At 69.6% G+C, this 53,605-nt stretch carries 63 protein-coding genes (2 of these 63 only partly in view); 13 read left to right on the plus strand and 50 right to left on the minus strand.

The features are described from left to right. Positions 1–787, minus strand: partial view of a L,D-transpeptidase family protein gene (locus tag ACGFW6_RS21520; protein ID WP_393512081.1) — the 5' portion only. The gene continues 125 nt to the left of window position 1, outside the view; 787 of the gene's 912 nt are visible here — the first part of the coding sequence; the start codon lies at positions 785–787; its stop codon lies off the left edge, out of view. Positions 788–885: 98 nt separating this feature from the next. Here ACGFW6_RS21520 and ACGFW6_RS21525 point away from each other — a divergent pair, with 98 nt between their 5' ends. The 3 genes from ACGFW6_RS21525 (at position 886) to ACGFW6_RS21535 (ending at position 4,395) form a co-directional block, all read left to right on the plus strand. After that, positions 886–1,257: a holo-ACP synthase gene (locus tag ACGFW6_RS21525; protein WP_393512084.1), complete on the plus strand. Its 372-nt coding sequence runs from the start codon at positions 886–888 to the stop codon at positions 1,255–1,257. Positions 1,258–1,456: 199 nt separating this feature from the next. Then, positions 1,457–2,893, plus strand: a complete 1,437-nt coding sequence (locus ACGFW6_RS21530; protein ID WP_393512087.1) for an NAD(P)H-hydrate dehydratase — start codon at positions 1,457–1,459, stop codon at positions 2,891–2,893. A 320-nt stretch (positions 2,894–3,213) separates the two neighbouring features. Further along, complete coding sequence (locus tag ACGFW6_RS21535; protein WP_393512090.1) at positions 3,214–4,395, plus strand: FAD-dependent monooxygenase; 1,182 nt, start codon at positions 3,214–3,216, stop codon at positions 4,393–4,395. A 37-nt stretch (positions 4,396–4,432) separates the two neighbouring features. On the opposite strand, the gene ACGFW6_RS21540 is transcribed toward ACGFW6_RS21535, so the two are convergent. Then, on the minus strand, positions 4,433–4,861 hold the full coding sequence (locus ACGFW6_RS21540; protein ID WP_393512093.1) for an ATP-binding protein: 429 nt from the start codon (positions 4,859–4,861) through the stop codon (positions 4,433–4,435). 201 nt (positions 4,862–5,062) lie between these two features. Between ACGFW6_RS21540 and ACGFW6_RS21545 the strand changes: the two genes are divergently transcribed. Both ACGFW6_RS21545 and ACGFW6_RS21550 read left to right on the plus strand, forming a co-directional pair. Beyond that, complete coding sequence (locus ACGFW6_RS21545) at positions 5,063–5,917, plus strand: helix-turn-helix domain-containing protein (RefSeq protein ID WP_393512096.1); 855 nt, start codon at positions 5,063–5,065, stop codon at positions 5,915–5,917. Between the two features lie 8 nt (positions 5,918–5,925). Next, a complete protein-coding gene (locus ACGFW6_RS21550; RefSeq protein ID WP_393512777.1) occupies positions 5,926–6,147 on the plus strand; it encodes a DUF397 domain-containing protein in 222 nt (73 codons plus the stop codon). On the opposite strand, the gene glmS is transcribed toward ACGFW6_RS21550, so the two are convergent. The 3 genes from glmS to ACGFW6_RS21565 form a co-directional block, all read right to left on the minus strand. Continuing rightward, positions 6,108–7,955 carry a glutamine--fructose-6-phosphate transaminase (isomerizing) gene (glmS, locus tag ACGFW6_RS21555; protein WP_393512099.1) on the minus strand — a complete coding sequence of 616 codons (1,848 nt, stop codon included), beginning with the start codon at positions 7,953–7,955 and terminating at the stop codon, positions 6,108–6,110. The two genes, ACGFW6_RS21550 and glmS, sit on opposite strands and share 40 nt — an antisense overlap. Before the next feature lie 116 nt (positions 7,956–8,071). Next, positions 8,072–8,887 (minus strand): ABC transporter permease, encoded by an 816-nt coding sequence (locus ACGFW6_RS21560; protein WP_393512102.1) that lies wholly within the window; start codon positions 8,885–8,887, stop codon positions 8,072–8,074. Further along, positions 8,884–9,912 carry an ATP-binding cassette domain-containing protein gene (locus ACGFW6_RS21565; protein WP_393512105.1) on the minus strand — a complete coding sequence of 343 codons (1,029 nt, stop codon included), beginning with the start codon at positions 9,910–9,912 and terminating at the stop codon, positions 8,884–8,886. The genes ACGFW6_RS21560 and ACGFW6_RS21565 overlap by 4 nt, the downstream gene beginning before the upstream one ends. Before the next feature lie 181 nt (positions 9,913–10,093). On the opposite strand from ACGFW6_RS21565, the gene coaA reads away from it, so the two are divergent. Together coaA and ACGFW6_RS21575 are read left to right on the plus strand one after the other, a co-directional pair. Then, positions 10,094–11,062, plus strand: coding sequence for a type I pantothenate kinase (gene coaA / locus ACGFW6_RS21570; RefSeq protein ID WP_393512780.1), 969 nt, complete (start codon positions 10,094–10,096; stop codon positions 11,060–11,062). Positions 11,063–11,078: 16 nt separating this feature from the next. Then, positions 11,079–12,017: a DUF389 domain-containing protein gene (locus tag ACGFW6_RS21575; RefSeq protein ID WP_393512108.1), complete on the plus strand. Its 939-nt coding sequence runs from the start codon at positions 11,079–11,081 to the stop codon at positions 12,015–12,017. A gap of 99 nt (positions 12,018–12,116) precedes the next feature. Here ACGFW6_RS21575 and glmM read toward each other — a convergent pair whose 3' ends face one another. The 4 genes from glmM to ACGFW6_RS21595 form a co-directional block, all read right to left on the minus strand. Further along, positions 12,117–13,475, minus strand: a complete 1,359-nt coding sequence (gene glmM / locus ACGFW6_RS21580; protein WP_393512111.1) for a phosphoglucosamine mutase — start codon at positions 13,473–13,475, stop codon at positions 12,117–12,119. A 234-nt stretch (positions 13,476–13,709) separates the two neighbouring features. Beyond that, positions 13,710–14,222, minus strand: a complete 513-nt coding sequence (rpsI, locus tag ACGFW6_RS21585; protein ID WP_004927169.1) for a 30S ribosomal protein S9 — start codon at positions 14,220–14,222, stop codon at positions 13,710–13,712. Positions 14,223–14,264: 42 nt separating this feature from the next. After that, the gene (rplM, locus tag ACGFW6_RS21590) at positions 14,265–14,708 is read right to left on the minus strand and encodes a 50S ribosomal protein L13 (protein WP_393512113.1); all 444 of its coding nucleotides are present in this window, start codon (positions 14,706–14,708) and stop codon (positions 14,265–14,267) included. Between the two features lie 314 nt (positions 14,709–15,022). Further along, positions 15,023–16,294: a glycosyltransferase family 87 protein gene (locus tag ACGFW6_RS21595; protein WP_393512116.1), complete on the minus strand. Its 1,272-nt coding sequence runs from the start codon at positions 16,292–16,294 to the stop codon at positions 15,023–15,025. Between the two features lie 73 nt (positions 16,295–16,367). Here ACGFW6_RS21595 and ACGFW6_RS21600 point away from each other — a divergent pair, with 73 nt between their 5' ends. After that, positions 16,368–17,252, plus strand: coding sequence for a hypothetical protein (locus tag ACGFW6_RS21600; RefSeq protein WP_393512119.1), 885 nt, complete (start codon positions 16,368–16,370; stop codon positions 17,250–17,252). Positions 17,253–17,297: 45 nt separating this feature from the next. On the opposite strand, the gene ACGFW6_RS21605 is transcribed toward ACGFW6_RS21600, so the two are convergent. The 5 genes from ACGFW6_RS21605 to ACGFW6_RS21625 all read right to left on the minus strand — a co-directional run bounded on the left by ACGFW6_RS21605 (position 17,298) and on the right by ACGFW6_RS21625 (position 24,246). Then, the gene (locus ACGFW6_RS21605) at positions 17,298–18,371 is read right to left on the minus strand and encodes a C40 family peptidase (protein ID WP_393512122.1); all 1,074 of its coding nucleotides are present in this window, start codon (positions 18,369–18,371) and stop codon (positions 17,298–17,300) included. A gap of 17 nt (positions 18,372–18,388) precedes the next feature. Further along, complete coding sequence (locus ACGFW6_RS21610; protein ID WP_030950648.1) at positions 18,389–18,871, minus strand: poly-gamma-glutamate biosynthesis protein PgsC/CapC; 483 nt, start codon at positions 18,869–18,871, stop codon at positions 18,389–18,391. 75 nt (positions 18,872–18,946) lie between these two features. Next, positions 18,947–20,578: a poly-gamma-glutamate synthase PgsB gene (gene pgsB / locus ACGFW6_RS21615; protein ID WP_393512125.1), complete on the minus strand. Its 1,632-nt coding sequence runs from the start codon at positions 20,576–20,578 to the stop codon at positions 18,947–18,949. A gap of 7 nt (positions 20,579–20,585) precedes the next feature. Beyond that, positions 20,586–22,856: a HAMP domain-containing protein gene (locus ACGFW6_RS21620; RefSeq protein ID WP_393512783.1), complete on the minus strand. Its 2,271-nt coding sequence runs from the start codon at positions 22,854–22,856 to the stop codon at positions 20,586–20,588. Between the two features lie 211 nt (positions 22,857–23,067). Continuing rightward, entirely contained in the window at positions 23,068–24,246 is a 1,179-nt protein-coding gene (locus ACGFW6_RS21625; RefSeq protein WP_393512786.1) for a CapA family protein, read from the minus strand. Positions 24,247–24,263: 17 nt separating this feature from the next. Between ACGFW6_RS21625 and ACGFW6_RS21630 the strand changes: the two genes are divergently transcribed. Beyond that, positions 24,264–25,250, plus strand: a complete 987-nt coding sequence (locus ACGFW6_RS21630) for a hypothetical protein (RefSeq protein ID WP_393512128.1) — start codon at positions 24,264–24,266, stop codon at positions 25,248–25,250. 3 nt (positions 25,251–25,253) lie between these two features. On the opposite strand, the gene truA is transcribed toward ACGFW6_RS21630, so the two are convergent. From truA to rpsJ, 31 genes are all read right to left on the minus strand, one after another. After that, positions 25,254–26,114, minus strand: coding sequence for a tRNA pseudouridine(38-40) synthase TruA (gene truA / locus ACGFW6_RS21635; RefSeq protein WP_393512131.1), 861 nt, complete (start codon positions 26,112–26,114; stop codon positions 25,254–25,256). 141 nt (positions 26,115–26,255) lie between these two features. Continuing rightward, positions 26,256–26,744 carry a 50S ribosomal protein L17 gene (gene rplQ / locus ACGFW6_RS21640; RefSeq protein ID WP_393512134.1) on the minus strand — a complete coding sequence of 163 codons (489 nt, stop codon included), beginning with the start codon at positions 26,742–26,744 and terminating at the stop codon, positions 26,256–26,258. Positions 26,745–26,923: 179 nt separating this feature from the next. After that, complete coding sequence (locus tag ACGFW6_RS21645; RefSeq protein WP_003966937.1) at positions 26,924–27,946, minus strand: DNA-directed RNA polymerase subunit alpha; 1,023 nt, start codon at positions 27,944–27,946, stop codon at positions 26,924–26,926. Positions 27,947–28,099: 153 nt separating this feature from the next. After that, entirely contained in the window at positions 28,100–28,504 is a 405-nt protein-coding gene (gene rpsK / locus ACGFW6_RS21650; protein WP_003956432.1) for a 30S ribosomal protein S11, read from the minus strand. A 66-nt stretch (positions 28,505–28,570) separates the two neighbouring features. Further along, a complete protein-coding gene (gene rpsM / locus ACGFW6_RS21655; protein WP_020135802.1) occupies positions 28,571–28,951 on the minus strand; it encodes a 30S ribosomal protein S13 in 381 nt (126 codons plus the stop codon). A gap of 190 nt (positions 28,952–29,141) precedes the next feature. Next, complete coding sequence (rpmJ, locus tag ACGFW6_RS21660) at positions 29,142–29,255, minus strand: 50S ribosomal protein L36 (RefSeq protein ID WP_003998809.1); 114 nt, start codon at positions 29,253–29,255, stop codon at positions 29,142–29,144. A 59-nt stretch (positions 29,256–29,314) separates the two neighbouring features. Then, a complete protein-coding gene (gene infA, locus ACGFW6_RS21665; protein WP_003948620.1) occupies positions 29,315–29,536 on the minus strand; it encodes a translation initiation factor IF-1 in 222 nt (73 codons plus the stop codon). Between the two features lie 180 nt (positions 29,537–29,716). Then, positions 29,717–30,553, minus strand: coding sequence for a type I methionyl aminopeptidase (gene map, locus ACGFW6_RS21670; protein ID WP_393512138.1), 837 nt, complete (start codon positions 30,551–30,553; stop codon positions 29,717–29,719). A 137-nt stretch (positions 30,554–30,690) separates the two neighbouring features. Beyond that, positions 30,691–31,353 carry an adenylate kinase gene (locus ACGFW6_RS21675; RefSeq protein ID WP_393512141.1) on the minus strand — a complete coding sequence of 221 codons (663 nt, stop codon included), beginning with the start codon at positions 31,351–31,353 and terminating at the stop codon, positions 30,691–30,693. Continuing rightward, a complete protein-coding gene (gene secY, locus ACGFW6_RS21680) occupies positions 31,353–32,669 on the minus strand; it encodes a preprotein translocase subunit SecY (RefSeq protein WP_393512144.1) in 1,317 nt (438 codons plus the stop codon). Before secY ends, ACGFW6_RS21675 begins: the two co-directional genes overlap by 1 nt. Positions 32,670–32,914: 245 nt before the next feature. Further along, positions 32,915–33,370 (minus strand): 50S ribosomal protein L15, encoded by a 456-nt coding sequence (gene rplO, locus ACGFW6_RS21685; protein ID WP_003974249.1) that lies wholly within the window; start codon positions 33,368–33,370, stop codon positions 32,915–32,917. Positions 33,371–33,372: 2 nt separating this feature from the next. After that, positions 33,373–33,555 (minus strand): 50S ribosomal protein L30, encoded by a 183-nt coding sequence (gene rpmD / locus ACGFW6_RS21690; protein WP_006140898.1) that lies wholly within the window; start codon positions 33,553–33,555, stop codon positions 33,373–33,375. A 2-nt stretch (positions 33,556–33,557) separates the two neighbouring features. Beyond that, positions 33,558–34,163 (minus strand): 30S ribosomal protein S5, encoded by a 606-nt coding sequence (gene rpsE, locus ACGFW6_RS21695; protein WP_015658456.1) that lies wholly within the window; start codon positions 34,161–34,163, stop codon positions 33,558–33,560. Positions 34,164–34,204: 41 nt separating this feature from the next. Then, a complete protein-coding gene (gene rplR / locus ACGFW6_RS21700) occupies positions 34,205–34,588 on the minus strand; it encodes a 50S ribosomal protein L18 (protein ID WP_030967303.1) in 384 nt (127 codons plus the stop codon). A gap of 3 nt (positions 34,589–34,591) precedes the next feature. Continuing rightward, positions 34,592–35,131, minus strand: coding sequence for a 50S ribosomal protein L6 (gene rplF / locus ACGFW6_RS21705; protein WP_393512148.1), 540 nt, complete (start codon positions 35,129–35,131; stop codon positions 34,592–34,594). A gap of 24 nt (positions 35,132–35,155) precedes the next feature. After that, a complete protein-coding gene (gene rpsH / locus ACGFW6_RS21710; RefSeq protein ID WP_007384075.1) occupies positions 35,156–35,554 on the minus strand; it encodes a 30S ribosomal protein S8 in 399 nt (132 codons plus the stop codon). A 212-nt stretch (positions 35,555–35,766) separates the two neighbouring features. Beyond that, positions 35,767–35,952 carry a type Z 30S ribosomal protein S14 gene (locus ACGFW6_RS21715; RefSeq protein ID WP_003948630.1) on the minus strand — a complete coding sequence of 62 codons (186 nt, stop codon included), beginning with the start codon at positions 35,950–35,952 and terminating at the stop codon, positions 35,767–35,769. 5 nt (positions 35,953–35,957) lie between these two features. Next, the gene (gene rplE, locus ACGFW6_RS21720; protein WP_015658460.1) at positions 35,958–36,515 is read right to left on the minus strand and encodes a 50S ribosomal protein L5; all 558 of its coding nucleotides are present in this window, start codon (positions 36,513–36,515) and stop codon (positions 35,958–35,960) included. Then, the gene (rplX, locus tag ACGFW6_RS21725; protein WP_053674523.1) at positions 36,515–36,838 is read right to left on the minus strand and encodes a 50S ribosomal protein L24; all 324 of its coding nucleotides are present in this window, start codon (positions 36,836–36,838) and stop codon (positions 36,515–36,517) included. The genes rplE and rplX overlap by 1 nt, the downstream gene beginning before the upstream one ends. Positions 36,839–36,840: 2 nt before the next feature. Further along, positions 36,841–37,209 (minus strand): 50S ribosomal protein L14, encoded by a 369-nt coding sequence (gene rplN / locus ACGFW6_RS21730; protein ID WP_003998823.1) that lies wholly within the window; start codon positions 37,207–37,209, stop codon positions 36,841–36,843. Positions 37,210–37,307: 98 nt separating this feature from the next. Further along, positions 37,308–37,592: a 30S ribosomal protein S17 gene (rpsQ, locus tag ACGFW6_RS21735; protein WP_018543912.1), complete on the minus strand. Its 285-nt coding sequence runs from the start codon at positions 37,590–37,592 to the stop codon at positions 37,308–37,310. Then, a complete protein-coding gene (gene rpmC, locus ACGFW6_RS21740) occupies positions 37,592–37,816 on the minus strand; it encodes a 50S ribosomal protein L29 (protein WP_007494763.1) in 225 nt (74 codons plus the stop codon). Before rpmC ends, rpsQ begins: the two co-directional genes overlap by 1 nt. Continuing rightward, positions 37,816–38,235 carry a 50S ribosomal protein L16 gene (gene rplP, locus ACGFW6_RS21745; protein WP_030967307.1) on the minus strand — a complete coding sequence of 140 codons (420 nt, stop codon included), beginning with the start codon at positions 38,233–38,235 and terminating at the stop codon, positions 37,816–37,818. The genes rpmC and rplP overlap by 1 nt, the downstream gene beginning before the upstream one ends. A gap of 5 nt (positions 38,236–38,240) precedes the next feature. Then, positions 38,241–39,062, minus strand: coding sequence for a 30S ribosomal protein S3 (gene rpsC, locus ACGFW6_RS21750; protein WP_380853521.1), 822 nt, complete (start codon positions 39,060–39,062; stop codon positions 38,241–38,243). Next, the gene (gene rplV, locus ACGFW6_RS21755) at positions 39,062–39,409 is read right to left on the minus strand and encodes a 50S ribosomal protein L22 (protein WP_026290933.1); all 348 of its coding nucleotides are present in this window, start codon (positions 39,407–39,409) and stop codon (positions 39,062–39,064) included. Before rplV ends, rpsC begins: the two co-directional genes overlap by 1 nt. Positions 39,410–39,453: 44 nt before the next feature. Continuing rightward, positions 39,454–39,735: a 30S ribosomal protein S19 gene (gene rpsS, locus ACGFW6_RS21760; RefSeq protein ID WP_030952374.1), complete on the minus strand. Its 282-nt coding sequence runs from the start codon at positions 39,733–39,735 to the stop codon at positions 39,454–39,456. A gap of 12 nt (positions 39,736–39,747) precedes the next feature. Further along, on the minus strand, positions 39,748–40,584 hold the full coding sequence (gene rplB / locus ACGFW6_RS21765) for a 50S ribosomal protein L2 (protein WP_007494772.1): 837 nt from the start codon (positions 40,582–40,584) through the stop codon (positions 39,748–39,750). Positions 40,585–40,624: 40 nt separating this feature from the next. Further along, positions 40,625–41,044 (minus strand): 50S ribosomal protein L23, encoded by a 420-nt coding sequence (gene rplW / locus ACGFW6_RS21770; protein ID WP_393512157.1) that lies wholly within the window; start codon positions 41,042–41,044, stop codon positions 40,625–40,627. Then, positions 41,044–41,700, minus strand: coding sequence for a 50S ribosomal protein L4 (gene rplD / locus ACGFW6_RS21775; protein WP_393512160.1), 657 nt, complete (start codon positions 41,698–41,700; stop codon positions 41,044–41,046). Before rplD ends, rplW begins: the two co-directional genes overlap by 1 nt. 8 nt (positions 41,701–41,708) lie before the next feature. After that, a complete protein-coding gene (gene rplC / locus ACGFW6_RS21780; protein ID WP_030952368.1) occupies positions 41,709–42,353 on the minus strand; it encodes a 50S ribosomal protein L3 in 645 nt (214 codons plus the stop codon). A gap of 17 nt (positions 42,354–42,370) precedes the next feature. Beyond that, positions 42,371–42,679, minus strand: a complete 309-nt coding sequence (gene rpsJ, locus ACGFW6_RS21785; RefSeq protein WP_003948644.1) for a 30S ribosomal protein S10 — start codon at positions 42,677–42,679, stop codon at positions 42,371–42,373. 691 nt (positions 42,680–43,370) lie between these two features. Here rpsJ and ACGFW6_RS21790 point away from each other — a divergent pair. Both ACGFW6_RS21790 and ACGFW6_RS21795 read left to right on the plus strand, forming a co-directional pair. Beyond that, entirely contained in the window at positions 43,371–43,781 is a 411-nt protein-coding gene (locus tag ACGFW6_RS21790; RefSeq protein WP_393512163.1) for an LAETG motif-containing sortase-dependent surface protein, read from the plus strand. A 2-nt stretch (positions 43,782–43,783) separates the two neighbouring features. Further along, positions 43,784–45,649, plus strand: a complete 1,866-nt coding sequence (locus tag ACGFW6_RS21795; protein WP_393512166.1) for a DUF4012 domain-containing protein — start codon at positions 43,784–43,786, stop codon at positions 45,647–45,649. A 10-nt stretch (positions 45,650–45,659) separates the two neighbouring features. Here the strand turns inward: ACGFW6_RS21795 and ACGFW6_RS21800 are convergent, their stop codons facing one another. After that, complete coding sequence (locus tag ACGFW6_RS21800; protein WP_393512169.1) at positions 45,660–46,277, minus strand: low molecular weight phosphatase family protein; 618 nt, start codon at positions 46,275–46,277, stop codon at positions 45,660–45,662. 9 nt (positions 46,278–46,286) lie between these two features. Beyond that, complete coding sequence (locus tag ACGFW6_RS21805; protein WP_393512172.1) at positions 46,287–47,765, minus strand: polysaccharide biosynthesis tyrosine autokinase; 1,479 nt, start codon at positions 47,763–47,765, stop codon at positions 46,287–46,289. A 263-nt stretch (positions 47,766–48,028) separates the two neighbouring features. Here ACGFW6_RS21805 and ACGFW6_RS21810 point away from each other — a divergent pair, with 263 nt between their 5' ends. Beyond that, positions 48,029–49,330 (plus strand): glycosyltransferase family 4 protein, encoded by a 1,302-nt coding sequence (locus ACGFW6_RS21810; protein WP_393512175.1) that lies wholly within the window; start codon positions 48,029–48,031, stop codon positions 49,328–49,330. A gap of 44 nt (positions 49,331–49,374) precedes the next feature. Further along, positions 49,375–50,316 carry a glycosyltransferase family 2 protein gene (locus ACGFW6_RS21815; RefSeq protein ID WP_393512178.1) on the plus strand — a complete coding sequence of 314 codons (942 nt, stop codon included), beginning with the start codon at positions 49,375–49,377 and terminating at the stop codon, positions 50,314–50,316. 13 nt (positions 50,317–50,329) lie between these two features. Here ACGFW6_RS21815 and ACGFW6_RS21820 read toward each other — a convergent pair whose 3' ends face one another. The 3 genes in view from ACGFW6_RS21820 to ACGFW6_RS21830 are tightly spaced (at most 19 nt apart) and all read right to left on the minus strand, a layout consistent with a single transcriptional unit that may run on beyond the window. After that, a complete protein-coding gene (locus tag ACGFW6_RS21820) occupies positions 50,330–51,715 on the minus strand; it encodes a UDP-glucose dehydrogenase family protein (RefSeq protein ID WP_393512181.1) in 1,386 nt (461 codons plus the stop codon). Positions 51,716–51,734: 19 nt separating this feature from the next. After that, positions 51,735–52,766, minus strand: coding sequence for a UDP-glucose 4-epimerase GalE (galE, locus tag ACGFW6_RS21825; protein ID WP_393512184.1), 1,032 nt, complete (start codon positions 52,764–52,766; stop codon positions 51,735–51,737). 2 nt (positions 52,767–52,768) lie between these two features. After that, positions 52,769–53,605, minus strand: the 3' portion of a protein-coding gene (locus ACGFW6_RS21830; protein ID WP_393512186.1) for a UDP-glucuronic acid decarboxylase family protein. 117 nt of this gene lie beyond the right edge of the window; the window shows 837 of its 954 coding nt (coding positions 118–954); its start codon lies beyond the right edge, outside the window; the stop codon is at positions 52,769–52,771.

The following is a 53,605-nucleotide window of genomic DNA, read 5'->3' on the forward strand; positions in this document are numbered from 1 at the left end:
TGCCGTAGACGCCGTGGAACGCCTGGCCCCCGCTGAAGAACTGGGAGTAGGGCATGGGGCTCTTGTAGAGCGTCGACACATGGTTCTTGTGCCGCCAGTACACCGCGTGCCATCCGTTGCGCGTCCCGTATCCCGTCCGTCCGCTGCGGATGGGCACGGGCCCGAACACGACGCCGCCCTTGCCGTGCTGGATCCAGGTGATCTGCCGGTCGAGGTCGACACAGGCGACCCGGTACGCCCGCACCGGACACTTCTTGGCCGCGTTGGGGTTCTTGAGAGCGCCGACTAGCTGCATGGTGGCCCAGGTCACCGGACCGGCGTACCCGATGGCGGGCTTGATGCCGTACTTCTTCTGGAAGGCGCGGATGGCCTTGCAGTCACCCTTCGACTGCTCGCCGTCGACCGGCCGCTTCAGCCACCGCTCGACCTCCCGCTGCCGCAGGCCCGTCTCCTCGCTGCAGGTCACGTCCCCGAAGGAGTCCATGGGATCGACGTACTCCACGCGGTCGTACGCCTCCTCCGGGGCGTCCCGGGGCTCGACGGCCTCCTCCGCACGGCTGGGCTTGTACACCTTCGGCGGCAGCGCCTGGTCGGGTGTGTCCATCTCCGAGAGCGGAAGCAGGGTCAGGGGAATGCCGGGCACGAGATCGGTGGCCTGCGGTCCGGACGTCGGGGGCACCGGGTCCGAGGGGTCCCCCGGGTCCGCCGAGGCGCCGCCGACGGGCATCATGACCGCCCCGGCGAGGAGCACGGCGACACTCCGGCGTGCGATACGTCTGCTGATCATGCGCACAGGGAAGCGTGAGGGCCCGCCCGCGTGGAGGCGCCGCGCGGCGGGGTCACTCTTTTGAGGACCATCTCCCAAGGCCCCATAGGGTGCTCGGCATGAGCATCATCGGGGTCGGCATCGACGTGGCCGAGATCGACAGGTTCGAGGCGGCACTGGAGCGCACACCCGGACTGGCCGAACGGCTCTTCCTGGAGAGCGAGTTGCTGCTGCCCGGCGGTGCTCGCCGGGGCATCGCCTCGCTCGCCGCCCGCTTCGCCGCGAAGGAGGCCCTGGCGAAGGCGCTGGGCGCCCCGGCGGGTCTGCTCTGGACCGACGCCGAGGTCTGCGTCGAGGCCAGCGGGCAGCCACGCCTGCGCGTGACGGGCACGGTGGCGGCCCGGGCGGCCGAACTCGGCGTCCGCTCCTGGCACGTGTCGCTGAGCCATGACGCGGGAGTGGCGTCGGCGGTGGTGGTGGCGGAGGGCTGAGCGGGGGGTCCTCCGCGTGGGCGGGGCTTCCGCGAACGCGGGGGTCCCCCGCGAAGGCCGGGCCGCTTTCGCGAACACGCGGGCACCGGCCCTTCCGCGAACGCGCACGCCCCTCCGCGAACACGCGGGCCCGTCCGCGAACGCGCGGATGGCGTCGATGGATACGACGTGCCGCGCCCGGTGCGGGAGACTCGATCGCATGCGGACTGCGTACAGCGTGGAGACGGTAAGGGCGGCCGAGCGGGAGCTGATGGCACGGCTCCCGGACGGGGCACTGATGCAGCGGGCGGCGGCCGGACTCGCCGCGGCCTGCGCGGATCTGCTGGGCCGGGTGTACGGCAGCCGGGTCGTGCTGCTGGTCGGCAGCGGCGACAACGGCGGCGACGCCCTGTACGCCGGTGCCCGGCTGGCCCGGCGCGGAGCGGGCGTCACGGCGGTGCTGCCGGCGCCGGATCGCGCGCACGCCGGCGGCCTCGCGGCGCTGCGGCGGGCGGGCGGCCGGCCCGTCGGCCTCGACGCCGCCGAGGAGTTGATCGAGCGCGCGGACCTGGTCGTGGACGGCATCGTCGGCATCGGCGGCAAGGGCGGACTGCGACCGGACGCGGCACCGCTGGCCGACGCGGCGGCCCGGTCCCGCGCCGCGGTGATCGCCGTGGACCTGCCGAGCGGGGTGGACGCCGACACGGGCGAGGTGCACGGCACGGCGATCCGGGCCGACCTCACCGTCACCTTCGGCACGCACAAGCCGGGCCTGCTGATCGATCCGGCGCGGGAGTACGCCGGTGTCGTACGGCTGGTGGACATCGGACTGGCGCTGCCGGCCGACGCGGTGGAGCTGGAGGCGCTGCAACACGCGGACGTGGCAAGGCTGCTGCCGCTGCCGGACGCGGAGACGGACAAGTACCGGCGCGGGGTCGTGGGCATCGCGGCGGGCTCGTCGAGGTACCCGGGCGCGGCCGTGCTGGCGGTGGCGGGCGCGCTGCGGGGCGGGGCCGGTGCCGTGCGGTACGTCGGTCCGGCCGCGGACGCGGTGATCGCCCGGTTCCCCGAGACGCTGGTGTCGGACCGGGGGCCGAAGAAGGCGGGGCGCGTACAGGCATGGGTCGTCGGCCCGGGCGCCGGGGACGACGCGGCGACGGTGGCGGAGGTGCTGGCGACCGACGTACCGGTGCTGCTGGACGCGGACGGGCTGCGGCTGGCGGACGCCGGGGCGGTCCGGGACCGGGAGGCGCCGACCCTGCTGACCCCGCACGCCGGGGAGGCGGCGGCGCTGCTCGGCGTCTCCCGCGAGGAGGTCGAGGGGGCCCGGCTGGCTTCGGTACGGGAGTTGGCGCAGCGGTATGCGGCGACCGTCCTGCTGAAGGGCTCGACGACGCTGGTGGCCCGGGCGGGCGGCACCGGCGCGGTGCGGGTGAATCCGACGGGCACGGGCTGGCTGGCCACGGCCGGCAGCGGGGATGTGCTGTCGGGCCTGGGCGGCTCGCTCCTCGCGGCGGGCCTCCCGGCGGTGGACGCCGCGAGCGTGGCGTCCTACCTCCACGGCCTCTCGGCGAGATTCGCGGCGGACGGCGCACCGCTGGGGGCGCATGACGTGGCGGAGGGAATTCCGGAGGCCTGGCGGGATGTGCGGGGGTGAGGAGTGGTTCTGAGGCGGAGGGGATTGCGGAGGCCGGCCGGATGTACCGGGGGATGAGAGGTTCGGAAGGCCGAGACGGCTGGTCGACCGGGCCAGGCTGCACCCCCTCGGGGGCGCGCTCCCACACGGCCGAGCATCGAACCCGGCGTACCTGCGACTCCCCAGGGGCGCGGGGAACTGCGCGACCAGCCCTCACCCACCCGCGGACGGGTACGCTCCGCCACCGCCCTCCCCTTGACCCGCACTCGCCCCTACGCGAGGTTGACCGTCAGTACCAGGACGCGGACGGGCGGGCAGATCCGGCGGAGTGAGGTCGTGGGATGCGGGCGATCGTCGTGGGCGCGGGCATCGGGGGACTGGCGGCGGCGCTGAGTCTGCGACGCGCCGGCCTCGACGTGACGTTGCTGGAACAGGCACGGCGCTTCTCGGAGATCGGCGCCGGAATCCAGCTCGCGCCCAACGCCACGCGGGAGTTACGCCGCCTCGGCGTGCTGGACGCGGTCGCCGGTCGGGCCGCCCACCCGCCGCACGTCAGCTTCCACACCTGGTCGGACGGTTCGGAGATCTGCCGTTACGCGCTGGGCCGCGAGGTGGAGGAGGAGTTCGGGGCACCGTATCTGGTGGTGCACCGGGCGGATCTGCACGGCGCGCTGGCCGCGGCCGTGCCACCGGAGTCCGTCCGGTTGGACACGACCGTCGTCGCCATCGACCAGGACGACGAGGCCGCCCGGGTGACGACGGCGGCGGGTGAACGCCTGACGGCGGACCTCGTGGTCGCGGCCGACGGGATCCGGTCCGCGGCCCGCCAGTGGCTCTTCGGCCAGGACGAGGCGGTGTTCTCGGGAACGGCCGCGTACCGGGCCCTGCTGCCCGCCGCCGAGGTGGCCGACCTGAGTCTCCCGCCGCTCGCCGCCTGGCTCGGGCCGGACCGCCACTTCGTCCACTACTGGGTACGGAGCGGCGAAGTGCTCAACGTGGTGGCCGTGTTCACCACCGAGGCCCCGACCCAGGAGTCCTGGACGGCGAAGGCGGACCCCGGCGAACCGCTGCGCGAATTCATGCACTGGGACCCCCGCGTCCGCACGGTCCTCGAACGCGCGGGCCAGGTGTTCCGCTACGGCATCTACACCCGTACGCCCCTCATCCGCTGGAACGTCTCACGCGTGACCCTTCTCGGCGACAGCGCCCACGCGATGGTCCCGTTCCAGGCGCAGGGCGCGGCCCAGGCGATCCTGGACGCGGCGGTCCTGGGCGACACACTGACGGACGCGGCCCCGGCCGACGTACCCGTCGCCCTCGACCACTACGTCCGCCGCCGTCTCACGGCCGCCACCGCCATGCAGTCCCGCTCCGCCCGGGCAGGCACCGACTTCCACCTCCCGGACGGCCCGGAGGCCGCGGCACGCAACGCCCGCATGGCGGCGCACGCTACGGAGCACAGGTTCATGCCTCAGGCGCCGGCGTGGAGAGCGGACGTACGGGAGGAGAAGCCGGACTCATGAGCAGCCGGCACCAGGAAGGCGCAGGTACCGGGGACCGTCAGAGAGCGAGCGGTCGAGCCACCGACGGGGCCAGCTCGCACCACACGTACTTGCCCCGGTTCCCGTGCCTGGTCAGCGGCTGCCAGCCCCACAGGTCGGCGCACGCCCGGACCAGCGCCAGCCCGCGCCCCTCCTCCGCCTCCCCGAGCGCCGCCAACTCTTGCGGGGGCCGGGGCGGTTCGGGGTCCGCGTCCCAGGCGCCGATCCGCAGGACGCCGGCCGACCATCGCACCCGGAGCGCGGCGGGACCCTTGGTATGCCGTACGGCGTTGGCGACCAGCTCGGTGGCGAGGAGTTCGGCGGTGTCCACGAGCCCCACGAGGCCGTGCAGGGTGAGGATCAGCCGGAGGGTGCGGCGGCTGACGGTGACGCCACGGACGTCGTTCGGGATGTGGAGCGTGTACTCCCAGGGTTCCGTTTCAGGCATGGGTGAACTCCGTTCGGGTCGGTGGGGAGTCGCGCGGTGGCAGTGCCGCAGCCGTCACGGCAGGACGGAGCGGTGCGCTTCCGCAGTGCTTACGGCACGTCACCGACGGTAGACCTTCATTTCAAGGTTCAGCAAGCCGATCGCGTAACGTGACCCTCGAAAGAGTCGCGCTCACAAGCGCGTTGAACCGAGGAGCAGCACATGGCGGGGTTGAGGCGCGAACCGACAGCACGCCAGGTACGCCTGGGTGTCGAGCTGCGCAGGCTTCGTGACACGGCGGGCCTCACAGGCCGCGAGGCAGCGACCCTGCTCGGGGTGAGTTCCACGCAGATCAATCAGATCGAGTCGGCCCTGACCGGTGTGAGCGAGAAGCGCCTACGCCGCCTCGCCTCCAACTACGCCTGCACCGACACGGAGTTGATCGACGCTCTGGTAGCGCTGGCAGCGGATCGGACACGGGGCTGGTGGGAGGAGTACCGAGGCCTGCTGCCCACTCCGTTCCTGGACATCGCCGAGTTGGAGCACCACGCCACCTACCGGGACGACGTGGACTTCCTGTTCATCCCGGGCCTGTTGCAGACCGAGGACTACGCACACGCCGCTTTCTCCTCCAGGGTTCCCGAACTCTCCGCCGAGGACCTGGAGCTACGCGTTCGGCACCGAATGCAGCGCAGGGCGGTCCTCGAAGGCCCCACCCCCACCCCGTACAAGGCACTCGTCCATGAGGCCGCCCTGCGCATCCGGGTCGCCGACCGCGCCACCTCGCGAGCCCAACTCAGCCGCGTCCTGGAACTGTCCGAAGCGGACCACGTCACCGTGCGGGTCATCCCCTTCGACCTCGACGGCTTCGGCGGGACGTGGAGCACGATGATGCTGGCGGGTGGCACGGTCCCCAAGCTGGACACCGCCGTCCGGGACGCACCCCACGGGACGGGTTTCATCGACTCCGAAGCCCAGCTCGCCGTCTTTCGAACAGTCTTCCGTAGGGTAGAAGCGGTATCGCTCGACCCCGTGAGGTCGCGCGACTTCATTCACGACCTGGCCAAGGAACTGTGAGGCACACCGTGATCACCCCTGACACCTGGCGCAAGTCGTCCTACTCGGGCGGAGGCGACGGCAACAACTGCGTCGAGATCGCCGGCTCCCCCACCCACATATCCATCCGCGACTCAAAAGCCCCGGCCAGGGCCACCCTCACCTTCCCGGCCGGAGCCTTCGCCATCTTCCTCGACGATCTGAAGTCGGCTCACTCCACCGTCACCGACTTCGCCAGGTTCCGCGGCTGATCCACCTCGTTCCCCCGGGCCGTGGCCAGCTCGCACGCGAAGACCTGGAGCGGCACCGTGGCCACCATGGGCTGCAGCAGGGTCGGGGTGGCCGGGATCCGGATGAGGTGATCCGCGTACGGCACGACCTCCTCGTCACCCTCCTCCGCGATCACGATCGTCCGTGCCCCGCGGGCCCGGATCTCCTGCATGTTGGACACGATCTTGTCGTGCAGAACGGACCGTCCCCGGGGCGACGGCACCACGACCACGACCGGCAGATCGTCTTCGATCAGGGCGATCGGCCCGTGCTTCAACTCCCCCGCCGCGAAGCCCTCGGCATGCATGTAGGCGAGTTCCTTCAGCTTCAGAGCGCCCTCCAGGGCGACGGGGTAGCCCACGTGCCGCCCGAGGAAGAGCACCGTGTTCTTGTGGGCGAGCGACCGCGCCAGCTCCCGTACGGGCTCCATGGTCTCCAGGACCCGTTCGACCTGCCCGCCGATCTGCGCCAGGTCCCGGATCACGGCCTGGATCTCGTCGCCCCACTTGGTGCCCCGGACCTGCCCGAGGTACAGGGCGACCAGATAGCAGGCCACCAGCTGCGTCAGGAACGCCTTCGTCGAGGCGACCGCGACCTCGGGACCGGCGTGGGTGTACAGCACCGCGTCGGACTCGCGCGGGATGGTCGATCCGTTGGTGTTGCAGATCGCCAGTACCTTGGCGCCCTGCTCACGGGCGTGCCGCAGCGCCATGAGCGTGTCCATGGTCTCGCCGGACTGGGAGATGGCGATGACGAGGGTCTGCTGGTCGAGGATCGGATCCCGGTAGCGGAACTCGCTGGCCAGCTCCACCTCGCACGGGATCCGCGTCCAGTGCTCGATGGCGTACTTGGCGATCATGCCGGCGTGGAAGGCCGTACCGCAGGCGATGATGACGACCTTGTCCAGCTCCCGCAGCTCGAAAGCGCTGATGCGGACCTCGTCCAGGGTCAGCGAGCCGGCCCCGTCGATGCGGCCGAGCAGGGTGTCGGCGACCGCCTTGGGCTGCTCGGCGATCTCCTTGAGCATGAAGTAGTCGTAGCCGCCCTTCTCGGCCGCGGAGGCGTCCCAGTCGACGTGGTACGACCGCACGTCCGCCGGCCGTCCGTCGAACCCGGTGACGGTCACCCCGTCCCGCCGCAGCTCCACGACCTGGTCCTGGCCGAGCTCGATCGCCGACCGCGTGTGGTCGATGAACGCGGCGACGTCCGAGGCGAGGAAGGCCTCGCCCTCCCCGACACCCACCACGAGCGGCGAGTTCCGCCGCGCCCCGACCACCACGTCGGGGTCGTCGGCGTGCACCGCGACGAGCGTGAACGCCCCCTGCAGCCGCCGGCACACCAGCCGCATGGCCTCGGCGAGATCGGCACCGGCGGAGAACTCCTCGGCGAGCAGATGCGCGACGACCTCGGTGTCCGTGTCGGACGTCAGCTCATGGCCGCGCTCCGCCAACTCGGCCCGCAGCAGGGCGAAGTTCTCGATGATGCCGTTGTGCACGACCGCGACGCGCCCGGCGTTGTCGAGATGCGGGTGGGCGTTGCCGTCGGTCGGACCGCCGTGCGTGGCCCAGCGCGTGTGCCCGATCGCCGTGGTCCCGGTCGGCAACGGCCGCTCGACCAGCTCCTTCTCCAGATTCGCGAGCTTCCCGGCCTTCTTGGCCCCGGCCAGCCCGCCGTCCGCCAGCACGGCGACCCCCGCCGAGTCGTACCCCCGGTACTCCAGCCGCTTGAGCCCGGTCACCACGATCTCCAGCGCCGACTGCGACCCCACGTATCCCACGATTCCGCACATGCGCGGCAGCCTACGACCGAACTCCGTTCAAAAACGGCCGCAGCGTGCCCGATTTCGGAAATTCCTACGGTGGTACGAACGCCCGGACCGGCACCCACCGGCCGGTCGACGGACCGTCAGGTCTTCGCCCGATACGCCCGCATGGCCAACGGATAGAACACCACCGCGATCCCCGCGGCCCACACCAGCGACCACAGCACCGGCTCGGCCACCGGCCCACCCAGCAGCAGGCCGCGGAACGCGTCCGACAGATGCGTCACCGGATTCACGTCGCTCCACGCCTGGAGCCACCCCGGCATGGTGTCCACCATCACGAACGCGCTGCTGGTGAAGGTGATCGGGAAGATGATCGTGAAGGCGAACGCCTGCACCTTCTCCGCGTCGCCGGCGAGCATCCCGATCAGCACCGCGCTCCAGGACACGGCCGCCGCGAACACGGTCACCAGCAGCGTCCCGAGCAGGAACCCGTCCACTCCCCCGGTGATCCGGAAGCCGAGCAGCAGGCCGAGACCGATCATCAGCAGCAGGGCCCAGACATGCTTGGCGAGGTCCGCGGTGATGCGGCCCACGAGCGGGGCGGAACGGGCGATCGGCAGGCTGCGCAGGCGGTCGAAGACGCCCTTGGTGAGGTCGGTGTTCAGGGCCATCGCGGTGTACATCGTCATGAACAGCGTGTTCTGGACGATGATCCCCGGCAGCGCGTACTTCAGATACGCCTCCGGCGACCCGGCCATCTGCCCGCCCAGCACATAGGTGAAGAGGAACACGAACATGATCGGCGTGATGCTGTAGTCGACCAGTTCCAGCGGGTTGTGCTTGACGGCGACCAGACTGCGCCAGGCCATCGTGAAGGTCTGCCGCAGCGCGTCCAGCGGGCGCACCCGGCCCGACCTGGTGATCGGCGCGGTGACGGTCGTGGCGGCGGCGGTCATGACCGGCTCACCGCCTTCTCCCGCTCGCCCTCCCCTTCCCGGACGGCCGCCCCGCCGTCGGCCCCGTCCCCGTCCCCCTCGGGCCCGCCGGGCTCGGCACGGTGCCCGGTGAGGGCCAGGAACACCTCGTCCAGCGAGGAGCGCCGCAGCGCCAGCTCGCCCACCGCTATCCCCTCGCGGTCCAGCGTCCGCACGACGGCCGGCATCAGCTGGGGATCCATCACCGGCGCGGTGATCGTCTCGCCCTCGATCTGACACTGCGGTCCCGCCGCCTCCGTCACCAGCGCGTGCACCCGCGCGAGATCCTCCGCCAGCACCGGCCGCAGCTCCAGCACCTGCCCGCCGACCTGCGACTTCAGCTGGTCCGGCGTGCCCTCGGCGATCACCCGGCCCTTGTCGATCACCACGATGTCGTCGGCGAGCACATCGGCCTCGTTCAGATACTGCGTGGTCAGCAGGGCCGTCGCACCGTCGGCGACCAGCCCCCGCAGCAGGTCCCACAGCTCACCGCGGCTGTGCGGGTCGAGGCCGGTGGTCGGCTCGTCGAGGAAGAGGATGCTGGGCCGGCCCACCAGGCTGGCCGCGAGGTCCAGACGCCTGCGCATGCCCCCGGAGTACGTCTTCGTGGCCCGTCCGGCCGCGTCCGACAGCTGGAACCGTTCCAGCAGCTCGGCGGCCCGGGCCCGCGCCTCCCGCCGTGGCATCCCCAGCAGACGCCCGATGAGCAGCAGATTCTCCGTGCCGGTCAGGTTCTCGTCGACAGCCGCGTACTGCCCGGTCAGCCCCACCATCGCCCGTACGACCCCGGCCTCGCGCACCACGTCGTGCCCGGCCACCCGGGCCCTGCCCCCGTCGGGCTGCAGGAGGGTCGCGAAGATCCGCACCGCGGTCGTCTTCCCGGCGCCGTTGGGGCCCAGCAGCCCGAGGACCGAGCCCCTGCGGGCCCCCAGGTCGACCCCGGCCAGCGCCTCGGTCTCCTTGAACCGCTTGACCAGGCCTTCCGCCTCTATCGCATACGTCGTCATGGGTCACCCCTCGGGGTTCGTGGACCCCGACCCGGGCCCACCTCTTCCACAACTGTGACGCACGCCACTGACATTCCGCGCCTTGTCGGGATTTCCCCCAGAAGCCACCGCGTGACGGATCCCACCCCGCCGTCCGTTCGTACTCCCGTAACAATGGACTGTGATCTCTCCGGTCTCCTCGATGCCCCGGAGCGCCCACCGGCAGCGGCCGGAGGCGACTCCCTACGTCGACCTCACCCGTGCGGAGTGGAGCGCGCTGCGGGACAAGACACCGTTGCCGCTCACCGCGGAGGAGGTCGAGAAGCTGCGCGGTCTGGGCGATGTCATCGACCTCGACGAGGTGCGGGACATCTACCTGCCGCTGTCCCGGCTGCTCAACCTCTACGTCGGCGCCACCGACGGCCTGCGCGGCGCCCTGAACACCTTTCTCGGCGAACAGGGCTCCCAGTCGGGCACCCCGTTCGTCATAGGGGTCGCCGGCTCGGTCGCCGTCGGCAAGTCCACCGTCGCCCGGCTCCTGCAGGCCCTGCTCTCCCGCTGGCCCGAGCACCCGCGCGTCGAGCTGGTCACCACCGACGGCTTCCTGCTCCCCACCAAGGAGCTCCAGGCGCGCGGACTGATGTCGCGGAAAGGATTCCCCGAGTCCTACGACCGCCGCGCCCTCACCCGCTTCGTCGCCGACATCAAGGCGGGCAAGGACGAGGTCACGGCACCCGTCTACTCCCACCTGATCTACGACATCGTCCCGGACCAGCGGCTCACCGTCCGCCGCCCGGACATCCTGATCGTCGAGGGCCTGAACGTCCTCCAGCCCGCCCTGCCGGGCAAGGACGGCCGCACCCGGGTCGGCCTCGCCGACTACTTCGACTTCAGCGTGTACGTCGACGCCCGCACCGAGGACATCGAGACCTGGTACCTCAACCGCTTCAAGCGGCTGCGGGAGACGGCCTTCCAGAACCCGTCCTCGTACTTCCGCAAGTACACCCAGGTGTCCGAGGCCGAGGCGCTCGACTACGCCGGCACGATGTGGCGGACCATCAACAAGCCCAACCTGGTGGAGAACATCGCCCCCACCCGCGGCCGCGCCACCCTCGTCGTCCGCAAGGGCCCCGACCACAAGGTGCAGCGGCTGAGTCTGCGCAAGCTGTGACGGCTAGTCTGCCGCCATGTTGCACCTGCGCCTGATCACACCGTCCGACAAGACGGACGACGTGGTCCGTCTGATCGAGAACACGGTCGGCACCACCCACCTCGTCGTCCTGCCGGGCGCCGCCCGCAACCCCTCCGGGGACGTCGTCACCTGCGACGTGGCACGTGAGGCAGGCGACGAACTCCTCAGCAGGCTGCAGGAGTTGGACCTCGACAAGCAGGGGTCCATCGCCGTCGAGAACATCGATCTGTCGCTGTCCAAGCGCGCGGACAAGGCCGAGGCGGAGGCACCGGGCGAAGGCGCGGACGCGGTGCTGTGGGAGCACCTGTCGGACGCGACGCACGAGGAGTCGACTCTCTCGGTCACCTACCTCGCCTTCATCACGCTGGCCACGATGATCGCGGCCTGCGGTGTCGTGCTCGACAACGCGATCCTGATCGTGGGCGCGATGGCGGTCGGCCCCGAGTTCGGCCCGCTGGCGGGCATCTGCACGGCCGTGGTGCAGCGGGCGCCACGCCTGGCGCTGCGTTCACTGATCGCCCTGCTGGTGGGCTTCGCGGTGGCGATGGCGGTGACGGTGGGCTTCAGCTCCTTCATGGACGCCGTCGGCCTGTTCACCGAGGCCAGACTGGAGGCCGATCGCCCCAACACCGGCTTCATCTACGCCCCCGACTGGTTCTCGTTCGTCGTGGCGGTCCTGGCCGGCGCCGCCGGCACTCTCTCCCTGACGTCCGCCAAGTCCGGCGCCCTGGTCGGCGTCGCCATCTCGGTGACGACGGTCCCGGCCGCCGCCAACGCGTCCGTGGCCCTGATCTACGGCGACGCCAAGCAGACGTGGCTCTCGACGGAGCAACTGCTCCTGAACCTCCTGGGCATCATCCTGGCAGGCACCCTCACCCTGCTGACCCAGAAGTGGCTTTGGTCAAAGCAGCGCCATCGCCGAAGCGCCGCGTAGGGCAACGCCGTCAGGGGCGCGGGGAACTGCGCGACAAGCCACGACGAACCCGCGGCCCGCGACGCACAGAAACCCCCCGCCCCGACTCGGCACGGCCGACTACCCCAGCGCGGACTTCACGACATCCGCCAGCCGACCCGCAACGGACCGCGCCTGATCGATGTCGGCGGCCTCGACCATCACCCGCACCAGCGGCTCGGTACCCGACGGCCGCAGCAACACCCGCCCGGTGGACCCGAGTTCCCGCTCGGCCTCGGTGACCGCCGACGCGAGCTCCGCCGAGGTCCTCACCCGCGACCTGTCCACGTCCGGCACATTGATCAGCACCTGCGGCAGCCGCTCCATGACGGACGCGAGGTCCTTGAGCGTACGACCGGTCTGCGCGACCCGCGCCGCCAGCAGAAGCCCGGTCAGCGTGCCGTCGCCGGTGGTGGCGTGGTCGAGGATGATGACGTGCCCGGACTGCTCGCCGCCCAGCGCGAACCCGCGCTGCTTCATCTCCTCCAGCACATACCGGTCACCGACCGCGGTCTGCACCAGCGCGATGCCCTCGCGCTCCATGGCGAGCTTGAACCCGAGGTTGGACATCACGGTCGCCACGACCGTCTCGGAGCGCAGCTCGGCCCGCTCCCGCATCGCGAGCGCGAGCACGGCGAGGATCTGGTCGCCGTCCACTTCCTCACCGGTGTGGTCCACGGCGAGGCAGCGGTCGGCGTCACCGTCGTGCGCGACGCCGAAGTCGGCTCCGTGCTCCACGACCGCGGCCTTCAGCTTGTCCATGTGCGTGGACCCGCAGCCGTCGTTGATGTTGAGCCCGTCCGGCTCGGCCCCGATGGTGACGATCTCGGCCCCGGCCCGCGTGAACGCCTCCGGGGAGACACCCGCGGCGGCGCCGTGCGCCTCGTCGAGGACGACCTTCAGCCCTTCCAGCCGGTTGGGCAGCACGCTCAGGAGGTGAGTGACGTACTCGTCGAACCCGGCCTCGTACGAGCGCACCCGCCCGACCCCGGAACCCGTCGGCCGCTCCCACGGCTCGCCGTGCCGGTGCGCCTCGTACACCGCCTCGATCCGGTCCTCCAGCTCGTCGGCGAGCTTGTGGCCGCCGCGGGCGAAGAACTTGATGCCGTTGTCCGGCATGGCGTTGTGGCTGGCGGAGAGCATGACACCGAGGTCGGCGCCGAGCGAGCCCGTGAGGTGCGCGACGGCCGGCGTCGGCAGCACACCGACACGCAGGACGTCCACGCCGGCGCTCGCGAGGCCCGCGACCACGGCGGCTTCCAGGAACTCCCCGGACGCGCGCGGGTCCCGTCCGACCACCGCGGTCGCCCGGTGGCCCTCGAAGGTGCCCGCCTCGGCGAGTACGTGCGCCGCCGCCACGGACAGACCGAGGGCCATCTCGGCCGTCAGATCCGCATTGGCGACACCGCGCACGCCGTCCGTGCCGAAGAGTCGTCCCACTTGTCCTCCTGAGGAAACATCAGTTCCGGTCGCGGAGCCGGCGCTCGCTGTAGCGCATCTCGCCGGGGCTCCCGCTTCCGGGCATTCCATGCCTGGGCATCGGATCACACAAGCCTTTGAACGTCTTGTGCCGTTATACGCCCGAGCCCGGGGATAAGACGAACGCCCCGGCGGCACTGTGGCGTGCCGCCGGGGCGTTCGGAGTACCGGAGTACGAGCAGAGGCAGCTTGCGCTTAGCGCTTGCTGTACTGCGGGGCCTTGCGGGCCTTCTTGAGACCGGCCTTCTTGCGCTCGACCGCACGGTCGTCGCGCTTGAGGAAGCCGGCCTTCTTCAGCGGGCCGCGGTTGTTGTCGACGTCGGCCTCGTTCAGGGCGCGGGCGACACCGAGACGCAGCGCACCGGCCTGGCCGGAGACACCGCCACCGGCGATGCGGGCGATGACGTCGTAACGGCCCTCGAGCTCGAGCACCTTGAACGGCTCGTTGACTTCCTGCTGGTGCACCTTGTTCGGGAAGTAGTCCTCGAGGGTGCGACCGTTGATCTTCCACTTGCCGGTGCCCGGAACGATCCGGACGCGGGCGATGGCGTTCTTGCGACGGCCCAGGCCGGCAGCCGGCTGGGGCTCACCGAAACGCGAGGCCATGGACTCGGAGGTGTACTCGCCCTCCACCGGAACCTCGGACTCGGTGGTGTAGCTGTCGATGTCAAGCTCTTCGAGCGGCTGCTCGGCAGTGGTCTCGGCCACGATTCTCCTCAGATTCTCTTCAGTCTTAGGGGGTGGCCGGACTTACTGCGCGACCTGGGTGATCTCGTACGGCTGCGGCTGCTGCGCGCCGTGCGGGTGCTGGTCACCCTTGTAGACCTTCAGCTTCGAGAGCATCTGACGGCCCAGGGAGTTCTTGGGGAGCATGCCCTTGACGGCCTTCTCGACGGCCTTCTCGGGGTTCTTGTCGAGCAGCTCGTCGTAGCGGACGGAGCGCAGACCACCCGGGTAGCCGGAGTGGCGGTACGCCATCTTCTGGGTCCGCTTGTTGCCGGAGAGGTGCACCTTGTCGGCGTTGATGATGATGACGAAGTCACCGGTGTCGACGTGGGGCGCGTAGATCGGCTTGTGCTTGCCGCGGAGAAGGGACGCGGCGGTGGTGGCGAGACGGCCCAGGACGACGTCCTGAGCGTCAATGACGTGCCACTGGCGAGTCACATCGCCGGGCTTGGGGCTGTACGTACGCACTTCGCAGCCTTCTTCTTCAGTGGATGGGTGCTGACACATGGCATCACTGAAGCGATCGTGCAGCTGGGGACGACAATGCCGGGGACGCTGCCCGTATGCCGCCCACTGGTAACTGCTCCAGGGAACCTAGGTAGAGGCCACTCCCGTGAGAATGAGCAGGCCAATACACAACGAACACGCAGGATACCTGTGGCGCCACGGCCGGGTCAAAACGGGTTGCCCTGGGACGCCCCCTGCTGTCTCTCCCCAGCGTAACCACGCCTCCCGGACAACCCGGCCACAAGGCCCCGCCCGGCCCCGTCGAGTGACCGACGTCATTCCCCCGGCACCCCGGAGTCCCTTCCGGCCGGGTGGACGGGACGGTGCTCGCCCGCAGGATTCACCGGCGGGACCGAGGGGGCCGCGCCCCTGGAGGAGGGGACGGGCAGCGAGGGCGGGGACGCGAGACGTCCCGCGGTCCGCCGGCAGTGCGCGGCCAGCGTCATCGCGAGGACACACAACGTCACCGCGTCCCGGAAGGCCCGCCGCTCCCCCGCCTCCAGATACGGCCAGGTCATCCCCCGCAGCTGCGGCACCAGCGCCAGCCAGAACCAGGGATTCCGGATCACCGCTCCCCGCTTCGGCGCCCCGGCCACCAGCAGCGGCACGACGACCAGCAGATAGTGGTCGTACGACGGCCTGGACACCAGGAACGCCGAGAGCATCAGCAGCGCCGCCGTCTCCGCGGGCCGCAGCGGTCCCGCGTCCCCGGCCCGCCAGCGCCGGTACGCGCACCCCACGCCCACCGCGGCCATCGCGAACGCGAGCAGCGCGGCCCCCGCACCCGGCACCCCGAGCCGGGGCAGCACCGCGAGCGGCGACGCCTCATAGAGCCGTACGAAGCCGTCGTCCCCCCGCAGCAGGAACGGCAGGGTGCGGGTGAAGAAGCCGGCCGGGTCCGGGAGCAGCAGCGCCGCGCCCGCGGAGGCGGCCGCCGGCACCCCGGCCATCCACGTCAGGCCCCGCCACCGCCGCGCGAACACGAACAGCAGACCCACCGGCGCCAGCAGCGGCTTCAGCGCGACCGCCGCACCGAGCACCAGCCCCGCGGCCACCCAGCGCCCGCGCCCGACCAGCAGCACCGCGAGCGGCAGCGCGAGGGCCGCGGTCGCCGTCCAGTTGCCCAGCAGCACGAGATGGGCGAACGGCGCGAACCCGACCGCCAGACCGATCAGACCGAGGGCGGCGAAACGGCTGCGGAGCGGGACCCCGTGCAGCCGCAGCGCGCAGACCCAGCCGCCCACCAGACAGCCGGTCACCAGCAGCGGCACCAGCACGCTCAGCGCGCTCCGCGGCACCACCGTCCACGGAGCCGCCGCGACGACCGCGCTCGGCAGATAGAGGAAGTGGGGGTCGTCATACGGCGATCCGCCGGCCAGCCACACCCGCGCCGCCTTCACGACGATCGCGTTGTCCATCCCTCCGTTCGAGGTCAGCCGGGCCGTACGCGCCACATGGGCGCCCAGTACGGCCCCGAGTGCGACCCACAGATGCCACGAGGCACGTCGTACCAACCACCCGGAGATGTCGTTTTTGTGCTCGCTCATCGACTGAACGCTAGGGGCCCGTGCGCCTCTTGGGGCGGACCGGCACACCCCGGGGCCGTCTAAGATGCGCCCCATGAGCTACGGGCAGCAGGGGGGACCCCCGTCCCAGTGGGATCCCTGGAAACCGCATTCCCAGCAGCCGTGGAACGACGGCGCCGATCAGACTCCGGACTGGGCCGCGCTCGCCGAGGCCTCGGAGACCCGCAACAAGCGGCGTCGGCTGCTGCTGGTCGGCGGCGGCGCAGTCGCCACCGTCGCCATCGGTGCCGCCGTGGCGGTGGCCGTGGTGTCCGCGAACGGCAGCAACTCCGCGTCGAACAAACCGTCTTCCTCGCTGCCCGCGACCGCGGACCTGCCCAGCCAGTCGGGCGCCGCGCCGTCGTTCGCGCCGACGAGCGCTCCGCCGCCGCTGGATCCGAAGGACTTCATCTCCAGCAAGAGCAAGGACACCGCCCCGCTCGGCGCCCAGATCCTCTTCCCCGGCACCCAGCTGACCGTCGGCGGCAAGGTGTACAAGAAGGGCGCGACGGACGACACCAAGAGCTGCTCGGCGGTCACCAAGGGCGGGCTGCCGAAGATCCTCACCACGAGCGACTGCACCCGCTTCATGCGCGTCTCGTACGTGAAGGACGGCATCGCGGTGACGGTCGGCGTGGCGGTCTTCGACACCGCGGCCCAGGCCACCAAGGTCAAGGGCCAGGTGAACACCAAGAAGGACATCATCCGGTCGCTGTCCGGCAAGGGCATCAAGGACTTCTGCACGTCGTCCGTCTGCCTGTCGACGTCCAACTCCTACGGCCGCTACGCCTACTTCACCATCACGGGCTTCACCAGCGGCAAGGACATGACGGACAAGGACACCGCGGCCTTCCAGGTCAGTGACGAGCTGGAGGAGTTCACGTTCCACCAGATCCTCCGGCGGGGCCAGGCACAGGCGTCGGCGGCGGCCAACGAGTAGGGCGGCCGCCGCTCCCGGGCCCGGTCACGCCGGGCCCGGCGTCCCCTACAACCGCTTCGCGCTGCGCAGCGTCTTCGCGTAGTAGCCGTTGCCGTCGAGCCGGGACACACCGCCGACGTCGCCGATGGTGGGCCCGTTGACCTCCTCGCGGCTCGACACGAAGATCAGGTGCCCCTCGGTGTCGTGACCGAGGACCATGCCGACGTGGTCCAGGCGCGAGCCGGTGCGGGTGTCGAGCTTGAAGAAGACGAGGTCGCCCGGCTGGAGCTGGTCGATCGCGGAGGGCCGGTCCTGCGCCGAGATGCCGGCCAGCGGCAGGATGTCGACGCCCTCCTTGGAGCGGGCCATGCCGTTGGCGGTACGCGGCAGGCCGTCGCCCGAGGTGTCCGAGGACATCAGCGGGTAGCGGGCCCGGTAGCCCAGCACCATGCGGATGAAGCCCGAGCAGTCGATGGACCGGGCCCGCATGCCCTCCGGCTGTCCGACGGTGCCGTCCCGGAACGGGTACTGCACGCCGAGGTAGTCGTAGAAGTCGGACTGCTCCAGACGCAGGTCGCCGCCCTCGGCCCCGGTCGTGTTCAGCGGACCGAAGTTCGCGTCACCGGCGTAGACGGTGCCCTGCTCGTCCTTCTTGACCGGTGCGCCCGCCACGTACTGGAAGGCGAAGGCGAAGATGTCGTCCTTCTTGCTGTCCTTGAACTCGGCGTACCAGTCCTTGAACCACTTCTTCTGCTCCGCGCCCTTGGCCCAGGGCTCCGGCATCAGCCGTACCCAGTCCGTCGTGCTGACCTTGGACGCGGTCGAGGTCGGCTCCTGGAAGGTGCGGGCCGGCCCGGTCAGCGTCGCGGTGCGCGCGCCGTCCGTGAAGACTGCCTTGATCTGGCCGTCGGAGCCGCGCAGCACGGACCGCGCCGGGTTCTCCAGCCGGGACCAGGTCTCCTTGCCGCTCTCGGTGGCGGTGGTGCTGCGGCCGCCCTCCAGGACGCCCACGTTGCGCACCTCGGTGACTCCCTGCTCGTCCTGCTTGCGCAGTTCCAGCGTCAGGTAGCCGGAGGTACCGACCAGCGCCAGCAGCACCAGGCCGGTGACGACGGGCCGCGACTTCTTCTTCCCTGCCATCGTTTGCTCCTCGGTTCTCAGACGGTCGGCATGACGCCGAGCAGCAGGCCTGCGGCGACGACGATGTAGGCCATGAGGGAGACGGTGCCGGTGGCCAGCAGCGTGGCCCCCTTGGGCTGGCGCACCATCTGGTAGGCGATCAGGCCCGGCACGATGAAGCCGAGCGTCTGGTTGCCGTACAGCAGCGGGAACTCGAGCGAGAGCACGATCATCACCGTGGCCTGGAGCAGCACCCCCAGCAGCACCACCGCGGCGAACAGCCGCTTGCCGTAGAGGATCACCAGCCGCTGCATGATCTTGGTGCCGCCGTAGGTCAGGGCCGTGACGCCCACGACCATGGCCGCGCGCTGGAGGTCCTCGATGAGGGTGAGCGCGAGCCAGCCGGGGGTGATCATGCCGCCGGGCGACAGGTTGGTCGTCAGATAGCACAGCAGCGAGAAGAACAGGCCTATGGCGATGCCCAGGGCGGCCATCTCGGGTGTCAGGGCGGCGGTGGTCAACGGGGTTCTCCGGACGAGGGGATGCGGGTTCGGGGGCGGGGCGGGCGGCCGACGCGGGTCGGCCGCCCCGCGGGGTCAGGCACGCGGGGGGTGTCCACCGCCGTCGCCGGCCGGCGGACGGCCTCGCCGGTCGTGGTGCTCGTCGCTGTACGGCTGCGGCGCCTGCCCCGTGCCGTACGACTGCTCGGGGTCGTACGCCGGGCCGCCGGGCCCCTGCGGCAGCTGTGGCCGGCCGGGCATGCGCCGGGCCGGTGCCTGGAACCAGCCCTGAACCTGCGGCTGAGGTGCCTGGGTCCGGGCCCCGCCGTACTGGTCCGCCCCCTGCACGGGAGCGCCGGTGTACGCCCCGGCCGTGTCGCCGTACGGCGCCGCCGGCTGCGGGATGCGGACCACCGGGATCTCCTGGGTCTGCGACGCCTGGTACCGCTCCTCGTACGCCGTGGGGTACGAGGCGTACGGGTCCAGGCGCTGCTGCTGGGCCGGCGCGGCGGCCGCGGGCCGGTCCGGGCCGTCGTCGGCGGCGCTCTCGTCGGCCGGCAGTTCGGCCAGGTACTCCAGGAGCTCCTCGCCCTGCCCGTGGATGTTGCCGATGGCGACCAGGGAGGAGCCGTCGGACATCCGGCCCAGCAGTGTCGGCATGAACTCGTCCGCCGAGCGGCGCTCGCCGCCGAGGTCGACCGCGCGGTCACGCCAGTCGGCGGGGATGGCGTCGATGGCGCTCTTGGCGGGGTGCCCGATGACGAAGACGTTGTCGGGCTGCAGGTCGGGGATGATCTCGCCCATCTGCCCGTTGCGCTCCACCCGGTCCGGGCGGCAGTTGATCACGACGTTCAGGGGGCGGCGGATCGCGCCGAGGTCGAGCAGCTGGTTGATGTTCATCAGCGTCGACTCGGGGTCGTTGGCCGCGAAGACGTTGGCGAAGGCGAGCCGCTTGTCCTCGGGGGTGACGTACCGCTCGACGGAGAGCACGCCGGGGTCCGGCGGGGCGTCGTACATGCCCTGCAGGGCGACCTTGCGCTCGATGCCGAGCAGGTCCGCGACGACCAGCGCGATCGCCACGTTCTCCTTGAAGGTGAACCAGCTGAAGCCGCGCAGCTCCTCGTCGGTGACCGTCTCCGGATCGGCGTAGATCAACTGGCAGTTACGGGCGTCCGCCTCCTCCTGGAGGATGGGGAAGCGCTCCTTCTCGGCGGTGACGCAGATGCCGTCCTCCGGCATCGAGCGGCACAGCGAGCGCGCCACGTCGTCCAGGGTCGGTCCCATCTCGGCGAGATGGTCCTCGCGGACGTTGCACAGCACGCCGATCGTCGAGCGGATCAACTTGCTCTGGTTGACCTCCTGCAGGGCCGGCATGACCGCCATGCACTCGATGACGAGGGCGTCGGGGCGGTAGGTCGCGGCCCGGCGGACGATGCCGATCTGCTCCACCACGTTGGCGATGCCGAACTTGCGGTAGACCGGCTCCTCCGTGGCGTCCGGGTGGATGAAGCGCGCCGCGGTGCCCGTCGTCTTGGCGACGGTGACCAGGCCACCGCCGCGCAGGGCACCCGCGCACAGCCGGGTGATGGAGGACTTGCCGCGGATGCCGTTGACCAGCACCCGGGAGGGGATCGTGTGCAGCGCGGCGTAGTGCCTGCGCTGCTCGACGATGCCCGCGATCAGCAGGAACACCGAGCCGATCAGCAGGACGAAGTAGAGGTAGAGCACGGGCCGGTCACCTTCCTCCGGCGCCGAGCCGTGGCTCGGCACTCCGGCGTGCCTGGTTCTGCCTGCGGGCCTGCAACTGCTGGCGGACCAGTTCGAGGCTGCGGACGACGGCCCCCACCTCGTCGTGGTAGCGGGGGTACAGCACGGTCTTGAGGTCACCGTCGGCGAGCTTCTCGGCGCTGCCGGCGAGGGCGCGCAGCGGCCGGACGACGACCAGGTGGATCCAGCCGAGGCAGACCACGATCAGCGCGAGCCCGAGCATCCCGGCGAGCACGCTGCGGTCCTCGCGCTCGTACGGGGCGATCTCGAAGTGCTTGGCGTTCTGCCAGCTGATCACGGTCCAGCCGACGTCGGCGGCCACACCGCCGCCGGAGAAGGGCGCCGCCGCGGCGACCGTGACCGAGCGCCCCTCGCGGATGAGCAGGCCGTTCTCCACGGGTCCCGCGCCGACCTTGACGCCGCCGGCCCGCACGAGGTCGGTGAGCGAATCGCGCGGCAGGCTCTCGAAGGCCAGGAAGCCGTCGCTGCCGGCGATGGTCCGCGCCTCGGCGTCGACCACGCGGACCTCGCCGAGCCCGGGCCTGGCCAGCAGCGAGTTCAGGAACTCCACCCGGATCTCGCCGACCAGGGTCAGGCCCTTGGCGTCCGGTACGGCGGCCGCGGCCTGGATCACCGGCTTCTTGCCGCCCTCGCCCGCGACCCGGATGAGCGGCGCGTCCTTCTCGCCGGACCCGCGGTCCCCGCTCCAGTCCGCGTGGGGCTCGTCGCCGGCGCGGGCGACGACGTCGCCGCCCTTGTCGACGACGTACAGGGAGCCGTAGCGCGTGTGCTTGCGCAGGGCGTCGTCCAGCACACCGGTGGTGGCGTCGGGGTCGTCCGCGTCGATCAGCCGGGTGGTGGAGACGAGGTCGGCCTGGGCCTCGTTGAGGGCGCGGCGGACCCGGTCGGCGACGAGGTCGGTGCGGTCGCGCTGATCGTTGACCATGGTGCTCGGCACGGTCACCGAGGCGTCCGTGCGGTTGAGGAGCAGCCCCACCGGCACGCACCACAGCAACAGCAGGACGGCGGTGAGCGCCAACGGCACCCGCAGACCGAACCGCGCCCGGCGGCCCTTGCGCTCGCCGGCCTCCCGGCCCGCCTCCGCATCGCCGGACAGCTGCGCCCGCAGCCGCTCCAGCGCGGCACCGACGCGGGCGGCCTCGCCCCAGCGGGGCATCTCGACGGGGCGGGTCAGATCGCCGCGGGCCAGCCGGCGCGACTCCAGGAAGAGGCTCAGCAGGGGCCGCTGCACGGCCATCCACAGCAGGGCCGCCGCGAGGAGTCCGAACACCACCAGGACGCCGGCCGCCACCAGTCCGTACAGCTCCCGCTCCTGCCCGACGGCCTGTTCCTGCACCACGGGCAGCATGGCCACGACCGTCAGGCCGAGGCCCGCGCCGACGCTCTCGCGCTGCTCCGGGTCGGCGGAGGCGAGGGAGGCGTATCCGGCGGTGGCGACACGGCCGTTGTAGGAGTCGCCGAGCAGGGTTCCGCTGACGCCCGGGTAGCCGCGGGAACCGGGCTCCCGTGCGCTGACGGGGTTCTGCTCGGTCTCCTTGGCGCTGCGCTCGGACAGCCGGGTCATCTGCTTCTGGAGGAAGGACAGCTCGTCGCGCTCGGCGTCCGAGTTGAGCGCCTCGGCCTGCTCGAAACCGGCGGTGGCGAGGACCTCGCCGCCGCGGGCCACGACCGCCATGGAGCGGAACGCGCCCAGGTTGATGGCGGGCACGGAGAGGCTGTTGGAGGCGATCAGCAGCTGCTGCGGACGGTCCTCGTAGTCGAGGAGGGCCATCGTCATCAGCCGTACGTCGCCGGTCTCCAGGCGGACCATGCGGGGGGTCAGGGCGTGCTCTCCGGTCAGGACGTCCTTGTCCAGCCAGGCGAGCGGAATCGTTTCGCCTCTTGCGGCGAGCACCTTTCCGCTCTCCAGGTCCAGCACCGTGGTGCCGGTCCACTTCTGGTACGTGGTGCTCAGGTCCGACAGCACCCGCTCCGGGTCGGCGGGCTTCCCCGCGTTCAGTGCGGCGGCGGTGCGGTTCAGGTCGGTGACGCGCTCGTCGATCGACGCGCGTAGTGCGATGGCGCCGTCCTCGGCGAAGTGCTGCTGGGAGCCCAGCACGGCCTTGGGCACGACCGGGTCGCCGGCCGGGCCCAGCACCTTGGCCGTCAGTCCGGCCAGGGCGAGGATCAGCAGGCACAGCAGCGCGATCGGCGGGCGGATGCCGCCCAGCAGCGGCATGTCCGCGCGTCTGCGCAGGCGTCTGCGCCCGCCCCGTGCGGGACGCCGTGCGCCTTGGGTTGGAGTCACCGGTGGTCTTCCTTCGCCTCTTCACTACTCAGGCGCTCGCAGGAGCCACCGCTGACGCGGGCATGAGACGCCGTCCCTTTAGAAGACTGCCGACACGCGCCGGGGTTGGGTCCCGGCGGGCAACAGCTTCCTGTGTCGCTCGTCACGTCCCGAGATCGAGCTGCTCAAGGCCTTCGCCGCCCGGCGCGCCGCGGTTGTAGAGGAAGCCGCGGGTACGGTCGGCGGCCAGCCGGTACCGGGCCAGCCGGTCCTCGGACACCTCGCCGGGGTGGTCGAGCGCCGCCTGCACGTCCACCACGCGGTGGTCCGCGACGGCGTCCTTCGGGGCCTTCTCGCCCTCCTCGACCTCCGGCGGGATGTCGACCAGCGTGGTCCGGTAACGGGCGCCGACGTCCCAGCCGTCGGCCGTCTCCTTGAACTCGAACCAGCCGATCGCCCCCTCCTCGGTGAGGCCGGTCGGCGAGGAGTGCCGGGCGACCTGGTTGCCGAGGCTGTAGGCGACCCAGGTGCCGTTGAGCTTCTGGATGGGCTGCACGACATGGGAGTGGTGGCCGATCACCAGGTTGATCCCGGTGTCCTTGGTGAGGCGGTCCGCAAGCTGCAGCTGGGGGACGCTCGGCTCGTTGTAGTGCTCCAGGCCCCAGTGGACCGAGAGGATCACCACCTCGGCGCCCTTCTGGCGGGCCCGGGTCTCGGCCTTCTTGACGGCGTCGAAGCCGATCCGGTTGAAGGCCCAACGCTCCTTCTCCGGCGTGGGATTGAGGAAGGACTCCCAGGAATAGGACAGATGGGCGACCTTGACGCCGTTGACGTCCCGAATGTTGATCTGCTCTGCTTCGTCGGGCGTGCGGAAGGACCCGGTGTGCCCGAGGCCCACCTTGTCCATCGCGTCCAGGGTGCGCTTCACGGCCTTGAGACCGTGGTCGTAGGTGTGATTGGAGGCCGTCGAGCAGGTGTCGTACCCCACGTCCTTGAGGGTCGTGAGGATCTGCGGCGGAACGAGGAACTCCGGGTAGCCCTCGAACGGGCCCTTGGGCGTTCCGACCGGCGTCTCCATGTGGCAGATGGCCAGATCGGCCTTGCTGATGATCGGCTTCACGCCGGCCATCAGCGGCCCGAAGTCCAGCCCGGCCTGTCCCTCACCGGTCTTCTTGGCATCCTTGGCGGCCTGTTCGACCAGCTCGGGGTGGATCAGCACGTCACCCGCGGCGGCGACGGTGAACGAGCGCCCACCAGGCTTCACCTGAGCCCCGGACGGCTCGGAGGTACAGGCGGCGACGAGGCCGGCCAAAGCCCCCAGAACCGCCACGGAGCGACCTATACGGAGAGACTTACGGAATGTCACCGCGACATACTCACACGCCACTCAGACCCCAATCGGTCTCTACCATCACGAGAACGTCACGTTTCGCTCGCATTCTTGCCCCGACGGTTTTGATCCTCGCGTTGGCCGGTTGTGACACGACATCACCCGAAGAGTCGGAACATTCGGTTCCGCAGGCCCGCGAACTCGTCGACCTGCGCAGCCGGATCCTCGACTACACGGCCGGCTTCGCACCCGACGGCCCGTACACCCCGCCCGGCGACAGCCGGCGCGAGGCGCTGGCACGCGGCGTGGGCCACCTGCTGGACGGCGACGCGGCCGGGGCCGAGCGCGTCCTCGCCCCCCTCGGCCTGGGCGTCACCCGCCTCACCGACACCGACTCCGGCCGCCGCTACGACGAGATCGCCGCGCTGCGGCCGAACAGCGAGGCCGCCCGCTGGGGCCGCCTGTACCTGACCGCCGACTCCGACGTGCGCTGGAACATCCAGGTCCCGCACCCCGTGTCCGACCGTGACACCGAGGAACTCGGGGTCCGGCTGCTGGAGAACACGTCCTCGGGCTCGCTGGTCGTCGCCGGCGCCCACCGCCGGGCGGGCCGCTCGGACGCCGCGGACGTCGCCCACCGCGAGGACAGCGCCTTCCACACGATCGTCGTGGAGCTGCAGAAGCGCGGCGTGCCCGGGCTCCAACTGCACGGCTTCGCCGAGTCCTCCGAGCGCCCCTACGAGGCCGTCGTCTCCGGCGGCTCGGCCCAGAGCACGTCCGGCGAGGCATCGGCACTGGCCGATCGCCTGGAGGCGGAGGGGCTGCGGGTCTGCCGGGGCTGGTCCGCGCGCTGCCCGCTGGAGGGCACCACCAACGTCCAGGGCAGGTCGGCCGAACGCCGGCACGCCGCCTTCCTGCACGTGGAACTGGCCCCCGACGCCCGCGACGACAGCCGCGACGCCGAGGAGACCGAGGACGCCCTGGGCGACCTGCTGGGGACGTGGTCCCAGAACTGAGGCTCAGCAGCAGCCGAAGCCGCCCGGCAACGTCCGCTTGTTCCGCGCCTCCTTGTTCCGCGCGGCCAGCAACGCGTCGGCGGGATACCCGACCTCTTCGAGCGTCAGCCCGTGCGGCCGTACGACATGCACGGCAGAGTCCCGCACACCGGCGGCGAGCACCTTGCCCGGCCAGTCGGCGGGCCGGTGCCCGTCCCCCACGAACAGCAGCGCCCCGATGAGCGAGCGCACCATGTTGTGGCAGAAGGCGTCGGCACGCACGGTCGCGGTGACGATCCCGTCGTCCCCGCGCACCAGGCTCAGTTGCTGCAGGGTGCGGATGGTGGTGGCACCCTCGCGCTTCTTGCAGTACGCGGCGAAGTCGTGCTCCCCGAGCAGCCGCCGCGCGGCCTCGTTCATGGCGTCGACGTCGAGCGGCCAGTCGTGCCACAGGACATGGTTGCGCAGCAGCGGGTCGACGCCGCCGGGGTTGTCGGTGACGCGGTAGGCGTACCGCCGCCAGACCGCGGAGAACCGGGCGTTGAACCCGGCGGGCGCCTCCCGCAGCGCCCACACCCGCACATCCCTCGGCAGCCGCCCGGCGAGCCGCTTGAGCAACTTCTCGTGATGCTCACGCCACACCGTCTCGGGCAGATCCACATGCGCGACCTGCCCCCGAGCGTGCACTCCGGCGTCGGTCCGCCCGGCGACGGTCAGCTCGTACGTCGTACTCCCCGACCGCGTGACCGTCCGCAGCGCGTCCTCGATCTCCCCCTGCACGGTCCGCCGCCCACCGGCCTGCTTGGCCCACCCGGAGAACTCGGTCCCGTCGTAGGACAGATCAAGGCGCACCCGCACATACCCGGGCTCTACTTCGTCACTCACCCGTAGATCCTCTCAGCAACACAAAAGCGGGCCCGCCCCTCGAAAGGAACGGACCCGCCAACGCCCTGAAGGGGCGCGGGGAACTGCGCGACGCGCCACGACGAAAGCCGCAGCCGCGACCGAACAGCACCCGGCAGACGCTTACGCGTCCTTCGACTCCTCGGCAGCCTCGTCGGCCTTCGTGGTGTCGACCGTGCTCTCGGCGACCTCGGCGTCCTTGGCGGCACGCTTGGTGGCGGCCTCGGCCTCGCCCGTGGCCTCCTGCGCGACCGTCAGCGCCTCGACCAGCTCGATGACAGCCATGGGCGCGTTGTCGCCACGGCGGTTACCGATCTTGGTGATGCGGGTGTAGCCACCCGGACGGTTCTCGTAGCGCGGGCCGATCTCGGTGAAGAGCGTGTGGACGACGCTCTTGTCCGTGATGACCTGGAGCACCTGACGGCGGTTGTGAAGGTCGCCCTTCTTCGCCTTGGTCACCAGACGCTCGGCGTACGGCCGCAGACGGCGGGCCTTGGCCTCGGTGGTGGTGATACGGCCGTGCTCGAAGAGCGCCTTCGCGAGGTTCGCGAGGAGCAGCTTCTCGTGCGCGGCGCTGCCGCCCAGACGGGCACCCTTGGTGGGCTTCGGCATGTCAATCTCCTGTGTGTCTGCCCCGGCCGTATGAGGTACCGAGGTCAGTATCCGAGCAGGCGGTTACCTGTCGGAGATCCGGGAGCGGCCCCGAAGGGGCGCTCCCGGAAGGGGCGCGGGGAACTGCGCGACCAGCCGAAACCGGCCCGCAGAAGCAGTACGGCCTCCCCGCGGAGCGCTTAGTACTGCTCGGTCTCCACGAAACCGGCGTCCGCGTCGTCGTCGGCGCCGAAGGCGTCGGCCGCGGCCGTCGGGTCGAATCCGGGCGGGCTGTCCTTGAGGGCCAGGCCCATGCCGGCCAGCTTCGCCTTGACCTCGTCGATCGACTTCGCACCGAAGTTACGGATGTCGAGGAGGTCGGCCTCGGAACGCGCCACGAGCTCACCCACGGAGTGGATGCCCTCGCGCTTGAGGCAGTTGTACGACCGAACGGTGAGCTCCAGCTCCTCGATCGGCAGCGCCAGATCGGCGGCAAGGGCGGCGTCCGTGGGGGACGGGCCCATGTCGATGCCCTCGGCGTCGATGTTCAGCTCACGAGCGAGACCGAACAGCTCGACCAGCGTCTTACCGGCGGAGGCCATGGCGTCACGCGGACGCATCGCCTGCTTGGTCTCGACGTCGACGATCAGCTTGTCGAAGTCGGTGCGCTGCTCGACACGCGTGGCCTCGACCTTGTACGTGACCTTCAGAACCGGCGAGTAGATCGAGTCGACCGGGATACGGCCGATCTCCTGGCCCACCTGCTTGTTCTGCACGGCGGAGACGTAACCACGGCCACGCTCGACCGTGAGCTCCATCTCCAGCTTGCCCTTGCCGTTGAGCGTGGCGAGGACGAGGTCGGGGTTGTGCACCTCGACACCGGCCGGGGGCGCGATGTCGGCGGCGGTGACCAGACCCGGGCCCTGCTTGCGCAGGTACATCACGACCGGCTCGTCGTGCTCCGAGGAGACGACCAGCTGCTTGATGTTGAGGATCAGGTCGGTGACGTCCTCCTTGACGCCCGGCACGGTGGTGAACTCGTGCAGCACGCCGTCGATACGGATGGACGTGACCGCCGCACCCGGAATCGAGGAGAGGAGGGTCCGGCGAAGGGAGTTGCCGAGGGTGTAACCGAAGCCCGGCTCCAGCGGCTCGATCACGAACCGGGAGCGGAACTCGTCGACGACCTCTTCGGTCAACGAGGGACGCTGAGCGATCAGCATGTGTGGATCAGATCCTTCTTTCGTGGACGCCCGCTATTTGACGTCCGACGGAAACCGCGCCCATGGAAAGCGCGGGTACTGCAAGGGTAAGGGCGATACGGCCCCGAAGAGCCGTACCGCCCGAACCCGAAGCCTGCGCGAAGCAGCCGTGCGTCAGACGCGACGACGCTTCGGCGGACGGCAGCCGTTGTGCGGGGTCGGGGTGACGTCCTGGATGGAGCCGACCTCGAGACCGGTCGCCTGGAGCGAACGGATGGCGGTCTCACGACCGGAACCCGGGCCCTTGACGAACACGTCGACCTTGCGCATGCCGTGCTCCTGCGCGCGGCGGGCAGCCGACTCGGCGGCCATCTGCGCGGCGAACGGCGTGGACTTGCGGGAGCCCTTGAAGCCGACGTGGCCGGCGGAGGCCCAGGAGATCACGTTGCCCGAGGGGTCCGTGATGGAGACGATCGTGTTGTTGAACGTGCTCTTGATGTGCGCGTGGCCGTGAGCGACGTTCTTCTTTTCCTTGCGGCGCACCTTCTTGGCAGCGCCCTGACGACCCTTGGGGGGCATCTGTACTCCTACGGGAGGTGGTCGGTCCTACAGCGAAGACCGCTGGACGGCGAAGTCCGCTGTGGACTACTTCTTGCCCGGCTTCTTCTTGCCGGCGATGGCGCGACGCGGGCCCTTGCGGGTACGGGCGTTCGTGCTGGTGCGCTGACCGCGGACGGGCAGACCGCGACGGTGACGGAGACCCTGGTAGCAACCGATCTCGACCTTGCGGCGGATGTCGGCCTGGATCTCGCGACGGAGGTCACCCTCGGTCTTGATGTTGTTGTCGACGTACTCACGAATCGCGACGAGCTGCTCCTCGGAGAGGTCGCGAACGCGCGTGTTCGGGTCGATGCCGGTCTCGGCCAGCGTCTGCTGGGAGAGCGTCCGGCCAATACCGAACACGTAGGTCAGGGCGACCTCCACGCGCTTTTCGCGCGGGATGTCAACACCGGAAACGCGTGCCATTCAATGGCTCCTGGTGATCTTCGGAGGTCTTCCGCAGAACCGATTCCCAGCCGCCGTACGAGGTACGAACTGGGTCCCCGGCCTCCGAACCGGGGGTGTCAGGCGAAGGTTCACCTGGGTTCTGCGTATGAACATATTCAGCTTGCGTCGCGCGAATCTCTGCGATGGATGCAGAGGGATCGGTCGTGCGTCAGCCCTGGCGCTGCTTGTGGCGCGGGTTCTCGCAGATGACCATGACCCGACCGTGACGGCGGATCACCCTGCACTTGTCGCAGATCTTCTTGACGCTCGGCTTGACCTTCATGGGATTGAGGTTCTCCGGGTCAGTGCCACCACCCCGCCGGAACGGAGTGCGGGCAAGATCTACTTGTAGCGGTAGACGATCCGGCCACGCGTCAGGTCGTACGGAGACAACTCCACCACGACCCGGTCGTCAGGGAGGATGCGGATGTAGTGCATACGCATCTTGCCGCTGATGTGTGCCAGGACCTGGTGGCCGTTCTGGAGCTCGACCTTGAACATGGCGTTCGGCAGAGACTCGACGACAGTGCCCTCGATCTCGATGGCACCTTGCTTCTTGGCCACGCTTCGCCCTTCGGAATCGACTACCTTGATCGACTCCTGTGCTTTCCCTTACGGGTGCATGCGGACATGCGGGTGCACGAGAGCCGACGAGTCAGTCTACGTCAGCGCACCCGGAAAGACGAATCGAGGAATCCTGCCCTGACCGGCAGATCATTAAGCACGCCGTCCGCGGAAGGGCACTCAGGCCAGCGGATCCGGCGCAGCGACGATCCCGTGCTCGGCCAGCTTCGCCTTGCCGCCGTCGGGGGCCGTCAGCACGAGCGGGCCCTCCTCGGTCAGCGCGACGGAGTGCTCCCAGTGCGAGGACCAGGTGCCGTCGGTGGTGATGACCGTCCAGTCGTCCGAGAGGACCTCGGTCTTCGGGGTGCCCAGGGACACCATCGGCTCGATCGCGAGGCAGAAGCCGGTGACCAGCTTCGGCCCCTTCCCCCGCCGGCGCTCCACGTAGTTCAGCAGATGCGGGTCCATGTGCATCTCGGTGCCGATGCCGTGGCCGCCGTAGTCCTCGATGATGCCGTAGCGGCCGCCGCCGGGCTTCGGCTGGCGGCGGATGTAGGTCTCGATGGCACGGGAGACGTCGACCAGGCGGTTGCCCTGCTTCATGGCCGCGATCCCGGCCCACATCGACTCCTCGGTCACCCGGGAGAGCTCGACCAGCTCCGGAGCGTGACCGGAGCCCACGAAGGCGGTGTAGGCGGCGTCGCCGTGCCAGCCGTCGATGATGGCGCCGCAGTCGATGGAGATGATGTCGCCGTCCTTCAGGACGACGTCCTCGGACGGGATGCCGTGGACGACCACGTCGTTCACCGAGGTGCAGATGGTCGCGGGGAAGCCGCCGTAGCCGAGGAAGTTCGACTTGGCACCGTGCTCCGCGAGCACCTTGCGGGCGACCTCGTCCAGATCCTTGGTGCTGGCCCCGGGCACCGCGGCCTCGCGCGTGGCCGCGTGAATGGCGGCGACGACCAGCCCCGCCTCACGCATCTTGGCGATCTGCTCGGGGGTCTTGATCTGCACCATGGGGTCGGGGGCCTTTCCTGCCGGGTGGAGGGACTGCTTCAACCATAAGGGCGGAGCCGGGACGCCCCGCCCCACGCAGCAGCCGCGGTCCCCTCTGAGGGAACCGCGGCTTGTGCTGCGTACGAGCTGGAACGCTCCTACTTGCCGTCCTCGTCACGCTTGAGCGCCTCCATGGCGCGCGCCGTGACCTCTTCGACCTTGCCCAGCGCGGAGATGGTGACGACCAGCCCCTGCGACTTGTAGTAGTCGATGATCGGCTCGGTCTGCGTGTGGTAGACCTCGAGACGCTTGCGGACCGTCTCCTCCGAGTCGTCGTCACGCTGGTACAGCTCGCCGCCGCAGACGTCGCAGACGCCCTCCTGCTTCGGCTTGCTGTACGTCACGTGGAAGACGTGGCTGGAGTCCTTGCGGCAGATCCGCCGCCCGGCGATCCGCTTGACGACCTCTTCCTCGGGGACTTCCAGGTCCAGGACCGCGTCCAGCTTCATGCTCTCGGACTGGAGCATCTCGTCCAGAGCCTCGGCCTGGGACACGTTGCGGGGAAAACCGTCCAGCAGGAAGCCGTTCTCGGCGTCCGGCTTCTCCATGCGGTCCTTGGCCATCCCGATGGTGACCTCGTCCGGCACCAGGTTGCCCGCGTCCATGTAGGACTTCGCGAGCTTCCCGAGCTCCGTCTGCTGGCTGATGTTGGCGCGGAACAGGTCGCCCGTGGAGATGTGCGGGATCGACAGGTTCTTGGCGAGGAACGCGGCCTGCGTTCCCTTGCCGGCACCCGGCGGCCCGACGAGGACGATACGCATCAGCGGAGGAACCCTTCGTAATTGCGCTGCTGGAGCTGGCTCTCGATCTGCTTCACCGTTTCAAGACCGACACCCACGATGATCAGGATGCTGGTACCACCGAACGGGAAGTTCTGGTTTGCCCCGAAACCAGCCAACGCCATCGTCGGCACGAGAGCGATCAGACCCAAGTACAGCGAGCCCGGCCAGGTGATCCGGTTGAGTACGTACGAAAGGTACTCAGCGGTCGGTCGGCCAGCCCGGATGCCCGGGATGAAGCCACCATACTTCTTCATGTTGTCCGCGACTTCCTCGGGGTTGAACGAGATAGCCACGTAGAAGAACGCGAAGAAGACAATCAGGAAGAAATACAGGGTGACGTGCACGGGTGCCCCCGTGTCGGCCAGGTTCTGTGTGACCCAGGTCGCCCAGCCGGACTCCTGATTGTTGGAGAACTGCACGATCAGCGCCGGAATATAGAGCAGCGACGACGCGAAGATGACGGGAATCACGCCCGCCTGGTTCACCTTGAGCGGGATGTACGTCGACGTACCGCCGTAGGAACGGCGGCCGATCATGCGCTTCGCGTACTGCACCGGAATTCGGCGCTGCGCCTGCTCGACGAAGACGACCAGGCCGACCATGACCAGGCCCACCGCGATGACGGTGCCGAACTCGATCCAGCCGTCGGCCAGGTTGCCCTGCTGCTTGATGGCCCACAGGGCGGACGGGAAGGTCGCGGCGATCGAGATGAACATCAGGATCGACATGCCGTTGCCGATGCCGCGGTCGGTGATCAGCTCACCGAGCCACATGACGACGGCCGTACCGGCGGTCATGGTGATGACCATGGTGATGGTCTTGAAGATCGACTGGTCCGGGACGATCTGGCCGGCGACCGCGCAACCCTGGAAGAGCGCGCCGCTGCGGGCGGTGGCCACCAGGCCGGTGCCCTGCAGGATGGCGAGCGCCACCGTCAGGTAGCGGGTGTACTGCGTGATCTTGGCGGTACCGGCCTGGCCCTCCTTCTTGAGGGCTTCCAGGCGCGGGATCACGACGGTCAGCAGCTGAAGGATGATACTCGCCGTGATGTACGGCATGATGCCGAGCGCGAAGATCGTGATCTGAAGCAGTGCGCCGCCGCTGAACATGTTGACCAGACCGAACAGACCCGTGTTGGTGCTGGCCTGGTCGATGCAGGTCTGGACGGCCGTGTAGTCGACGCCAGGGATCGGAATGTGTGTACCGATGCGGTACACCACGATGATGGCGAGAGTGAAGAGCAGCTTCTTGCGCAGGTCGGGCGTCTTGAACGCCCGGGCGAACGCGGTGAGCACGGTGCCTCCTGCGACCCCCGCGCAACTGCGTCAAGGGTGACGGTCTTGAGGTTCGACTAATAGGAACGACTTAGCTAACGGTCAACTGCCGCTCAGAGTGCCTCACAAGAAGCAATCAGTAAAAGTAGGCAGTGCAGGCCACCTTACCGGCGAGACCGCCCCCCTTGGAACGACCAACCGGGGATACCCCATTTGTGGGGTATCCCCGGTCGGGATCGCTCAAGTCATCGAGTCGCCTGAAGTGTTCAGACGAGCTCGGTGACGGTACCGCCGGCGGCGGTGATCTTCTCCTTGGCGGAGCCGGAGACGGCGTCGACCGTCACCTGCAGCGCCACGGAGATCTCGCCCTGGCCGAGGACCTTGACGAGGCTGTTCTTGCGAACGGCCCCCTTGGCCACCAGACCCTCGACCGTGACCTCGCCACCCTCGGGGTAGAGCGCGGCCAGCTTGTCGAGGTTCACGACCTGGAACTCGGTCTTGAACGGGTTCTTGAAGCCCTTCAGCTTCGGGAGACGCATGTGGAGGGGCATCTGGCCACCCTCGAAGCGCTCCGGAACCTGGTAACGAGCCTTCGTACCCTTGGTACCACGACCGGCCGTCTTACCCTTCGACGCCTCACCACGACCCACACGGGTCTTGGCGGTCTTGGCGCCCGGGGCGGGACGGAGGTTGTGGATCTTGAGCGGGTTGTTCTCCGCCATGATCAGTCGACCTCCTCGACCGACACGAGGTGGCGGACGGTGTGCACCATGCCGCGGAACTCGGGGCGGTCCTCCTTGACGACCTGCGTGTTGATGCCCTTGAGACCAAGGGAGCGCAGGGTGTCACGGTGGTTCTGCTTGCTGCCGATGTAGGACTTGACCTGCGTAATCTTGAGCTGCGCCATGATTACGCACCCGCCCCGGCACGCGCACGGAGAAGAGCCGCGGGGGCGACGTCCTCGAGCGGCAGGCCACGGCGGGCCGCGACCTCCTCGGGACGCTGCAGGCCCTTCAGGGCCTCCACGGTCGCGTGCACGATGTTGATCGCGTTGTCGGAGCCGAGCGACTTCGACAGGATGTCGTGGATACCGGCGCACTCGAGCACGGCACGCACCGGACCACCGGCGATAACACCGGTACCGGGCGACGCGGGCTTGAGCAGCACGACGCCGGCAGCCTTCTCACCCTGGATCGGGTGCGGGATGGTGCCCTGGATACGGGGGACCTTGAAGAAGTGCTTCTTGGCCTCTTCAACACCCTTGGCGATCGCGGCCGGCACCTCCTTGGCCTTGCCGTAACCGACACCCACGGTGCCGTCACCGTCGCCCACCACGACCAGCGCGGTGAAGCTGAAGCGACGACCACCCTTCACAACCTTGGCGACACGGTTGATCGCGACAACGCGCTCAACGTAAGCGGTCTTCTCGGCGGCAGCTGCGCCACCGTCACGGCCCTTCCGGTCCCGCCGCTCGCCGCCACCGGCACCGCCACCGCGGCGCTGGGGTCCAGCCATTGGAATTACCTCTCTCTTTTTCCGCTAGCTACGGAAGCGGCTCAGAACTTGAGTCCGGCTTCGCGGGCGGCGTCCGCCAGGGCGGCGATGCGCCCGGCGTACTGGTTGCCACCACGGTCGAATACGACGGCCTCGACGCCGGCGGCCTTGGCGCGCTCGGCGACCAGGGCTCCGACCTGCTTGGCCTGCGCGGACTTGTCGCCCTCGCCACCGCGGATCGAGGTGTCCAGGGTGGACGCCGACGCAAGGGTGTGACCCTTGAGGTCGTCGATCACCTGGGCCACGATGTGGCGGTTCGAGCGGGTAACGACCAGACGCGGACGCTCCGCCGTTCCGTTGATGTGCTTACGGATCCGGATGTGGCGGCGCTTGATCGCGGCGCGCTTGTAGGCGTCGCCCTTGAGGATCTTCTGTCCGTATGCCATGGCTTACTTACCCGCCTTTCCGACCTTGCGGCGGATGACTTCGCCCTCGTACTTGACGCCCTTGGCCTTGTACGGGTCGGGCTTGCGCAGCTTGCGGATGTTGGCCGCAACCTCGCCGACCTTCTGCTTGTCGATGCCCTCGACGGAGAAGCGCGTGGGGGCCTCCACCTTGAAGGTGATGCCCTCGGGCGCCTCGACCAGGATCGGGTGGCTGTAACCGAGGGAGAACTCCAGGTTCGAACCCTTGGCGACAACGCGGTAACCGACACCGCTGATCTCGAGCTTCTTCACGTAACCCTGGGTCACGCCGGTGATCATGTTCGCCACCAGCGTGCGGGACAGGCCGTGCAGGGCCTTGTTCTGACGCTCGTCGTTGGGGCGGGTGACGTTGAGCACGCCGTCCTCACCCTTGGCGATCTCGATCGGCGCCACGACGGTGTGGGTCAGCGTGCCCTTGGGGCCCTTGACCGAGACCGCCTGGCCGTCGATGGTGACGTCCACGCCGGCGGGAACCGCGATGGGGAGCTTGCCGATGCGCGACATAGCTGTTTCCTCCGTTCCCTTCTGCTACCAGACGTAGGCGAGGACTTCTCCGCCTACGCCCTTCTTGCCGGCCTGCTTGTCGGTGAGAAGCCCGTGCGACGTGGAGATGATCGCCACGCCGAGGCCGCCGAGCACCTTCGGCAGGTTGGTGGACTTCGCGTACACCCGGAGACCGGGCTTGGAGATCCGCTTGATGCCCGCGATGGAGCGCTCACGGTTGGGGCCGAACTTCAGCTCCAGGACGAGGTTCTTGCCGACCTCGGCGTCCTCGACCTTCCAGCCCGTGATGAAGCCCTCCTGCTGGAGGATCTCCGCGATGTGCGACTTGATCTTCGATGCCGGCATCGTCACGGAGTCGTGGTATGCCGAGTTCGCGTTCCGCAGACGCGTAAGCATGTCTGCGATCGGATCAGTCATGGTCATGAATTGGCCTTCGGCCTCTCTCGCCGGGGTTTCCTGGTGCGCCATCCCTCTCCCCGATCCGAGACGGGACGGGTGCGGCGCGGTGGACCTACGGCGTAGTAAGTCGTACGGGCGTGACAGGCGCCCAACCCCACAAGCCTAAGCCATGCGGGGGTGGGCCCCTGTCCACCCAGATGCTTACCGAGAGACTCCGGAATCCCTTATTAGGGGGATTACCAGGAGCTCTTGGTCACGCCCGGCAGCTCGCCACGGTGAGCCATCTCACGAAGGCACACGCGGCACAGGCCGAACTTGCGGTACACGGAGTGCGGACGGCCGCAGCGCTGGCAGCGCGTGTAGCCACGCACACCGAACTTGGGCTTGCGAGCAGCCTTGGCAATCAGAGCCTTCTTCGCCATCTCGCTCACGCCTCCTTGAACGGGAAGCCGAGGTGACGAAGGAGCGCGCGGCCCTCAGCGTCGTTGGTCGCCGTGGTCACCACGGTGATGTCCATACCCCGGGTACGGTCGATCTTGTCCTGGTCGATCTCGTGGAACATGACCTGCTCGGTGAGACCGAAGGTGTAGTTGCCACGGCCGTCGAACTGCTTGGGGGACAGACCACGGAAGTCGCGGATGCGCGGGAGCGCGAGCGACAGGGTGCGGTCCAGGAACTCCCACATGCGGTCGCCACGGAGCGTGACGTGGGCACCGATCGGCTGGCCCTCACGCAGCTTGAACTGCGCGATGGACTTGCGGGCCTTGGTGACGGCCGGCTTCTGACCGGTGATCGTGGTGAGGTCGCGGATCGCGCCCTCGATCAGCTTGGAGTCGCGGGCGGCGTCGCCCACACCCATGTTGACCACGATCTTGACGAGGCCGGGAACCTGCATGACGTTCTCGTACTTGAACTCGTCACGCAGCTTGCCCGCGATCTCCTCGCGGTACTTCGTCTTCAGACGCGGAGTGGTGGTGGTAGCCATCAGATGTCCTCACCCGTCCGCTTGGCAACGCGGATCTTGTTGCCTTCGTCGTCGAAGCGGTAACCGACACGCGTGACGACCTTGTTGCCATCCTTCTCAACGACCAGCTGGACGTTGGAGACGTGGATCGGCGCCTCGGTCGTGACGATGCCGCCGGCCTGCGAACCGCGAGCGGTCGGGCCGGCCTTGGTGTGCTTCTTGACCCGGTTGACACCCTCGACCAGGACACGCTCGTCGCGCGGGTAAGCGGCAATGACCTTGCCCTGCTTGCCCTTGTCCTTACCGGTGATGACCTGGACCAGGTCGCCCTTCTTGATCTTCATGCTTACAGCACCTCCGGCGCGAGCGAGATGATCTTCATGAACTTCTTCTCGCGCAGCTCACGGCCGACCGGGCCGAAGATGCGGGTGCCGCGAGGGTCGCCGTCGTTCTTCAGAATGACGGCGGCGTTCTCGTCGAAGCGGATGTACGAGCCGTCCGGACGGCGGCGCTCCTTGACGGTGCGAACGATGACCGCCTTGACGACGTCACCCTTCTTCACGTTGCCACCGGGGATCGCGTCCTTGACGGTGGCGACGATGACGTCACCGATGCCCGCGTAGCGGCGACCGGAGCCACCGAGCACACGGATGCAAAGGATTTCCTTCGCACCAGTGTTGTCGGCGACGCGCAGTCGCGACTCCTGCTGGATCACGTCTATCTCCTGTTTGTCTGCCGGTTCCCGGCAGGGGGCTCAGTACGAGCACCCCTGCCGAGCCTGGCGGAACTGTCCTGCGGGATACCCCGCAGGAATTACTTGGCCTTCTCGAGGATCTCGACGACGCGCCAGCGCTTCGTCGCGGACAGCGGCCGGGTCTCCATGAGGAGGACACGGTCGCCGACGCCCGCGGCGTTCTGCTCGTCGTGCGCCTTGAGCTTGTTCGTACGGCGGATGACCTTGCCGTACAGCGCGTGCTTCACGCGGTCCTCGACGGCGACGACGACGGTCTTGTCCATCTTGTCGCTGACGACGAGACCCTCACGGGTCTTGCGGAAACCGCGCGCCTCTGCGTTCTCAGTCACGTTCTTCTCGCTCATCAGGCGTTCTCCACCGTTTCGATGCCCAGCTCACGCTCGCGCATCAGGGTGTAGATCCGCGCGATGTCCTTGCGGACCGCCTTCAGACGGCCATGGTTCTCGAGCTGACCGGTCGCCGCCTGGAAGCGGAGGTTGAACAGCTCTTCCTTGGCCTCGCGGAGCTTCGCAAGAAGCTCCTCGTTGCCCAGCTCGCGCAGCTCGGACGCCTTGGTACCGGCCGACATCACGCTTCACCTGCCTCGCGCTTGACGATCCGGCACTTCATCGGCAGCTTGTGGGCGGCGCGAGTCAGAGCCTCACGGGCGATCTTCTCGTTGGGGTACGACAGCTCGAACATCACGCGTCCGGGCTTGACGTTGGCGATCCACCACTCCGGAGAACCCTTACCGGAACCCATGCGGGTCTCGGCAGGCTTCTTGGTGAGGGGACGGTCCGGGTAGATGTTGATCCAGACCTTGCCACCACGCTTGATGTGACGCGTCATGGCAATACGAGCGGCCTCGATCTGACGGTTCGTCACGTAGGCCGGGGTGAGCGCCTGGATGCCGTACTCGCCGAACGCAACCGTCGTGCCACCCTTGGCAGCGCCGGAGCGCTTGGGGTGGTGCTGCTTGCGGTGCTTGACCCTACGGGGGATCAGCATTTCGGTCAGGCCTCCGTTCCGGTGCTCTCAGCCGGAGCGGACGCCTGGGCCTCGGCCTTGGGGGCCTCGGCGCCGGCAGCCTGCTGCGGCTTGCGACCGCGCCGCTCGCCACCACGGCCACCACGGGCCGGGCGGTCGGCACCACCGCGGGCCGGGCGGTTACCCGCACGGGCCGCAGCGTTCTCGGCGCGGACCTCGGCGATGTTCTTGACATCGCCCTTGTAGATCCAGACCTTCACACCGATGCGGCCGAAGGTCGTCTTGGCCTCGAAGAAGCCGTAGTCCACGTTCGCGCGGAGCGTGTGCAGGGGCACACGGCCCTCGCGGTAGAACTCCGAGCGGGACATCTCGGCGCCACCGAGGCGGCCACCGCACTGGATCTTGATGCCCTTGGCGCCGGCCTTCATCGCCGACTGCATGCTCTTACGCATGGCGCGGCGGAAGGAGACGCGGGAGGAGAGCTGCTCGGCAACGGCCTGCGCAACCAGCTGAGCGTCGGTCTCGGGGTTCTTGACCTCGAGGATGTTCAGCTGGACCTGCTTGCCCGTGAGCTTCTCGAGGTCACCGCGGATGCGGTCGGCCTCGGCGCCACGGCGGCCGATGACGATGCCCGGACGAGCGGTGTGGATGTCCACCCGCACGCGGTCACGGGTGCGCTCGATCTCCACCTTCGAGATGCCGGCGCGCTCCATGCCGGACGTCATCATCCGACGGATGGCGACGTCTTCCTTGACGTAGTCCTTGTACAGCTTGTCGGCGTACCACCGGGACTTGAAGTCCGTGGTGACACCGAGCCGGAACCCATGCGGGTTAACCTTCTGGCCCATTACCGGGTTCCTTCCTTGCTGCTGACGACCACAGTGATGTGGCTGGTCCGCTTGCGGATCCGGTAGGCACGGCCCTGGGCACGCGGACGGAACCGCTTCAGGGTCGGGCCCTCGTCAACGTACGCCTCGCTGATCACCAGCGAGGAGGCGTCCGGGTGGTCGTAGTTGTGCGCGGCGTTGGCGATGGCGCTGTCGAGCACCTTGCCGACGGGCACTGAGGCTGCCTGCGGAGCGAATCGCAGAACAGCCTGAGCCTCCGTGGCATCCATGCCACGGATAAGGTCCACCACGCGGCGGGCCTTCATGGGCGTAACGCGGATGTACCGCGCCTGGGCCCTGGCTTCCATGGTTGTCCCTCTCAGTTACTTACGTGTCTGAATGCGATCCGCTACTAGCGGCGCTTCGACTTCCGGTCGTCCTTGACGTGGCCCCGGAAGGTGCGCGTCGGCGAGAACTCGCCGAGCTTGTGGCCGACCATCGACTCGGTGACGAACACCGGGATGTGGGTCTTGCCGTTGTGCACCGCGAGCGTGTGGCCGAGCATGGCCGGCACGATCATGGAGCGACGGGACCAGGTCTTGATGACGTTCTTGGTGCCGGCTTCGTTCTGGGCGTCCACCTTCTTGATGAGGTGTCCGTCGACGAAGGGCCCCTTCTTGAGACTGCGCGGCATCTAAACCCGCTCCTAGCGCTTCTTGTTCGTCTTGCGGCGGCGGACGATGTACTTGTTCGACGCCTTCTTGGGCGAACGAGTACGACCTTCCTTCTGACCCCAGGGGCTGACCGGGTGGCGACCACCGGAGGTCTTGCCCTCACCACCACCGTGGGGGTGGTCAACCGGGTTCATCGCCACACCGCGAACGGTCGGACGAACGCCCAGCCAGCGCTTACGACCGGCCTTGCCCCAGTTGATGTTGCTCTGCTCGGCGTTGCCGACCTCGCCGACCGTGGCGCGGCAGCGCTGGTCGACCAGGCGGATCTCACCGGAAGGCATGCGGAGGTGGGCCATCGAGCCCTCCTTCGCGAGCAGCTGCACGGAGGCACCGGCGGAGCGGGCGAACTTGGCGCCGCCACCGGGACGGAGCTCGATCGCGTGGATCGTGGTACCGACCGGGATGTTGCGGAGCGCCAGGTTGTTGCCCGGCTTGATGTCGGCCCCGGGACCGTTCTCGACGCGGTCACCCTGCTGCAGGTTGCGCGGGGCGAGGATGTAGCGCTTCTCGCCGTCGGCGTAGTGCAGCAGCGCGATGCGCGCGGTGCGGTTGGGGTCGTACTCGATGTGCGCGACCTTCGCCGGCACGCCGTCCTTGTCGTGACGACGGAAGTCGATCACTCGGTAGGCGCGCTTGTGTCCGCCACCCTGGTGGCGAACGGTCACACGACCGGCGTTGTTACGGCCGCCCTTGCTGTGCAGCGGGCGGACCAGCGACTTCTCCGGCGTGGACCGCGTGACCTCGACGAAGTCGGCGACGCTGGAGCCACGACGGCCCGGCGTAGTCGGCTTGTACTTGCGGATTCCCATTTCTCAGTCCTCGTCCGATATCGGACGATCCGGACCGCCCTTAGGCGGTCGGACCGCCGAAGATGTCGATACGGTCGCCCTCGGCGAGGGTCACGATCGCGCGCTTGGTACCCGCGCGCTGGCCGAAGCCGGTGCGGGTGCGCTTGCGCTTGCCCTGGCGGTTGATCGTGTTGACCCCAGTGACCTTGACGTCGAAGACCGCCTGGACGGCCTGCTTGATCTGGGTCTTGTTGGCGCTCGGGGCAACGATGAACGTGTACTTGCCCTCGTCGAGAAGCGCGTAGCTCTTCTCGGAGACGACCGGCTTCAGCAGCACGTCACGGGGGTCCGTGAAGGACTTGCTGACCGGGGTCTCGACGGTGTTCTTGCCCTCGGCGGCGTGACGACGCGCCTTGGCGACGCGCGCGGCCTTGGCGGCCTTGGCAGCCTTCGAGGCAATGGAGGGGTGACGGACGGCCATCAGACCTCAGTCCCTTCGGTGTCGTTGGCCTTCGGGCCGGCGACGAAGGACTCGAAAGCGGCCTGGGTGAAGACCACGTCGTCCGAGACGATCACGTCGTACGTGTTCAGCTGGCCCGGCTCCAGGATGTGCACCTGGGGCAGGTTGCGGGCGGACAGCCACGCGGCCTCGTCGGCACGGTCGACGATCAGCAGGAGGTTCTTACGCTCGCTGATCTTGCCGAACAGAGCCTTGGCGGCCTTGGTGGAGGGGGTCTCGCCCTCGATCACGCCGGTGACGACGTGGATGCGGTTCGCGCGGGCCCGGTCCGTGAGGGCGTGACGCAGAGCGGCAGCCTTCATCTTCTTCGGGGTGCGCTGCGAGTAGTCGCGCGGCACGGGACCGTGCACGACGCCACCACCGGCGAACTGCGGCGCGCGGGTCGAGCCCTGACGGGCGCGGCCGGTGCCCTTCTGGCGGTAAGGCTTCTTGCCACCACCACGGACTTCGCCACGGGTCTTGGTCTTGTGCGTGCCCTGACGGGCAGCCGCGTTCTGCGCAACGACGACCTGGTGGATCAGCGGGATGCTGACCTTCTCCACGCCGAAGATCTCCGCGGGGAGCTCGACGCTACCGGTCTTCTCGCCGGCAGGCGAAAGGATGTCAACAGTGCTCATCGGTTACCTCAGGCCCCCTTGGCCGCGGTGCGGACCAGGACGAGGCCGCCGTTCGGACCGGGGACAGCGCCCTTGATGAGCAGCAGACCCTTCTCCGCGTCAACGGCGTGGACGGTCAGGTTCTGGGTGGTGACCCGCTCGTTGCCCATGCGACCCGCCATGCGGAGGCCCTTGAACACGCGGCCCGGGGTGGCGCAGCCACCGATGGAACCGGGCGAGCGGTGCTTGCGCTGGGTGCCGTGTCCGGCGCCGAGGCCCTTGAAGTTGTGACGCTTCATGACACCGGCGAAGCCCTTGCCCTTGCTCTTGCCGGTCACGTCGACCTTCACGCCGGCCTCGAACACCTCAGCGGTGATCTCCTGGCCGAGGGTGTACTCGGCGGCGTCCGCGGTGCGGATCTCGACGAGGTGGCGACGGGGGGTGACGTCGGCCTTGGCGAAGTGGCCCTTGAGGGGCTTGTTCACCTTGCGCGGGTCGATGTCGCCGAACGCGATCTGGACGGACTCGTAGCCGTCGGCGTCGTTCGTGCGGACCTGGGTGACGACGTTCGGGCCGGCCTTGACGACGGTGACCGGAACAACACGGTTGTTCGCGTCCCACACCTGCGTCATGCCGAGCTTCTCGCCCAGGATGCCCTTGATCTGCTTAGCCATTCTCAGATCACCGGCCCCTAGAGCTTGATCTCGATGTCGACACCGGCCGGGAGGTCGAGTCGCATCAGAGAGTCAACGGTCTTGGGCGTCGGGTCGAGGATGTCGATCAGGCGCTTGTGCGTGCGCATCTCGAAGTGCTCGCGCGAGTCCTTGTACTTGTGCGGCGACTTGATGACGCAGTACACGTTCTTCTCAGTGGGCAGCGGCACCGGGCCCGCGACCGACGCACCAGTGCGGGTCACCGTCTCGACGATCTTCTTCGCCGAGGAGTCGATGACCTCGTGGTCGTAGGCCTTGAGCCGGATGCGGATCTTCTGTCCCGCCATGGCTACTCAGTAGTCCTTTGTCTCGTAACGCTCTGGAACCCGGTGTCCCTGTCTCCCGCTCCGACCCACGCGGTCGGGCGTGTCGCGCTCTCGCTGACACAGATGCCCCTTGTTCGAACATCCCTTGCCTGGGAGCACGGCCCTTCCGGAACCGCAAGCCGGGGACTAGGAGGTCCACCGGGTGCCTGGCCGGCGCCGCACTGACACTTCCCGAAAGATTCCCGTACGTCCGCCCCAGCGCTGCCTTACGGCAGTTAGGGCGACGAGTACTGTGGGACTCGCTTCCGGTCCTCCCGGCGGGAGGCGCGCAGCATCAACACTCGACCGAGCAACTCGGACAGTCTGCCATATGGGGCAGGGGGTCCGCCAATCGAGCCGGAGAGAATACCCCGAGGGTGACGCAGGTCAAACCCGGGCTCCGGCGCCGCACCCGCATCCGTCGAGAACACGCGCCCCCCGGATCGCGCGTCGCGCGCAGCGAGTCCCGGCCGGCCATGACGCCGACCCCTCTCCGTACACCGCAGCTGCGGCCGAACGCCGCAGGCTCGCCGTACACCATCTGGCTGCTTCTGGACGATTCAGCGTTATTTATTCGCGATATGTCCTATTTCTTCACTTATCTAGGTTTTCTAGATCTCGAGCTCCGCCCAAGCTGCCGCCGGGCAACAGCCCACCAAGGAGAGTGCAAGAGATGACGACATCGCCACGCCGGCGATCCGTCCTGGCCTCAGCCGTCACGGTCGCCGCGCTTGTCGTGGCACCGCTGGCGGGCGCCGGGACCGCCCTCGCCATGGACAACCCCTACCCGCCCCATCCGACGAAGCCGGGCCACCCGTACCCGCCGAAGCCGCCCTACCCGCCGAAGCCGCCCGGCCATGACCACGACCACGACCATGGCCACGACCACGACGGGCACCACCCGGGCAAGCCGGGCCATGACTGGGACGGGGGCGAGGAGGGTCACGAGCAGGACCCGGGCAGGGAGCACCTGGCCGACACCGGTGACGACGACAAGGAGATGATCCTGGGCGGTGTGGCCGCCGCTCTGGTCGCGGCGGGCGCGGGCACCGTGCTGGTCGTGCGCCGCCGCCGCAGCTCATGACGATGCCGAAACCACGCATCACCTTCCGTGGGCGTCCCGGGAACAGCCGGGACGCCCATCGGGCGGGCCCGCGCCTCACCGGTCCTCGTGCCCGGGTCGCGCTGCTGGCCGCCCTCGCTCTTCCGACGGCGGCCGCCGCCTGGATCGGGGTCACCGGCTGGCTCGCCCACAGCGAGCTCCTCGCCGTGCGCGAGGACCTCGGCGCCCTGCGGGAGTCGGTCGGCCACTCGGTCGAAGGCGGCTCCCGCACGGCGGGTGCCGCCGGGTCCCCGGCGGAGTCCGATCAGGAGCGGCTCGTGCGGTCGGCGGCAGCACACGCCGCACGCGCGCACGGCCTCACCACCGGACCCGCCTGGTACACCGCGTCCCGGCTGCCCTTCGTCGGCGGCCCCTTCGAGACCGTACGCGGCATCGCGGACGCCTCGGACAGACTGGCCGGCGACGTTCTTCCGCCGCTGGTGCGAGCCGTCCCGCGCCTGGCGTCCAGCGCTCAGGCGGGTGGCGTCCCGCGGGCTCTGGCGGGGCTGGAGCGCGAGGCGCCGGAGTTCGCCCGAGCCGCACGGGTCGTGGCCGAGGTGCGCGCCGAAGCCCGCCGCCTTCCCCGCTCCACCTGGCTGCCGGCGGCCGATCGCGGGCGGGCCCAGCTGACGGGGCAGCTGGACCGTCTGGTCCCGCAGACACGCGATGCCGCCGTCGCGGCCCGCGTGGTGCCGGCCATGCTCGGGACACACGGGCCACGGCACTACTTCCTCGCGTTCCAGAACATCGCCGAGGCACGCGGCACGGGCGGTCTCCCGGGCGCTTTCGCGGTGCTGCGGGCCGATCGCGGCAAGGTGTCGTTCGAGCATTTCGGCAACAACACCGAGATCGACGTGGCGGCGAAGGCGGACCTGGGAGCCGAGTTCGCGGCCCAGTACGGGCACAACGGCCCCCAGAGCATGTGGGCGAACTCCAACATGAGTCCGCACTTCCCGTACGCCGGCCGTATCTGGACCTCGTACTGGCGCGCACAGACCGGCCGGAAGCTGGACGGCGCGATCGCGATCGACCCGGCCTCGCTCGGCATGCTGCTGCGTGCCACCGGACCGGCCCGGCTGCCCGACGGGAGCGCTCTGACCGCGGACAACGCGGTGGACCTCACCGAGCGGGACAGCTACGCGAAGTACTCGGACGTGGCCGAGCGGAAGTCGTTCTTCGTCGAGGCCGCGCGAGCCGCCGCCGAAGAGATGATGACCGCGTTCGACGATCCGCGTCTGCTCCCGGCACTGATGAGGGCCGTGCACGACGTACAGCGCGCGGGCCGGCTCCAGGTGTGGAGCGCGCACCCGGCCGAGCAGCGGCTGCTGGAGGCACGGCCCTTCGGCGGCGCACTGCCCGACGCACCCGGCCCGTTCGCGGGGCTCGTGCTGAACAACGGTGCGGGCACCAAGCTGGACTACTACCTGGACCGGAGTCTCGTGTGGGAGCCGGGTGCCTGCACGGAGAAGGGGCGCGCGGTCACGACGACGGTGACGCTCACCAACCGTGCGCCGTCCTCAGGGCTCCCGCAGTACGTCACCCAGCGCGTGGACGCGCCGTCCTACCGCACCCAGCCGGGCGACAACCGGCTGCTGGTGTCGTACTACGCCGGTACCGGGGCGAAGCTGACGCGGGCGACCCTGGACGGCCGGCCGGTCGAGCCGGTCCCCGGCTTCGAACGCGGCCATCCGGTGTTCACCCTCGACCTGGAGCTCCCGAGGCAGTCCACGCGCACGCTGGTACTGCACCTGCTCGAGCCCGAGGCCGACCGCCCTCCGACGATTCTGCGGCAGGCGCTGGTGACGCCACTCAAGGCCACCGTCAGACCCGCGCGGCCCTGCGGTCGCTGAGCCCCACGGCTCAGTCGGCCGCGCGCCGGCCCGGCACGGGCTCGGCGACGGCGACCCCGTCGGGGCTGCCGTCGTCGCCCGGCAGGTGATGCGCGGTGGCCGGATCCAGGATCGCGGCCAGCGCCAGCACCGCCGCACGGACCTCCAGGGCCCGTGCCCTGTGCACATGGGGCAGCTCGCCGTGCGGGTCGGCGATGCCGTCCGTCACTCCCGGTGCGGGCGGCATCTCCCCGCGCCGGGACGCCGCCAGCCGGACCGCCTCGTGCGGTGTGGTGGCCCGGGCTCCGGACGAGAGCCGGACGAACTCGCGGAGGGTGAAACAGCGGCGCAGTGCCAGCGGGCAGAGCCGCACCGCGGCCTCCCGGTGGCACCGCTCCAACCCGAGCACCAGGTCGGCCCGTTCGACCTGGCCGGCCTCCAGGGGCCGCGCGGTGAAGTCCCGCACCTCGCCGCCGAGTTCGGTGAGGATCGTGCTCGTCACGTGGTCCAGCGGCGCCGGCCGGGCGCCGGTGCCCGCACTGCGCACCCGGAAGCCGGGCTCCGGCAGCACGGCGGCCAGCAGCCGCTCGGCGACCGGGGAGCGGTGCAGATTGCCGGTGCAGACGAACAGGACGGCGAAGGTGGTCACGGTGACGGCTCACTTCTCGCCGGAGACGGGCTGCCGGGCGGCCCCGGCGGCTTCGGCGGGTTCCTCGCCGACGGCTGCCGGGCGGGGCACGGGCAGCTCGGCGCCGTAGCCGTAGCCATAGCCGTAGCCCTTGCCCTTGAGGGCGGCGACCATGCTGAACACGGTGCCCAGGACGCGTACGCCCGTCCGGTTGAGCGAGTCGGCGGCGCTGCGGATCTGGTCGCGACCGGTGTGGGACGCGCGCACCACGAGCAGCACGCCGTCCACCAGCGGGGCGAGGCCGATGGTGTCGGCGACCGGCAGCAGAGGGGCGCTGTCGACGACGACCACGTCGTAGGTGCCGGCGAGTTCGCGCAGCAGCTCCGCCATGCGTTCGGAGGCGAGCAGCTCGGTGGGGTTGGGCGGCACGGCCCCGCTGGTGAGCACCGCGAGCCGGCCCGCGGCCTGCTGCATCACGTCCTCGACCCGTGCCTGCCCGATGAGCACGGTGGTCAGACCGGCGTCCTGGACGAGCCCGAACGTGCCCGCCACGGCCGGGCGGCGCAGGTCGGCGTCGACGAGACAGACGCGCATCCCCGTGTCGGTGAGGGAGAGCGCCAGGTTCACGGCGGTGGTGGACTTGCCCTCGCCGGGCACCGGGCTGGTCACGACCATCACCCGGGGCCGGTCGTCGACCTGTGCGAACTGCAGGTTGGCACGCAGCTTGCGGAACGCCTCGGCGCGGACGGAGCTGCCCGCGCCGTCCATCGCGATCCGCTGCCGGGCCGAGGTCCTGTCGTACGGGATCGAACCGAGGACGGGCAGCGCGGTGAGCTCTCCGAGCGCGTCGCCGGTCTTGACCGTGGTGTCGAGCGCCTCGCGCAGCGCGACGGCTCCGGCGGCGAGCAGCAGCCCGCCGAGCAGACCGGCCACCAGGTCGAGCAGCCGCTTCGGCGACACGGGTTTCGTCGGGACGCTCGCCTGCTCGGTGACACCGAGCGAGACGGGCGAGGTGGGCGAGGCGGCGGCCTTGGACGCCTTGCGCTCCCCGCGGGGCGCGGGCGTCCGCTTCGGCGTCTCCAGTTTCTCGACGACGGTGATGAAGCGGTCCGCGACGGCATCGGCGATACGCGCCGCACGTGCCGGACCGGTGTCGCGCACCGTGATGTTGATGAGCACGGTGTTGAGCGGCGCCTCGGCGGTGATGCGGGAGGCAAGCTGCTCCGGCGTGTACTTCAGCCGCAGCTCGCGTACGACGTGTCCGGTCACCTGACGCGTGCCGACGATCGCCGCGTAGGACTGGACGCGGGCCTGCGAGAAGGACTGCCCCTGGTTCAGGTCGTCGGTCTCCACGCCGGTGCGGGTGGCGACGAAGAGCTGGGACCGGGCCTCGTAGACCGGCGTGGTCAGCGCGGTGACCGTCTCGCCCGCGCCGATACCCAGCAACAGACAGATCAGAACGGTCGGCCAGCGCCTGGCGAGCACCTTGAGATATCCACGAAGGTCCAACGGGCACCCCTCAGAGGAGCGAATTCATTTCGCTTTGCGTGTGTTCGTCGGTGTATGCGCGAGCAAGAATAGGCACTATCCAGCCGCGTATCCGGCAGCCACGAGCCGTCGGCACGCCTGCGCACGTACCGAGCGGAGCCGATCGGGGGAAATCCCCCTGAAAATGCATTGCGGAGAATGTTTCGGCGCCGAATTCCACCCGGCGCCTGCGCAATATGCCTGGCGGCAGGAGAGGGCTCCTCACGGCGGACGGACGGGTCTTCATGCGTGGGAACATCGACAAAAAATCTGCCGGACTGCGGATCGTCCTGGTCGCATTCACCTGCGATCCGACGCGCGGTAGCGAACCGGCCATCGGCTGGGGCTGGGCCGAATCCCTGGCGAGACGCGGACACACCGTGGAGGTCCTGACACACCCCGAGTTCGACAGCGTGCGACACGCCGAGCGGCGGGTGGCGGACCTGGGGGCGGTGGGCGAACGCATCAGGCTGCACGTCATCCCGGAACCGCGAGCGCCGCGGTGGACCGGGCTGCTGCCCGACCCGCTGAGCTCCATGGCCGCGGAGGTCAAGCGCTACGACCGATGGCAGCACCAGGCTCTGGCGTACGCCCGTGACCAGGGGCTCGACCGGGCCGACCTCGTGCACCACGTCTCGTACGGGTCTTTGCAGGGTGGCTCGGCCCTGCGGCACCTGGGGCCGCCCCTGGTGTTCGGTCCCGTCGGCGGTGGCCAGATCGCGCCGCACAGTCATCGGCGTTACCTGGGCGCCGCCTATCCGCAGGAGGCGCTGCGGACGTGGCTGTGGGTTCGCTGCCTGAGCCGTCGGCAGTCGTGCCGTATGACCCTGCGTGACGCGGCCGTGGTGCTGGCGACCAACCGGGACACCGAACGGCGGGCCCGGGACCTGAGCGGTGCCGCCACTCGGCTGATGCTGGCCGACGGCATCCAGGAGTCGCTGATCCGGGAGCCGGCCGAGGCCCGCACGGCCCGGTCCGATCGCCCGCCGACGGTTCTGTGGGTCGGCAGGCTGCACCCGCGCAAGACCCCCGAGCTGGCGGTGCGGGCGCTCGCGCAGCTGCGGTCCGAGATCGCGGACGCGCGCCTGGTGATCCTCGGTGACGGCCCTCTGCGACCGTCGCTGGAGCAGCTCGCGCTACGGCTGGGCGTGGGTGAATCGGTCGAGTTCCGGGGTCTGTTGCCCCGCGAGGAGGTCTTCGCCGCCTGTGACGAGGCCGACGCGTTCCTGATGACCAGTCTGCGGGACTCCTCCAGCACCCAGACCCTGGAGGCGTGGGCCAGAGGGCTCCCCGTCGTCCATCTCGGCCACCACGGCATCAGCGACTTCTCGGCGCCGGGCGGAGCGGTCTCCGTGCCGCTCGGCGATCCCGCCGATCTGCCGCACCGCCTCGCCTGGGCGCTCAGCGGTGTGCTGAAGGATCAGCACACCCGCCACTGCATGGAACGAGCCGCGCTGGCGTGGGCACGGCAGCACACCTGGACGGCGAAGGCGGAGACCGCCGAGGAGCTCTACCGCGCCATCCTGCCCCCTCGCGCCGGGGGCTGATCGAGAATCCGGCCGACGTCCGAGAGGCGACCATGCTCGTTTCAGTGATCATTCCCCTGTACAACACGGAGAAGTACATCGAGGCCTGTGTCGCGTCCGTCCTCGGCCAGACGCATCGGGAGCTCGAAGTCATCGTGGTGGACGACGGCTCCACGGACGGCGGCGCGGCGATCGCCGAAGGCATCGCCGACGCGCGTGTCCGGGTCGACCGAGGCCCGAACCGGGGATCCGCGGCGGCGCGCAATCGCGGTCTCGCCCTCGCCAAGGGGGAGATCGTGGCCTTTCTCGACGCCGACGATCTCTGGTACCCGGACAAGCTCGCCGAGCAGCTCGGCGTCCTGCGGAGCGACCGTGACGTCGTCGCGGTCGGCGCGGTCTTCCAGTACCTGTCCGGAGACGGCCGACGACTGCTCGGCCGGGCGGGTCAGGACGCTCGGGACGCCGACTCCCGGGAACGCATGCGGCGGGGTCAGCTGTCGCCGTTCCCGATCAACTCCTGCCTGCTCGCCCGGGCCGACACCGTGCGGGCGGCCGGAGGCTACGACGAGTCGCTCACGGTCGTGGAGGACCTCGACCTCATCAGTCGCCTCGCGCTGGCGGGGTCGATCGCCACGGTCATGCGGCCGCTCGGCGCCTACCGGGTCCACAGCGACTCCCTGTCGTCCCGCCAGCACGCCAAGATGAAGATGATCATGCGCTTCGTCGAGCAGCGGGCCACGGCCCGGCTCGAGGGCCGGCCCGCCCCCGACCTGGACGCGTTCGTGTCCTCGTACCGCCTCACGAGGGCGCAGCGGTGGCAGGACGGCGCGGCGCGGCAGTTTCGCGCGGCCGGCCTGCTCGTGCTGGAGCGGCGGTACGTCAGGGCGACCGCGCTGTTCGCCCTCGCCCTGGTGGCCAGGCCGTCGTACACACTGCGCCGCGTCGGGATGCGGCTTCCCCGGGGCCGTACGCCGCGTGCCGTGGTCCACGGGGCTCCCGGCGCCTAGACGGTGGCCTCGTTCAGGCCGGCTCGGCCGAGCGGACGGCCGACTCGTGCCCGGCGGCCGTCTGCTGACTCGGCAGGGGCGCGGGCGTCGGCCTGCCGAGCGCCCGCAACGTCCAGCCGGCGGAAACCCACAGTGCCGCGTCGAGGGCGTTGCGCGCGTCGAGGATCCGGCGCGTGGGCGTCACGGCGGCGAGCTCGGCGGGATCGATGCGGCGGTAGTCGGCCCACTCGGTCAAGTGCAGGACGAGGTCGGCTCCCTCGCACGCCTTGGTCACGTCGGGGACGTAGTCGAGCACGGGCAGGACGGCTCGCGCGTTGTCCATGCCCTGTGGATCGTGGAGCCGTACCGCCGCGCCCTCGCCGTGGATCGCGGCCGCGACGGCCAGGGCCGGCGAGTCGCGGACGTCGTCGCTGTCCGGTTTGAAGGTGGCGCCGAGGACGGCGATACGGCGCCCCTCGAAGCCCCCGCCCGCCATGTCCCGGGCGATGTCGACGGTGCGTCGCCGCTGCCGTGTGTTGATCGCGTCGACCTCGTGGAGGAACGCCACCGCGCTGCCGACGCCGAGCTCGTCGGCACGGGCCGTGAACGCCCTGATGTCCTTGGGGAGGCAGCCGCCTCCGAAGCCGAGCCCGGCCTTGAGGAAACGGCGGCCGATGCGGGTGTCGTAGCCGAGGGCCTCGGCCAGGGTGGTCACGTCGGCGCCCGTGGCGTCGCAGACCTCGGCCATGGCGTTGATGAAGGAGATCTTGGTGGCGAGGAACGAGTTCGCCGCGACCTTCACCAGCTCGGCGGTGGCCGGTCCGGTGCTGATGTAGGGCACGCCGGTCCGCAGCAAGGGGGCGTACACCTCGCGCAGGGTCCGATCCGCCCACGGGGTCTGTACGCCGGTCACCAGGCGCTCCGGGCGGAGCGTGTCCTGGACGGCGAAGCCCTCCCGCAGGAACTCGGGATTCCACGCGACCTCGACGTCGGCGCCCTCCTGGGCCAGCTCTGCGACCCGCGCACTGAGGCGGGCGGTCGTCCCCACCGGGACCGTGGACTTGCCCACGACCAGACAACGGCCGCGCAGCCGGGGTACCAGCGCGTCGATGACGGCGTCGACCGCTCGCAGATCGGCGGCGGACGAGTCCCGGCGCTGCGGGGTGTTCACACAGACGAAGTGCACGTCGCCGAAGTCGGCGGCCTCGTCGATCGCGGTCGTGAACCGCAGCCGCCCCGAGGCGACGGCCGTGCCGAGGACCTCCTGCAGGCCCGGTTCGAAGAAGGGCACCCGGCCCTCGCCGAGAGCCGCGATCTTCTCGGCGTCGATGTCGACGCCGAGCACCTCGTGTCCGAGGTCCGCCATGCACGCGGCGTGCACGGCGCCGAGGTATCCCGTTCCGATGACGGTCAGTCGCATCTCGCTGGCCTCTTCTGTGTCAGTCCGGGTAGCCGGACGGATTGAGCTCCTGGAACCGCCACGCGTCCTCGCACATCGCGGCGAGGTCCCGCCTCGTGGTCCAGTTCCAGGCCCGGGCCACGGCACCGGGGTCGGCGACCAGGGCGGCCACATCGCCGGGCCGGCGCCCGGTGATCTCGTACGGGATCGGCCTGCCGCAGGCGCGCTGGAAGGCGGCGACGAGTTCGAGCACCGACGTGCCCTGTCCCGTCCCGAGGTTGAAGACACGCATGCCGCTCGCGTCGTCGAGGTGTTCCAGCGCGGCGCGGTGGCCTTCGGCGACGTCCATCACGTGGATGTAGTCGCGCACGCCCGTGCCGTCGGCGGTGGGGTAGTCGCCGCCGAAGACACTGAGCTCGGGGAGCCGGCCCGCGGCGACGCGGGCGAGGTACGGCATCACGTTGTTGGGCACGGTCGTCCGGGGCACCTCGCCGAGCAGTCCGCCGGGGTGCGCTCCGACGGGGTTGAAGTAGCGCAGGGCCAGCACGGACAGCTCGGGCAGATGCCGGCAGGTGTCGGCGAGCACCTGCTCACAGAGCCACTTCGAGGCGGCGTACGGGTTGGTGGGGGCCGCCGGGTCCTGCTCGGTGATCGGGACGCGGGTGGCGTTGCCGTAGATCGAGCAGGAGGACGAGAACACCAGACGGTGGACTTCGTGGTCGCGCATGCCGCGCAGCAGTGCCGTGGTGCCGCCGACGTTGGTGTCGTAGTACTCGGCGGGCAGTTCGACGGACTCCCCCACGGCCTTCCTCGCCGCGAAGTGGATGACGGCGTCGATGCGGTGCTCGTCGAAGACGCGGGAGAGCGCGCGCCGGTCGAGCAGGTCGAGTGCGTGGACGGCGGCCGGCGGGCGGGCGGCGATCTTCGCGACGCGTTCCAGCGCCCCGGGCGAGCTGTTGGAGTAGTCGTCGACGACCACCACGTCGTAGCCGTGGTCGAGGAGTTCGACGCAGGTGTGGCTGCCGATGAAACCGGCGCCACCGGTCACCAGGACGGTGGTGGGGCCGGGCATGGTCAGCTCTCCCCGGTCACGTCGTCGCACGTCCGGCCGCGGAACCACTCCACCGTCCGCCGCACGCCCAGCTCGACCGGAACTTCCGGATGCCAGCCGAGATGTGCGCCGGCGCGTCCGATGTCCGGGCGACGGCGGACCGGGTCGTCCACGGGGAGCGGGTGGTACTGGACCTCGGAGTCCGAGCCGGTGATGCCGAGGACGAGGTCGGCGAGGTCGGACACCGTCCACTCCTCCGGGTTGCCGAGGTTGACGGGGCCGGTCTCGCTGGAGTCCAGCATCGCCACCAGGCCGCGGACCAGGTCGCTCACGTAGCAGAAGCTGCGGGTCTGCTTGCCGTCGCCGTAGATGGTCAGCGGTTCGCCGCCCAGGGCCTGGGCGATGAAGCTGGACACGACCCGGCCGTCGTTCGGGCGCATGCGCGGCCCGTAGGTGTTGAAGATCCGGACGATGCCCACGTCGACGCCGTGGGTGCGGTGGTAGGCGAACGAGACGGCCTCGGCGTACCGCTTGGCCTCGTCGTAGACGCTGCGCGGACCGATCGGGTTGACGTTCCCCCAGTAGCTCTCTTCCTGAGGATGGACCAGCGGATCGCCGTAGACCTCGCTCGTGGACGCCAGGAGGAACCGGGCGCCTGTGCGCCGGGCCAGTTCGAGGGCGTTCTCGGTGCCCCGGCTTCCCACGGCGAGGGTCTGCAGGGGCATCCGCAGATAGTCCGGCGGTGACGCGGGGCTGGCGAGATGAGCGACGGCGTCGAGCTGACCGGGGACGTCCGCGACCACGCTCACGTCGGCATGGATGAATTGGAAGGCGGGATATTTCCGCAAGTGCGCGATGTT

It is taken from the genome of Streptomyces sp. Y7 (assembly GCF_043195415.1).
Taxonomy (GTDB): Bacteria; Actinomycetota; Actinomycetes; order Streptomycetales; family Streptomycetaceae; genus Streptomyces.

Excerpts from the sequence above, each read along its gene's own strand:
- ACGFW6_RS21525 (WP_393512084.1), top strand. The coding sequence starts at position 886 with ATGAGCATCATCGGGGTCGGCATCGACGTGGCCGAGATCGACAGGTTC.
- ACGFW6_RS21530 (WP_393512087.1), top strand. The coding sequence starts at position 1,457 with ATGCGGACTGCGTACAGCGTGGAGACGGTAAGGGCGGCCGAGCGGGAG.
- ACGFW6_RS21535 (WP_393512090.1), top strand. The coding sequence starts at position 3,214 with ATGCGGGCGATCGTCGTGGGCGCGGGCATCGGGGGACTGGCGGCGGCG.
- ACGFW6_RS21540 (WP_393512093.1), bottom strand. The coding sequence starts at position 4,861 with ATGCCTGAAACGGAACCCTGGGAGTACACGCTCCACATCCCGAACGAC.
- ACGFW6_RS21545 (WP_393512096.1), top strand. The coding sequence starts at position 5,063 with ATGGCGGGGTTGAGGCGCGAACCGACAGCACGCCAGGTACGCCTGGGT.
- glmS (WP_393512099.1), bottom strand. The coding sequence starts at position 7,955 with ATGTGCGGAATCGTGGGATACGTGGGGTCGCAGTCGGCGCTGGAGATC.
- ACGFW6_RS21560 (WP_393512102.1), bottom strand. The coding sequence starts at position 8,887 with ATGACCGCCGCCGCCACGACCGTCACCGCGCCGATCACCAGGTCGGGC.
- ACGFW6_RS21565 (WP_393512105.1), bottom strand. The coding sequence starts at position 9,912 with ATGACGACGTATGCGATAGAGGCGGAAGGCCTGGTCAAGCGGTTCAAG.
- coaA (WP_393512780.1), top strand. The coding sequence starts at position 10,094 with ATGCCCCGGAGCGCCCACCGGCAGCGGCCGGAGGCGACTCCCTACGTC.
- ACGFW6_RS21575 (WP_393512108.1), top strand. The coding sequence starts at position 11,079 with ATGTTGCACCTGCGCCTGATCACACCGTCCGACAAGACGGACGACGTG.
- ACGFW6_RS21595 (WP_393512116.1), bottom strand. The coding sequence starts at position 16,294 with ATGAGCGAGCACAAAAACGACATCTCCGGGTGGTTGGTACGACGTGCC.
- ACGFW6_RS21600 (WP_393512119.1), top strand. The coding sequence starts at position 16,368 with ATGAGCTACGGGCAGCAGGGGGGACCCCCGTCCCAGTGGGATCCCTGG.
- ACGFW6_RS21605 (WP_393512122.1), bottom strand. The coding sequence starts at position 18,371 with ATGGCAGGGAAGAAGAAGTCGCGGCCCGTCGTCACCGGCCTGGTGCTG.
- ACGFW6_RS21620 (WP_393512783.1), bottom strand. The coding sequence starts at position 22,856 with ATGCCGCTGCTGGGCGGCATCCGCCCGCCGATCGCGCTGCTGTGCCTG.
- ACGFW6_RS21630 (WP_393512128.1), top strand. The coding sequence starts at position 24,264 with ATGTCACCGCGACATACTCACACGCCACTCAGACCCCAATCGGTCTCT.
- rplQ (WP_393512134.1), bottom strand. The coding sequence starts at position 26,744 with ATGCCGAAGCCCACCAAGGGTGCCCGTCTGGGCGGCAGCGCCGCGCAC.
- ACGFW6_RS21645 (WP_003966937.1), bottom strand. The coding sequence starts at position 27,946 with ATGCTGATCGCTCAGCGTCCCTCGTTGACCGAAGAGGTCGTCGACGAG.
- rpsK (WP_003956432.1), bottom strand. The coding sequence starts at position 28,504 with ATGCCCCCCAAGGGTCGTCAGGGCGCTGCCAAGAAGGTGCGCCGCAAG.
- rpsM (WP_020135802.1), bottom strand. The coding sequence starts at position 28,951 with ATGGCACGCGTTTCCGGTGTTGACATCCCGCGCGAAAAGCGCGTGGAG.
- rpmJ (WP_003998809.1), bottom strand. The coding sequence starts at position 29,255 with ATGAAGGTCAAGCCGAGCGTCAAGAAGATCTGCGACAAGTGCAGGGTG.
- map (WP_393512138.1), bottom strand. The coding sequence starts at position 30,553 with ATGGTGCAGATCAAGACCCCCGAGCAGATCGCCAAGATGCGTGAGGCG.
- ACGFW6_RS21675 (WP_393512141.1), bottom strand. The coding sequence starts at position 31,353 with ATGCGTATCGTCCTCGTCGGGCCGCCGGGTGCCGGCAAGGGAACGCAG.
- rplO (WP_003974249.1), bottom strand. The coding sequence starts at position 33,370 with ATGGCGGAGAACAACCCGCTCAAGATCCACAACCTCCGTCCCGCCCCG.
- rpmD (WP_006140898.1), bottom strand. The coding sequence starts at position 33,555 with ATGGCGCAGCTCAAGATTACGCAGGTCAAGTCCTACATCGGCAGCAAG.
- rpsE (WP_015658456.1), bottom strand. The coding sequence starts at position 34,163 with ATGGCTGGACCCCAGCGCCGCGGTGGCGGTGCCGGTGGCGGCGAGCGG.
- rplR (WP_030967303.1), bottom strand. The coding sequence starts at position 34,588 with ATGGCATACGGACAGAAGATCCTCAAGGGCGACGCCTACAAGCGCGCC.
- rplF (WP_393512148.1), bottom strand. The coding sequence starts at position 35,131 with ATGTCGCGCATCGGCAAGCTCCCCATCGCGGTTCCCGCCGGCGTGGAC.
- rpsH (WP_007384075.1), bottom strand. The coding sequence starts at position 35,554 with ATGACCATGACTGATCCGATCGCAGACATGCTTACGCGTCTGCGGAAC.
- ACGFW6_RS21715 (WP_003948630.1), bottom strand. The coding sequence starts at position 35,952 with ATGGCGAAGAAGGCTCTGATTGCCAAGGCTGCTCGCAAGCCCAAGTTC.
- rplE (WP_015658460.1), bottom strand. The coding sequence starts at position 36,515 with ATGGCTACCACCACCACTCCGCGTCTGAAGACGAAGTACCGCGAGGAG.
- rplX (WP_053674523.1), bottom strand. The coding sequence starts at position 36,838 with ATGAAGATCAAGAAGGGCGACCTGGTCCAGGTCATCACCGGTAAGGAC.
- rpsQ (WP_018543912.1), bottom strand. The coding sequence starts at position 37,592 with ATGAGCGAGAAGAACGTGACTGAGAACGCAGAGGCGCGCGGTTTCCGC.
- rpmC (WP_007494763.1), bottom strand. The coding sequence starts at position 37,816 with ATGTCGGCCGGTACCAAGGCGTCCGAGCTGCGCGAGCTGGGCAACGAG.
- rplP (WP_030967307.1), bottom strand. The coding sequence starts at position 38,235 with ATGCTGATCCCCCGTAGGGTCAAGCACCGCAAGCAGCACCACCCCAAG.
- rpsC (WP_380853521.1), bottom strand. The coding sequence starts at position 39,062 with ATGGGCCAGAAGGTTAACCCGCATGGGTTCCGGCTCGGTGTCACCACG.
- rplV (WP_026290933.1), bottom strand. The coding sequence starts at position 39,409 with ATGGAAGCCAGGGCCCAGGCGCGGTACATCCGCGTTACGCCCATGAAG.
- rpsS (WP_030952374.1), bottom strand. The coding sequence starts at position 39,735 with ATGCCGCGCAGTCTCAAGAAGGGGCCCTTCGTCGACGGACACCTCATC.
- rplB (WP_007494772.1), bottom strand. The coding sequence starts at position 40,584 with ATGGGAATCCGCAAGTACAAGCCGACTACGCCGGGCCGTCGTGGCTCC.
- rplW (WP_393512157.1), bottom strand. The coding sequence starts at position 41,044 with ATGGCCGTCCGTCACCCCTCCATTGCCTCGAAGGCTGCCAAGGCCGCC.
- rplD (WP_393512160.1), bottom strand. The coding sequence starts at position 41,700 with ATGAGCACTGTTGACATCCTTTCGCCTGCCGGCGAGAAGACCGGTAGC.
- rplC (WP_030952368.1), bottom strand. The coding sequence starts at position 42,353 with ATGGCTAAGCAGATCAAGGGCATCCTGGGCGAGAAGCTCGGCATGACG.
- rpsJ (WP_003948644.1), bottom strand. The coding sequence starts at position 42,679 with ATGGCGGGACAGAAGATCCGCATCCGGCTCAAGGCCTACGACCACGAG.
- ACGFW6_RS21790 (WP_393512163.1), top strand. The coding sequence starts at position 43,371 with ATGACGACATCGCCACGCCGGCGATCCGTCCTGGCCTCAGCCGTCACG.
- ACGFW6_RS21795 (WP_393512166.1), top strand. The coding sequence starts at position 43,784 with ATGCCGAAACCACGCATCACCTTCCGTGGGCGTCCCGGGAACAGCCGG.
- ACGFW6_RS21810 (WP_393512175.1), top strand. The coding sequence starts at position 48,029 with ATGCGTGGGAACATCGACAAAAAATCTGCCGGACTGCGGATCGTCCTG.
- ACGFW6_RS21820 (WP_393512181.1), bottom strand. The coding sequence starts at position 51,715 with ATGCGACTGACCGTCATCGGAACGGGATACCTCGGCGCCGTGCACGCC.
- galE (WP_393512184.1), bottom strand. The coding sequence starts at position 52,766 with ATGCCCGGCCCCACCACCGTCCTGGTGACCGGTGGCGCCGGTTTCATC.